The following is a 46,776-nucleotide window of genomic DNA, read 5'->3' on the forward strand; positions in this document are numbered from 1 at the left end:
CTATCTTTGGTAGTTCGTTGGGCTTTATGCCCAACTTGATCCAAGATGCGAGCTGGATTCACAGCTCCGAGATTCCGGACAGAGCCTTTTATCCCGAAACCTTTTTAAACTGATTCTCAAAGGTATTGGTGTGGTTTTTATGGGGATTTTCAGCAGGAAGAAGCAGGAAAGAGAACCAGGGAAAAGCGAAGATGAGGATGCTGATTCCGGAAAGAGGGAAGAGAAGAAGAAAGCTGTAGATATCAGTGAGAAGGTTGATGAAGGCTATCTCCATGTCAGGGTCATTGTTGAGATGGCAGGTGCCCCTAAGGACCATCTTGAACAGGTCATTGATGCGCTGTCGAAGAGGATCAAGGCTGATTTCGAGGTTGTCGATTTTTTTGTCGAGGATCTTGAGGAGAAAGGCAAGCTCTTCCACACATTCATGGAGATTGAGCTGCTTTTCAGGAACACTGATGAGCTGATAGGGTTCTGCTTTGATTATATGCCTTCTAATGTTGAAGTCCTTGCACCGGCAAAGTTTGTCCTGGATTCAGCAAGGTTCTCGAATTTGGTGAATGATCTTTTGGGCAAGCTCCACCACATGGATGATGTCCTTAAGGAGATACAGGCTGACAACAGGCTTCTCAGGATGAATTCGACCACTCTTTTCAAGAATATGGTTCTTGTTGCATTGGCTCCTGGTGAGAAGGATCTCGAGAAGCTGATAAAGCTCACCGGTTTCAAGAAGGAGTCTCTCGAGCCCTTGCTTGCCAAGATGGTCGAGGAGAAGCTTATCAGTAAAGATGATGCGGTTTATTCATTGGTCAAGAGATGAATTTGGCGGATATGCAGGTGTGTTATGGCTGAAGATCTGAAGAAAGAGGTTAAGGCACTGCTTTTCTCTTCTGGCAAGCCTCTGGATCCTGAGTATATAGGCCAGCTTGTCAAGGCATCCAAGGCTGATGTCGAGAAGGTCATAGAGGAGCTCACGCAGGATCTTGATTCTGTCAAGGATCCCATGATCATTGTCAAGGATGGGCTGGGCTATAAGATGACTGTGCGCGAGAGGTATCTTGATCTTGTCAGGCATATAGTTCCCGAGACTGAGCTGAGCAAGACTGTGATGGAGACTCTTGCGGTTGTTGTCTGGAAGCAGCCTGTGCTGCAGTCAGAGATAATCAGGATAAGGACCAACAAGGCATATGATCACATGGATCAGCTTGAAGCTTCTGGTTTCATCACAAAGACCAAGCACGGCAGGACTTATCTGATACGGGGCACCCAGAAGCTGTATGATTATTTTGATGTCCCGAATGCTGAGGCCATGAAGCATTTCTTCGAGGGGTTCAAGGATGTAGATCCTGAGAAGAGGAAGCTTAAGCAGCTCGGCAATCTTGCTGTCTATGAGGTGCCGAAGCAGGAGCATCCGAAGGCGCCGCTTGTGCCTGTTCCTGTCGACAAGGATCATATTGGTGTGTTGGAAGTGTATGAGGGGTCACAGGAGAAGGCTGAGCCTTCTGAAGCGGAGAAGGAAGTATCAGCAGAGGTTGGGGGAAGGTCAGGGCCTGCCGAGGAGGAGCTTGAGGCTCCTGTTGATGTTCAGGATTCTGAGCTGTTCGCCTCTGAGGAGATTGACAAGGAGGCAGAGAAGAGGGCTGCTGAGCTGTTAGGGGCCCGGCCTGAGAAGTATGCTGAGGAGGATGAGCCGGAGAGTACTGAGACCCACGATGAGGCTCCTGAGGGTTTTGAGCCTGCCGGATCTTCGGGGGAAGAAGGGCAGGAATCTGGGGATAAGGGTGTCGGGAAGGATAAGAAGGCGAAGAGGTCTAAGAAGGATGATGATCGCGAGCTCAATCCCAAGCTTGAGAGTATGATTGATGATGTTGCGCCGGAGGAGAAGGATGATGATGAGATTGACCTGTCCTAAATGCAATAACAGGATGCTTTATCAGCCGAGGGGACCTGTTGCCTATGGCAAGTCCAAGAAGTGTGTCTATTGCGGAAAAACATTTAAAGTTACAGGGAATATTGCAAGTGTCCAAAAATGAGGGATATTGACAGGTATCTGGAACAGCATCTGATGCATTACATACGGGAAGAGCTGAACTCCGGCTATTCTTTGGATTCTATCGAGAAGGTCCTGCTGGGCCACGGCCATCATCCCAATCTCATCCGCAAGGTCATTGCTGATCTTAGCCGTCATGGCTTCAGGCCTTTCCGGCAGCGTGAGTATGTGGAGGGTCTTGAGGCTGAGCTTTATTCCAAGATAATGCATGCCATCTATGATTACATCGTGTCCCAGAAGAGGAAAGGGTTTTCGGTCAGTGAGATAAAGAGGGTGTTGCTTGATTATGGCCATTCATCTGAGATGATTGAGGAGGCTGTCAATGTCGTTCTGAATGAGGAGCCTGAGCTCGAGAAATCTCCAAAAAAGAAGGGCAAGAAGGGATCTTATGCTCTGCTTGTCTCATCCCTGATAATTCTTTTTTTTATCCTTTTCACAGCAATCAGCGCAAATGTCAGCCTGATGACTGTTTTTCTGGCTTATGCCCCGATGGTCATCACACTTTTGTGTCTGGAATTTTTCAGCCCGAGGGTCTCTGCAAGAGGCCAGCTTCTGGTCATCCCTGTTGCTGTTGTGGTGATATTCTATGTCCTTGCTGTCCAGCTTCAGCTTGGTAATTTCCAGAGTATGGAGATGAGGAACATCCTGGCACTGGATTTCATTGTATCCCTCTTCATTTCTGTTCTGTATCTTTTTAAGTGAGCAGTCTCCTGTCGCCATTTTCTGAAGCTGGCTTAAAACTCAGAATTCAGCTTCCTCAGCCCGTATAAACACATTATAAAACCAAAAAGTTTTTAAATTAAGTCCTAATTTTATGGACATCGAAAAGGCGTTTTAAAATGGCTGAAACCCCAGAAAACAATGAGGAGAGCCCTTCTGGCAGGAAGGCACCAGAAGAGCAGTACGGTACGATTCTCCCGACCGTTATTGAGGATGAGATGAAGTCTTCTTATCTAGACTATGCCATGTCTGTCATTGTCAGCCGTGCCCTGCCTGATGTGCGTGATGGCCTGAAGCCAGTTCATAGGAGGATACTTTTTGCGATGAATGAGCTTGGCATGTTCCATAACAGGCCTTCCAAGAAATGCGCGAGGATTGTCGGAGAGGTTCTTGGTAAGTATCATCCTCACGGAGACTCTGCTGTCTATGACACTCTTGTCAGGATGGCCCAGGATTTCTCTTTGAGATACACCCTGATACAGGGTCAGGGCAATTTCGGTTCTGTTGATGGGGACAGGGCCGCTGCAATGAGGTACACTGAAGCGAGATTGACCAAGATTGCTGATGAGATGCTGACTGACATCGACAGGGAGACTGTCGATTTCCAGGATAATTTTGACGGCTCCCTTAAGGAGCCTGTTGTGCTTCCGTCTCGGATCCCTAATCTCCTGATCAATGGCACATCCGGCATTGCTGTGGGGATGGCCACGAATATCCCGCCCCATAATGTTTCTGAGATATGCAGGGCCGCGATAATGCTTATTGATAATAAAGAATCCGTGATCAATGACCTTATGGCAGTTGTCAGGGGCCCTGATTTCCCGACTGGCGGCATCATCCAGGGAAGCCAGGGGATCCAGTATGCTTACAAGACTGGCAGGGGAAAGATCAAGGTGAAGGCGAGGACAGGGATCGAGCAGAAGCTCGGCAGGAAGAGGATCATTGTCAGTGAGATCCCTTATATGGTCAACAAGGCCGCTCTTGTGGCAGAGATTGCGGATCTTGTCAGGGACAAGAAGATTATCGGGATATCTGACCTGAGGGATGAGTCTGACAAGAGGGGGATGAGGATTGTTGTCGAGCTCAAGAAGGATGCGAATGAGGAGGTTGTTCTGAATCAGCTCTTCAAGCATACCCGCATGCTGACAACTTTCGGCATCAATATGCTTGCTCTTGTCAATAATGAGCCCAAGGTGCTGAATCTCAAGGAGCTCCTAGAGAACTATATCCTGCACAGGAAGGAAGTCACTGTCAGGAGGACCAGGTTCGATCTCAGGAAGGCAGAGGAGAAGGCCCACATCTTGGAGGGTCTGATAATCGCTCTTGATGATATTGATGCTGTTATTGCTAAGATTAAGGGGTCGAAGGATGTTGAGTCTGCGGCGAATGTGCTCATGTCCGATTACACATTGACTGAGATTCAGGCAAAGGCTATTCTTGATATGAAGCTGCAGAGGCTTGCCTCTCTTGAGCAGGAGAAGATAAGGATTGAGCATAAGGGGTTGCTGGAGCTGATAGAGAGGCTGAAGTTCATCCTGGGTAATGAGACTGAGGTCTTTAAGATAATCAAGCAGGACCTCGAGGTCATAATCAGGGAGTACGGCGACGCAAGGAAGACCGAGATTGAGGCCGGCGAGGTGGAGGATTTTGAGGTCGAGGATCTGATCAAGGAAGAGGACATGGTTGTCACAATAACGAATTCAGGTTATGTCAAGAGGCTGCCCCTGAACACCTACAGGCAGCAGAACCGCGGCGGCAGGGGTATCATCGCTGCTGAGACAGGTGATGGGGATTTTATTGAGCATCTGTTTGTGGCATCCACCCATTCTTACATATTGTTCTTCACAAATAGGGGCATTGTGCATTGGATGAAGGTGTATAAGATTCCTGAGGCATCCAGGCAGGCCCGTGGCAAGGCTGTTGTCAATCTTCTGGAGATGCCTGCTGGTGAGCGTATCTCTGCATTTGTCCGGGTCACGCAGTTTGATGATAGGCATTATCTGCTCCTTTCCACAAAGAAGGGCATTGTGAAGAAGACGAATCTCATGGATTATTCAAGGCCGAGGCAGGGTGGCATAATCGGTATCACATTGGATCCTGATGACGAGCTCATCGAGGCAAAGCTGACAGACGGCAACAGCCAGGTAATCCTTGCCACTAAGGAGGGTATGGCTGTCCGTTTTGATGAGAAGGATGCGAGGCCTATCGGCAGGACATCGAGGGGCGTCAGGGGCATAACGCTGAAAGGTGATGACCTGGTCGTCGGCATGGTGATTGCTGATGAGAAAGAGACATTGCTGAGCGTCACTGAGAACGGTTATGGGAAGCGTACTGCGATATCAGATTATAGGCTGATAAATCGCGGAGGCTCTGGTGTTATCAATATACAGACCTCAGATAGGAATGGCAAGGTCTCTGACATCAAGAGCGTGACTGATGATGATGAGGTCATGCTCATATCGAAGAACGGTATAATCATCCGCACAGCCTGCAAAGGCATCTCTGTCATCGGCAGGAACACCCAGGGTGTCCGTCTGATGAACCTTGATGACGGAGACAGGCTGATGAAGGCTGCCAAGGTTGTCAGGGAATGATTTTGGAGTGGTTCTTCCTGCTTCTTTCCCTTCTAATTCTTGTTGCAGGAAATTTTCTTGGTTATTCTCATGTCGAATCAAATTCGCAGGGCGGATTTGTCAGGCCCCAGAAAATTTTATTGGTTGGATGATCAGGGCAGGGGATTAGGCGGACAACCTGCAAAAAATACGGATTATACTTTTTTCAGCACGACGATATTCTCTTCATCTTTCCCCATCATCACTCTGTGGGCCTCGGTTATCCTGAAGCCGCGTCTCTCTGCTGACTCATTGAGGTATTCTGTGCTTTTCACCATTACTGTGATGTTCCCATTCTTCTTGAGGATCAGCTTTGCCTGGTAGAATAGCTCGTCATATGATTTCTTTAGGGCAGCTTCATTGAATTTTGTGATTATCGGCAATCTTGATACGATGTGGTCCACTTCATTCTCCTTGAACTTAAGCTCTACCCATTCTGTGTCAACCCGGGTTATCTTCAGCTGCTTGTGTATACCTGCTATCTTCGCGTTCTTCTGGCTTGCCTTGACGTCTTTGAGCATCGGCGCGAAGCCGTAGATCTCTGATTTCTTGTCTGATGCCTTTGCATCTGTTTCCGCAAATATCTTCTGCGCATCTATGCCGTCGAATGCCTTGTTGTGCGCGAACCTGAACGCGCTCTTGTCAAAGTAATGCACTGGGAATCCTGTGTCATGGATGCATCCCTCTATCACTATCTCTCCTGAGTTGCAGAACGGATCGAGCAGCACTTCTCCCTTCTTGAAGCCTGACATCTTCACGATGCCGTATGCTATGGGTCCTTTGAGAGATACTGGGCTGTTGAATATCTTGTACTGCCTTTTCCCAAGTTCAAATCCTGCAGCGTCGATGCCGAGATAGAGCCTGTCCCCATTCACATAAGCGACAAAGAGCACGTCAGGATTCTCCAGGCTCACTCTTTTCGAGAGCCCGAATTTCTTGTCTATCTGTCTTGCCACTTCCTGCTCTGCATCTGAGCTTGAGAAATTATGTTCTCCTCTCCTTACACATCTCACTGCGATCTTGCCGTCTTTCTTGAGGAAATCTTCAAGTCTGAAATCGAGTTTGAGCTTCAGGTCATCTGGATTCCTGATTTTTGTCTTTTCCAGCAATATCAGTATCCTTTCAAAGCTCTGTCCTTCATAGCATATCTTCACTATGTCCTTTTTTTCAGCTTGGAATATTATTGCGCTCTCTTCTGTCTTTCCCCTGATCCCGAACTCTTTCAGTTCCCGGATTCCTACATTTTCAAGTCCATTTGGCACTATGGCTAGATATTCCATTTTTATTCTATCCTCTGATACTTTGAAAACCTTTTTAAATATGATGTTATTTATATACAATTATATCCGCAATTATATTCAAAGAGGTGAAATAAATGCCGAAACACTATATCATAAAGAGTCATAGGAGCCATAAGTGGCTGCTTAACCTTACATTGTTGTTCTTGATTGTCGGTGCGATTGTCATTGCAATGACCTATAATCAGGGCCTGTTGGATTTCATTTCAGATGATCCCCAGCTCTTGACAAATGCCCTGCTCTTCATACTGAATGTCAATATAATCATCCTTGCTCTTGTGCTCTCATTCTTCTTCATTGAGCTGAAGGATGCTTTCATCCAGGAAGAGGAAGAGGTTATCAGGGAAGAGAAGGAGCTCCTCAGGAAAATTGGCAAAAGCAAGAAGTGAAGCTCCTGAGGAAACTAAAGCTTTTTAAACTTCTATTTCTCTTTTTTATTTGCAGGGTTGGAACTTGACCTACGGGAAACTGAGGAAAGTCTGCCCACTATTCAAAGGCCACTCGTGAGAGCTCCAGAAATGGAGGGCTCCATCTCAGAAACGGCATGCCCTGGGCTAAGGATGAGGCTCGCGACACTTCCGGCGACGGAAGCAAGTTCCCAAGGAAATCTGCGATTTCCTGGGCGCAGAAATTGCTTGCAATTTCTTGCGAACCAGCTGACATTCCCCAAGGAGACATTGAAACGGATAGTCCTGGCCAGTGCAACTCCGTGTGGAGGCTAAGTTAAATGTCAAGGCAGACCATCCCTTTAAAAAGGGGGTCTGACAGAAGGCAGCTTATTCCAGCCCTGCATCTTATCCAAAATCTTTAAAAACCACCCCACTTCTCAGGATTCCATGTCACGGGATAACCGAGTTTCTATGCCCCAGAGCATGGGAGGGCTTGTAAGATACTTTGATGAGTATAAGTCAAAGATTGAGATAAAGCCCCAGCATGTGATTGTGCTTTGCGTAGTGGTGAGTTTGTTGATTATCCTGCTGCATGCTTTTGGCGGATCATGGTTTGCTGTTTAATTTCTAGGTGATTGATGATGCTTCCCGGAGTGAATCCTAGGCAGATGCAGAAGATGATGAAGAGGATGGGTATCCAGCAGCTGGAGCTCGACGCTGAAGAGGTCATCATCAGGCTCGCTGACAAGGACATAATAATCAGGAATCCTAATGTTTCTAAGGTCAACATGATGGGCCAGCAGACCTATCAGGTTGTTGGTGAAGAGCATATTGTGGAGCGTTCCACAGCGCCCGACATCTCTGATGAGGATATCAGGACTGTTATGCAGCAGGCCAATGTTGGCAAAGAGAAGGCCCTGGAAGCCATAAAGAACCACAAGGGTGACTTGGCAGAAGCGATTTTGGAGCTTCAGAGCGAATAAGAAGGGTTTTTCTTGCTTTTCTTGCATAAAAAAAGGGTTTTCACAATATTTTTAAATATGGAATCCTAATATATATAAATATGGAGTCTTACCAGGTTTTGAGAGACGAGGCTAAGAAGAGGCTTAGCACTGCGGATCATATGCTCACCCAGACCTATCCCATGGTCAATGATCCTAAGATTTTGATTGCTGTGCTTCAGAACCTGCATTCATCCCTTGATAAGGCCCTTTGTTCCATTCTGGAGCATGAGAGGCATTTCAAGCGTATCCCACCCTATCATAATAGCTTTACATCCCGGCTTAATTTGCTTAGGACCAAGTTTGCGGTGCAGTATGGTCTTGAGGATCTTGTCAAGCTTATGGACAATGTCGATTCAAAATTGGCCCAGCATAAGGATAGTCCGATCGAGTTTGCCAGGAAAGGCCAGTTCGTGATCTGCGACAAGAGGTATAATGTGCAGACCCTTTCAGTGCCCGAGCTGAAGCAGTCCATTAAGATTGCGAAATCAGTTATGAACAGGATTGAGGATTTGACTTCAAAAAATGAACGAATACTTGAACGACTCAAAGCAGGAAATAAACCGGGCTGATCATCTTATCTATGTTAGCTTGAAGTACACGAGGACTGTTGATGTCATCAAGAGCATCATCGAGCGTATCATAAACGCTTATGATTTCCTGATAGAGGGGATTCTTCAGCAGGCCCTTGATGAGGAGAGGATTTCTGAGAAGCCTGTTGCAGCGATCCAGAAGGCCGAGAAGGTCCGGGAGCTTTATTCTTCAGACGAGTCGATCATATCGAATATGGATTTCTACCTGAATCTCAGGAAGATAAACAGGGCCAAGTTCACGCGCTTCCAGGAGTTCAGGCGCCATGTGACCATGACTGCGATTTTCGATGACAATTCCAAGCAGGAGGTCAACATAGATATAATTATGGAATACTATGGGCGGACTAAGGAGTTCTTCTCGCATGTTTCATCTTTGCTCAAGGAGGGTGAGCCGGCTTGACCAAGTTCATAGTGGTTGCATCCGGCAAGGGCGGTGTCGGCAAGACATCAACAGCCATAAATCTGGGAACTGCATTGGCCTCTTTCGGCAAGAAAGTCCTTGTTGTCGATGCCAATCTATCTAATCCTCATCTCAGCATTCTGTTGGGCTCTCCGACTTTGCCCATCACTTTGCATGATGTCCTCCAGGGCAGGAAGCATATCACCGAGGCTGCTTATGTCCATCCTTCAGGCCTGAAGATAATCCCATCATGTATCTCACCGGAGAGGTTTGATCCTGCCAGGCTGCCTGAAGTGCTTGTCGACCTGCATGGCGCCACTGATCTCGTCATTGTCGACAGTTCTGCAGGCTTTTCCGCAGAGTCTGTCGCTGCCTTGCGTTCTGCTGATGAGGTGATAGTTGTCACGAGCCCGGATCTCCCTTCTGTGACTTCTGCTTTCAAGACAATAAGGCTGGCAGAGGAGGAAGGTGTCCAGGTGCTGGGTGTTGTTGTCAATAGGGTTACCGGCGATCATTTTGATATGGCTCTTGAGAATATCCACACCCTGCTTGAGAAGCCTATTCTTGCTGTGATCCCTGAGGATCCCAATATGAGAAAGTCAGTCTATCTCAAGCACCCTATTGTGTATACCCATCCTGATTCGCAGGCCTCAACCCATTTCAAGTATCTTGCTGCCAAGGTCCTGGGAGAGCGCTATGTTGAGACAATGGAGAAGCAGCAGAAGGACAATAAGTTCCATCAGATGCTGAAGAAGATTGGGCTCGAGCGGCCTTGAACCGCAAAACTTATATTGCGGCCTTTATTGATATCCCAAAAAGGGTGATAGTTTGTCTGAAAGGCTGAAGCAGAGATTGAGGTCAAGGGGCTGGTCAGAGGATGAGATTACTAAGATCCATAGCACACTCTATTCTGAGGCTAATCATATAAAGCATGAAAAGTTTCATCATCATTCCAGCAAGATGCTCTATTGGATAACCCTGCTTGTTCTGCTCATATGCAATTTTGCTGTCTCCCTGTTCATTGTCCCATTCCTGCTCGTGCTTAGCACTTTCTTCCTGTATGCAGTCCTTGCTGCTCTTGGTCTGGTCTTTGGTTTCCTTTTCAATCTTCTGATAACTGATATAGAGCACCTTGAGCGTCGTCATCATCTCTTTGCTGCCATCTTCATGCCTGTGGTGAGCATTGTGAATGTTTTTGTCATGATCCATATCTCGAATGTGATTGCGGGATTCTTCAAGGTCTTCATTGTTCATGATCCGTTCACTCTCAGCATTGTGTATGTTGCTGCTTTCCTTGCGCCTTATCTCACAGTCAATTATGAGATCCTGCTTGTTAGGAAGTTTGGCATAGGCACAGAGCAGGAGAAGGAGAAGATTCTTGAGCAGGGTTATCAGTAGGACAAGTTTTCTTTATAAATACCCACTATCTTTATAAATAAGAATCTTTCTCAAAGAATCTATGGCGGCTATGGTGTAGCCTGGCAGCACACCAGACTGTGGATCTGGGAGGTTGGGTTCAAATATTGGCGCCCGGATAATATCCATTCGAACGCCAGTGTGAAAGTCCCGATAGCCGCCCTTCCCTTTTTCTTTATAGCTGATAATTTTCTGTTAAGGATTAGGATATATCCAACATTCCTTAAATGCCGAAATATGTTCAGATATACTCAGATATACTCAAATATATCCAAAAGAGCATATATGAAAATAAATAAAAAGTAATCTTTTTAAACCACCACACTAAATCATCAAAATTGACAATAAGCCCGAGTTCAGATGGACTGAGCGATTCTAGGGCTCTAAAGCGATTTTAGAGTTCTATTTTGCTCATAAGGGCCATAAAAAACAGAGAATTGATTCAAAAATGGCAGAACAAGCGAATTACAAGCACCTTGTAAGGATTGCAAATACTGATTTGGATGGTTCTAAAGCTATTAGCATCGCGCTCACAAAGATCAAAGGGGTCGGCAAGATGTATGCCAACATGGTATGCATTGTTGCTAAGGTTCCGAAGACAGAGAAGGCCGGTGTCATTGCTGATGAGAAGGTGCGCCTCATGGAAGAGGTCATCCAGAATCCTGCCAAGTTCAAGGTCCCTTCGTGGATGATGAACAGGAGGAGAGATATCTATGATGGTGCAGACAAGCACCTGATAACTTCTGATCTCACATTCCAGAAAGATAATGATATCAAGACCCTGAAGAAGATAAGATGTTACAGGGGGGTTAGGCATATGGATAACCTGCCTGTCAGGGGTCAGAGGACAAAATCGAATTTCAGGCGTAACAAGGGGAAAGTGCAGGGCGTCAAGAAGAATAAAGATGCCAAGGCAGGGAAGTGATTGAATGGGTGACCCTAGAAAACACAGGAAGAAGTATGCTTCTCCGAGTCATCCTTGGCAGAAAGAGAGGATTGTCGAAGAGCAGGCGTTGTGCAAGGAGTATGGTATTGTAACTAAGAAAGAGATCTGGAAGGCCAACTCGATACTGAGGGATATTGCCCATCAGTCCAAGAAACTTATCGCTGCAAGGGGTGTTCAGGCTGATAGGGAGAAGGCACAGCTCATCAAGAGGGCCTCAAGACTTGGTTTTGTCTCAGAGAACGCTACCCTGGATGACCTGCTGGGTCTGACGCTTAAGAATATTCTTGACAGGCGATTGCAGACGATTGTCTTTAGGAAAGGCATCGCAAAATCTGCTAAGCAGGCGCGCCAGTTCATCACTCATAATCATATAAAAGTCGGTGATAATGTAGTTACATCGCCTGGCAGTATTGTCCCTAAAGGCTTCGAGCCACTTGTCAGGGTGAGAGAGAATTCTGTCCTTGCTGATGAGAACCACCCGGAGAGGGCTGTTGCCCCTTCTGCTGAGTCTGTCGCCGAGGATGCCAAGAAGAAGGATGCAGAGAAGGCACAATCAGGGAAGGCTGAGAAGAAAGTGGATGAAAAGCACAGGGATGGCAAGAAGCGGGATGAGAAGAAAGCGAGAGAGAAGAGAAGTAGTGAGAAGAGCGGCAGTGAGATGAAAGGCAGTGAGAAGAGCGGCAGTGAGACGAAATCTGAAGAAGGGAAGAAAGATGAGATTCATGATTCTGAGAAAAAGGCTGGTGATGAATGATGCCGGATGACAGGTCAAGACCTAGGGGACGGTTTGTCAAGAGGACAGGTCCTGATGAGAAGACCATAGAGAGGAAATTTGGTCCTGTGAGATGGGGCATCGCGCATATTTATTCATCTTATAATAATACCATAATCCACATTACTGATATAACAGGCACTGAGACCATTTCAAAAGCTTCTGGAGGGATGGTAGTGAAGTCTGACAGGATGGAATCTTCGCCTACAGCAGCGATGATTGCAGCGAAGAAAGCTGCTGAAGGTGCAAGGGAGAAAGGCATCACAGGCATCCATGTAAGGATCAAAGCACCTGGAGGGCATAATGGCCCTAACAATCCTGGTCCTGGTGCTCAGGCTGCTGTCAGGGCTCTTTCCAGGATGGGCCTGAGGATCGGTGTCATTGACGACGTCACTGCTGTGCCGCATGACGGCTGCAGGAAGAAAGGCGGTAAAAGAGGCAGAAGGGTTTAATATGGATATCAAGCTTATAGACAAGGAGAATGGGAGGATTACGTTTGCTGTTACAGGGACCTCGCCTGCTTTTGTCAACATGATGAGGCGTGCCATCATTGAGGAAGTCCCCACAATGGCCATGGAAGATATCGAGATAAGGCAGAACTCATCTGCGCTTTATGATGAGATGGTTGCCTTGAGATTGGGCCTCATCCCTATGAAGACTGATCTGGATACGTATAACGTCAGGGATCAGTGCACGTGCAGCAATGAAGGTTGTGCGAAGTGCCAGGTCAAGATCACGCTTAAGGCAGAGGGTCCGGGAACGGTGTATGCATCTGATTTGCAGTCAAAGGACCCGGCCATTGTTCCTGTTTTCCCGAAGACCCCGATATTGAAGCTGATCAAGGAGCAGTCCATCGAGCTCGAGGCAACTGCAGTTTTGGGGAGAGGGAAGGATCATGTCAAATGGGCGCCTGCTCTTGCCTACTATAGGAATTATCCTGTTGTCGACATAAAGGGCGCCGAGAAATGCGTCAAGGCGAAAGAGGTTTGTCCGGCTGATGTCTTTGATGTTAAGTCAGGCAAGCTTTCAGTGAAGAATCCTGAAGCCTGCATACTCTGCGGCGCTTGCGTTGATGAATGCGATGGCATAAAGCTGAACATGGATAATAAGGATTTCATTTTTACGATCGAGCCTTGGGGTCAGTTGCCTTGTGATGTGATTGTTCAGAAGGCATCTGAGATTGTCAACCAGCAGTTTGATGAGTTTGTCAAGCTCCTCTGATGCGGGAGGCGAAGCAGTTTTCGCTTTCGTGATTAAATGAGTCAGCGGGGCTGAAGCAAAGCGCGAGTCCCGCTTGAGCGCGGTGTCGGCTGACGCTTCAATTGCGGGGGTAGCAAAGTCTGGTCAAATGCGCAAGGTTGAGGGCCTTGTCCCTTAGTGGGTTCCTGGGTTCGAAGCACAATCCCTCCGGGGTTGTGGGAAAGTCCCAGCTCCCGCATGAACTCCCGCATCAATATACCTAAGGAGAATATGCATAAGGAGAGTCAAGGAAGATCAAGAAGGATATAAGGAAGAGAGCATGAGAAGGACAGGACCGATGAATCGGAATGCGAAGAGTCTGATTGATTCGCTTAGGAAGCTCTCTATCGAGCAGAAGGTCAATATCTGGAAGAGGATTGCTTCTGATCTTGAGAAGCCTTCACGCCAGAGGAGGATTGTGAATCTTTCTAAGATAGACCAGTATGCTAAGGAGAACGAGACTGTCATTGTCCCTGGCAAGGTCCTCGGTAATGGCGAGCTCTCTAAGAGTGTCACAGTTGCTGCCTTCTCTTTTTCAGAGCAGGCTAAGGACAAGATTTCGAAGAAGGGATCATTTTTATCTATCAATGAGCTGGCCCAGAAGAATCCGAAGGGCTCAAGAGTGAGGATTTTAGGATGATTGTCGACGCAACTGACCTGATTGTCGGAAGGATGGCGACTAGGATTGCCAAGATGGCTTTGTTAGGCGAGAAAGTGGATGTCGTCAACTGCGAGAAGGCCATAATCACTGGAAGCAGGAGGCAGATCCTTGCGAGGTATTTCCAGAAGAGGAATTTCGGCGAGCCTTTGAAGGGCCCTGTCCAGTTCAGGATGCCTGACAGGTTTGTCAGGAGGATAATCAGGGGAATGCTGCCTCACAAGAAGGAGAAAGGAAAGGTCGCTTTCAAGAGGATCATGTGCTATATTGGTGTTCCTGATGAGTTCAAGGACCAGAAGCTCGAGACTTTTGAGGACGCAAATGTCAGGAAGATCAAGAACACTAGATTTACTACCATACTGGATATATCAAGGGAGATAGGTGCTAAGATATGAAAGTCGTTCATGTTGCTGGTAAGAGGAAGAGGGCTATCGCTAGGGCCACTGCTCGTGAGGGCAATGGTGTCATCAGGATGAACAGGCAGCTGATTGATACCATCGAGCCTGAGATGTACAGGCTCAGGTTGAGGGAGCCTCTGCTCTTGGCAGGTGATCTGGCTGGGAAGGTTGATATCTCTGTCAATGTTATCGGCGGCGGAGCTTCAGGCCAGGTAGAGGCTGCTCGTCTTGCAATCGCAAGGGCTCTTGTGGAGTTCTCTGGCAAGGATGTTCTTAAGAATAAGTTCTTGGAGTATGACAGGAACCTGCTTGTCGCTGATGTGCGAAGGAAAGAGACCAGGAAGCCTAACGATTCCAAAGCAAGGGCCAAGCGCCAGAAGTCATACAGGTGATCTGATGATAATTCCGATAAGATGCTGGAGTTGCGGAAAGCCGGTCGCTCATCTCTGGGATGAGTATGAAGAAAGGGTCAAGAAAGGCGAGGAGATCAAGAAGGTCCTTGATGACCTTGGTCTCGAGAGATATTGCTGCAGGCAGACTTTCATGGGTCAGGTCAACCTGATTGACATGGCTGCCAACTTCAAGAAGTTCTGATTGAGGATTTTGTTTTTTTCGGATCTTCTTCGCTTTTTGTTTATCTTTATGGTATTTCTCTCGTCAGTACCGGATTTTTTGTAGTTTCTCTTTTATTTTTTCGTCTTTTTCCTGCAAACTTTCTTTAATAGCCTAATTATTGATTAGGTCATGTCCTTTTTGAAGTATCTGGCTGTTGTTGTATCAGGTTTTTCCTTAGCTGCGTGTCTTTGTCAGGAACCAAAGCAATACTTTGATCTCATGGAAATTTATGATGATAGACATCTTGAAAGCATCGGAAGAGGTTGCGGCTGCATTGATCGCATCGAAGGCACAATTGCCCATCTCATTACAGAAGATTATTATTCAGTCTTCTTTGACTTCAGGGTTGTCAGGCTTGACAGGTATTATAGGGAAGGTGACTGTCTTGATATGGTTTGTTCTCCTGAAGGCATCCGGCTTTTTTATGATGAGAAGAAAACCATGAGTCTGAAGAGTGATATTGAACACTTGATTGATAAGCTTAAGGCTAGAGAGTGATTAACTGATCTGCACTGGTGCTTTCAGCACAGATGGTTGTTTACCTAGATAACCTTTATAAATTATCTGTCGTTTCTTTTCTCTTATGGATTCCAGTTCAATCGAATCAAAATGGAAGAAGAGGTGGGATGAAGCCAAGCTGTTTGAGGCAGAGGCTCATCCTGGCCAGCCTAAGTTCTTCTTGACCTTTCCTTATCCTTACATGAATGGCTTCATGCATCTCGGTCATTTCTATACCCTGATGCGTGTTGAGGCCTTTGCTAGATTTAAGAGGATGAAAGGCTTCAATGTTCTTTTCCCTCAGGGCTGGCACTGCACTGGTTCTCCTATTGAGTCTGCTGCAAAGAGGGTCCAGGAGAATGAGCCTAAGCAGATAAAGATACTCAAAGACATGGGTTTCAATGATCAGGACATCAAGAAATTTGCTGATCCTGAGCACTGGGTCAATTTCTTCCCAAAGGAAGCGATGGAAGACTACAAGAGTGTAGGCATGTCTGTGGATTTCAGGAGGTCTTTCATAACCACTTCCTTGAATCCTCATTATGATAAGTTCATCAGGTGGCAGTTCAACAAGCTCAAGGAGAAGAACTACGTCGTGAAAGGGAAGCACCCTGTTGTGTGGTGCCCTAAGTGCAATGGGCCTGTCCCTGATCATTCCAGGATGGAAGGTGAAGGGGAGACTCCGCAGGAATATCTCTTGTTCAGGCATAAGCTTGACGACGGCAGATATCTCATCAGCGCAACTCTGAGGCCGGATACGGTTCTTGGTGTCACGAATCTCTATGTGAATCCTGATGCTGATTACATCGAGGCTGATGTCAATGGCGAGACCTGGATTTTAGGTGAGCCTGCAGCAGAGAGGCTCAAGGACCAGGAATACAAGGTCACTGTCAAAAAGAAGGTTAGGGGCCTGGAATTCATCGGCAAGAAGACAGAGGAATTCGGCAGCATCAAGGTTCCGATCCTTCCAGCAGCATTTCTCGATCCAAAGTTCGGCACTGGATTGGTCCACAGCGTGCCTTCTGACAGCGCCGACGATCTCATTGCATTGTGGGATCTGCAGAAAGATGATGCCACAATAAAGAGATACAATCTGAACCCAGAAGAAATCAGAGCCATCAGGCCCATCCCTATACTCAACACTCCAGGATTTGGTGACATTGCAGCAGAAGCAATGCTGAAGAAGTACAATATCACTTCCCAGAACCAGAGATCTGAGCTGGAAAAGATCAAGAAGGAGCTTTACAAGCTCTCTCACTTCACTGCAACTCTCAACAGCAGGTACAAGACTGGTTTCAGGAAGGATCTTGAGGGCTTGAAGGTCGAGGAAGCAAAGGAGATAATCACCGAGGAGCTCATCGAGAAGGGTTATGCCTCAAAGTATTATGAACTTACAGGGAAAGTAATCTGCAGATGCCTTACTCCTGCTATCGTCAAGATCGTCAGTGATCAATGGTTCCTTGATTATGCTGATCCGGGATGGAAGAAGCAAGTGCATGGTGCTTTCAGGGATATCAAGCTCTATCCTGATAAGTCTAGGCCTCAGTTTGAGTATGTTATTGATTGGCTTGCCCCTTGGGCCTGCACAAGGGAGTTCGGCTTGGGCACAAGGTTACCTTGGGATGACAAGTGGGTCATAGAATCTCTTTCAGACTCAACAATCTACATGGCATATTACACAATATCCCACATATTGAAGGACATCCCGATAGATAAGATCAATGACAAGGTCTTTGATTACATCTTCCTTGACAAGGGCCATAAGCCTGATGTCGATAATATAGAGATGATGAAGTCTGAATTCCAGTACTGGTATCCTCTTGATTTCAGGAACTCAGGCAAGGATCTGATTCAGAATCACCTGACCTTCTTTGTCTTCAACCACACTGCAATCTTCGATAAGAAATATTGGCCGGGCGGCATCGGAACTAATGGCTGGGTCACTGTTGATGGCCAGAAGATGTCCAAGTCTTTGGGCAATTTCATCCTCTTGAGGGATCTTCCTAAGAAGTTTGGTGTTGATGCATCAAGGATAACTGTCCTGAGCGGCGGCGAAGGCCTTGACGACGCGAATTTTGATTCTGAGATGGCATTTTCAGTCAAGTCTAAGCTTGAGAACCTGTTCAATTTCCTTGCAGAGAATTATGATAAAGGAAGAGATGAGACCTTGAGTGTTGATTTCTGGTTTGAGTCCACGATCAGCAGGATAATCAGGGACTCTGAGCTTTTGATGGATGAGACCTTGTTTCGCTCTGCTCTGCAGAAGATATTCTTTGAGATGCCTAATATCTTGAAGTGGTATCAGAGAAGGTCAAAAGAGCCGAACAGGCGCTTGATGAATAGGTATATTGAATCCCAGCTCATGATGCTTGCTCCTTTTGCCCCTTTCTTCTGCGAGGAAGTGTGGGAGAAGATTGGCAGGAAGCCTTTCATCTCAGTTGCTGAGTGGCCTAAGCCAGGTAGTGTTGATGATTCCTTGGATCACATGGAATCTATGATCGAGACCACTCTTGCTGACATCAGGCAGGTGCAGAAGCTTGCTAAGATTGACCAGCCAAAAAGGATTCAGCTTTTCATCTCTGCAGCTTGGAAGTATGATCTGTTCTTGTTAGTCAAGAAGAATCTCAGCGACACCAAGAATCCAAAGGATATCATTGGTGCTGTGATGCAGACTGAGCTTAAGAGGTACAGCAAGGATATCATGAAGATCATTCCAAAGCTCATCCAGAAAGCTCCGGAGCATGTCTTCAGCCAGGATGAAGAGTTGAAATATCTGCAGTCATCAGCTGATTTCTTCAAGGAAGAGTTTGGCGCCGAAGTGTCTATCATAAAAGCAGAAGATTCCAAAGAGAACAAAGCAGCTCAAGCCTCTCCTGGAAAACCTGCGATATTAATCGAATAATTTTATATTTTTCTGGACAAGGGTTTATTAACTATTAGTTTTTTAGATAGCTTATGGACTATTATTTTGATATATCAATATGGGTTGATTTGTTGGAGAAGCGAGACAAAAGAGGAGAATATTCTCTTAGATTATTGAAGAAGCTATTTTGCACTAGCCTTGAGTCTCGGTTGCAGTCTTTGGTCTGAGGACAAGAAATTGAAGCAGCAGGATTTCATCAATGTCTTATCAACAGAGGAATTGAAGGATATGTTGTAGTTCTCCGAATCCTTTGCCCACCATCCTCAATCGGCAAGAAAATTTCATGTGATGACTCCAAATTCGCCATGCGAATTTGTTCACTTTTTGGAATTTTTCTACATATCAACCTTAGGATGGATCCAGCTTAAGTATTAGTATTTTTTCATATATAATTATATTAAAACAATATTTATATATGTTTATCATTCTCCTTTCTGAAGGTGCTAAGATGTATTTTTATCCACTAGATTTGCCATCGTACGGATTTGATTTTGGTAATTTTGCGCCAGCTGTTGCTGTCAGGAATCCTGTGCCGCCATCTCCGCTTGAGCAAAGAATGGTTTTTCAGCTTGAGAACGAATTGGTGAATATTGCAGCCTACCATCAGCCATTGAAGAAGCTTCATGAGATTGCTTAGTTCTATAAATTTGGTTTTTAAGTAAAGGGCACGCCTGAGGATGGACTTAGCACAGACCTACTGGTTGACCCTGATATTTTCTCCTTTCCGCTACCCCGCAGACATCAGCCCTGAAGGTTAACGCTGCTGCATTCCTGCCCTGACGTGGTTCCCATCAGGACCGACCCTGCGGGACAGAAATTCATTGTCCGTACCAGGACCAATAAGCCTATCCTATGCCGCTCCTCAGGCTTCGACCCTGCCGTAAGTCCGGTTGCAGTTGCAGGGAGGGACTGGCTCCCCGGTCTAGCCCGTCTATTGGCAGATATGCACATTTTTAAAGGTATCTGTAAAGATTTATTAACTTCCCGGATAATATGCCTTTTATGTCAAGCATCATTTTTCTTGGAACCGGCACCGGTCCTGAGCTTGTCGGCAAGGGCAGTCTGACTTCTGCCGGCATTGTGATAAAGACCCAGAAGGCTCAGTTCCACATTGATCCGGGCATCGGCACCCTGCTTCAGGCCTCGAAGTACAATGTGAATGTTCGCGAGACAACAGGGATTCTTGTTTCTCATTGTCATCTGAATCATTCCAATGATCTCAATGCCTTGATATATGCAATGACACAGGATGGGTTGGATTCTACTGGCATTCTTGCTGCCCCTGTCTCTGTCCTGGGTTCTGAGGATAATTTGCCTGTGCTGCACCCCCACATGAAGAATCATATTGAGAAGATCTTCACCATGGAGCCTGGCAAGAGGATTGCCGTCGAGGATACTGAGATTGTTGCGTTGAAGGCAAGGCACTCGGATCCCTTTGCTGTCGGTTACCGTCTCATCACGCCTGATTTCAATGTTGTCTGCACAGGTGATACAGAATACTTTGGCGAGCTTGCAGAGCAGTATGCAGGCGCAGACATCATAATCGCTAACATGCCTTGCCAGAAATCATCGGAGAATAATCTCTGTCCTGATGATCTGATCAAGATCCTGGATAAGGTCAAGCCGAAGCTTCTGATTCTGACTCATTTCTCAAAGGAACTGTATCAGGCTGGCCCGATAAATTTTGCCAGGGAGATAAGGCAGGCAACAGGTGTCCAGACAATTGTTGCAAATGATGGCATATCGATTGTGCCAAGCACTTATTCTGATCTCAGCCAGAAGACACTCGGAAAATTCTGAATGCATATCCGGTTTTCTGTATTTCAGACAATCCATGTATGCAGATTGCAGACTTTTTATTTACCATATAGAAAAATAATTATCGCATAATTTTTTATATCTGACTTGAAATTTATTACATATGATATCAAGCAGATTATTGAAGAATTTAGGCATATCCTTGGCAGTTATTGGAGTTCCGGTTTTCTTGTCAGGTTTTATGGTAGAGGAAGGTGATATCCGGAGATATCTAATCTTTTATGCAGGCGGGATGATTTCACTTTGGGGCCTTATTATCTATTATTGGGCTCCAAGGTTAGATGAGGAGGATATATTGGGGTATTCTAAGGATGAAAAATCAGTCGGAAGACTGCTTGACAAAATCCATTATCAAAATTTAATCTTCAATCCTTCTGATAAGCCCATCAAGAAGAAGGACTTCATGCTTCATAGGGACAGGTACATGAAGAGATTATTCTTCAATGATGTGAAGAGAAGATATTTGTTTGTGATTGGTCTTGTTTGTTGTTTATCTGCATCGCTATTAGTCCGTATTGTGGGGCCTGTATATAATAGGGATCATCTGTTATCATTAGCTCTTTTTTTGCTTGGGATATTTTTGATACATCAAAGCATGAAAGAGTAGATCATCATGACTAGCCACATCACGCCATATCCTGCAAAGCAGCCCGCAGATAAGAAAGGCATTGCTGGATAGAACTTGTCTTTCTGGCTGAATATCAACAGGAGCAGCAGAGACAGCGCAGCAACAACAGAAATGATCAGAGCATACCATATCCCGAAAGATTTCATCACAACGCCTGTGAACAATAGGGGGAATGCGATGTCTCCTCCGCCGAGCACAGCTGTCCTGACACCTTCCATCTTCATCACACCTTCCTTGTGATGTTTCCTCGCATCTTTTGGTTTCTTCAGAGAATAGGGTATCGAAAGCCCCGCGAATACTTTTGACTTGACCTGGAATTTGGCAAGTGTCACCATATGTTTGCTTTTCCACACTGCATACATGTCATAGACGCTGATGCCGAGCAGGAGCATCACTGCTGCAAACATGTTCATCAATGGCACGAATATTGCCGCAAGCCCGCCATAGATGAACATCTCTGTAAGATTATGCACATAGATATTCGGGCGGTAGATTTTCCAGAGCGCAAGGCCTAATGCCAATATCACTGACCCGAGAAGCCCGTAGCTCACCTCGAATCTTCTTGCAAATGCATAGATTGATATCACCAGTGTTATCCAGACTGAGGCGAAGAACCACATTCTCCATATCCCGAACTTGCCGAATTTTATCAGCAACAGCACTAATCCGGTCCCGATGAGCACTGCAAAGAGTATGTACAGGAAGCTTGTGCTCTCTTCGACTTCCGGCCTTTCTACTCCGCCTGGCAGTGTGTACCATGTCAGGTTGCCGGTCTCTTCTGTTGTCTCGGCATCGATATACTGGCTCGTTATGAACAAACCCATGGCTTGCGACACAAGGAATATGCTCACCATTATCAGTGTTATTATCATGCTGTGCTTCATGGCACGAAAAGAATCCTTACTCTTTATTAAGTTGTTGGTGGATTTCAGGCTGGAAAGACCTTCTTTTTCCTAAGCTCTGTCAGAAGTTGCGGGTTTCTTTCTTTGATGAACAACAGTTCTATTCCCACTAATCTCCCCTCTTTGTTGAAATCCAATATAGTGTTCTTGTCAAGTTCCTCAGTAGATTGTATGGGGCTCTCTATGATGCTTATGTACATTGCATCTGCTTCTGTGTCATATCTGATTTTCATTTTATGAAATAGGTGGTTATAATCTTTATATATTTTTTCCTTGTATAGACCACTTTCAGGGTTTTTCCATTGAGTTGTTTTATTGCATAGAATTTGTGATCTTCTCTCGCCATTTCATTAGGGTATTTGATTGTCTCAATGATCCAGATTTTATGGATTCCTCTTTTGATGATCTGTCTGATAGCATGTTTTGTATATGCATATCTCATTATCTTTTCTTGATCATGCAGATTATTATGTATTTATCAGGAATTTTCGGATGTTTTTCAGATAGACTGGAGTGCTTTCTGATTCTTCTCCTTATTCTTCGCCATTTGGGTTATTTTCAGAAAAATTTCATGGATCAGGACCAATTTGCAGAGCAAATTGGATATATTCTGTTTTATCCATGAAATTTTCCATTAGAAATAAGCAGAAAGGCAGATCATCAGGCGAACCAGTAAAACTTAAAAACTATTAGGGCTTTCAATATCGAATGAAGCTTGCGCATAATGTTGAGGTGTCTGTTTTCATCAAGCCAGAGGATGATGGCCAGAAGACTGTTGATAAGCTGTGTTCCTTGTTCCCTTTTGATATCAAGGACGAAAAGCTAAAGAAGTCTGAGCTTTTCTACGATATCTCTTCTGTCAAGAGCTTTGGAGACAGGACAATCCAGATCCATAAGGTCGTCATCAGGAAATCAAGTCTCCTTAATCAGTTCCTCAAGCATCTGATGCACAGCCTTAGCCAGGAACAGAAAGAATTGATCGCTCGCCAGCTTGATTCAAGGGTTGATGATAACGGGAATTTTTTCATGAGATTGGATATTGAGAAGATTCTTCAGGACCAGTTCTGGATTTGTGATGAAGGCTCTTGTTTCCATATCCGCATCAATCTTGCCTCTTTCCCTAAGACAAAGGAGAGGGCTTTAGAGGTTGCCAGGCAGGTCCTTGCCTTGTAGCAAGAAAACCTTTTTAAATACAATATATTCTTTATAAATCCATGGCTGGCGATTTTGAAGTGACCCCTTGGGAAGTCAAGGGTGATATTGATTATGGGAAGCTGATTAAGGAGTTTGGCATAAAGCCTCTGAAAGGTCTGCCTGGTGAGTTCAATGAGAACATACTTTTCAGGAGGAGCACCATCTTTGCTCACAGGGATTTCAATAATATACTTGAAGCCAGGAACTCAGGCAAGCCTTTTGTCATGATGACAGGTCTGATGCCCACTGGAAAGTTCCACATCGGTCACATGCTTCTTGCCCAGCAGATGGTTTTCTATCAGGGCCTCGGCGCCAGGATTTACATCGCTGTCGCAGATATCGAGGCATATAATGCAAGGGCCCAGTCTTTGGAAGAATCAAGGAAGATTGCTGAAGAGGAATACATCTCTAATTACATAGCTCTCGGCCTGAAGCCGAAGAACTGCAGGATCTATTATCAGTCGAATCGCTCAAACGATCAGAGGAGGGCCAATGCTTATTATCGTCTCCAGAACATCCTGGCGCGTCATGCCACTTTCAATGAGTTCCGCGCTGTGTATGGTGAGATCTCCCCTGGAAAGATGGTCTCAGCTCTGCTCCAGGCTGCTGATATGCTCCATCCTCAGCTCGAGGAATTTGAGGGTCCTGTCCCTGTTGTTGTTCCTGTCGGCGTGGATCAGGATCCGCATCTCAGGTTAGCGAGGGATATCAGCAAGCGTGCTCCTTTTAAGTTCATCCAGCTCTCCTCCACTTATCACAAGTTCATGCCTGGCTTGTCAGGCGGCAAGATGTCTGCATCTGACCCGAATTCATTCATTGCTCTTTCAGATCCACCGAAGATGATCAGGAGCAAGATAAACAAGTATGCCTTCTCTGGCGGCCAGTCGACAATAGAGGAGCACAGGGCAAAAGGAGGGAATCCTGATGTTGATGTTTCATTCCAGTATCTCAGCATGTTCTTTGAGCCTGACGACAGGAAGCTAAGGCAGATCCATGATGATTACAGGTCAGGCAAGCTCTTGACAGGTGAGCTGAAGGCTCATCTGATTGACAGGATGACAGGATTCTTGGATGGTTATCAGGATAAGCTGGTCAGGGCCAGGGATCAGATTGATAAATATATTGATTGAGGTGGTAGTATGGGAAGGAGATTTGCGCCATTGAGCGGGACTTTTATGATTGCGTCCATTATTGGTTTTTTCATTTCAGTGTTCATCTTGTGGAGGATAGAGGGCTGCGCGAGCTGTCCTACATGGGCATTCACTTTCGCGATCCTGTTTGCAGTGATGTTCCTGGCTTCCATTGTCTCCATGACCCACGCACCTTCTGAGGCGGAATTGATGCTTGACGAGGAGGCTAAGAGGATCTGGCGTGAGATAAAGAAAGAGGATTTGCATAAGGATATTAAGCCTGCAGAGGCGAAACCCGGGCCCTCGAAGAAACTGAAGGCAAAGCCAGGTAAGACTGATGTCAGGAAGGCTGAAGCCAGGAAAGCTAGATCCGGGAAAGCCAGATCCAGGAAGGCGAAGGCCGGAAAATCATCTTCGAAAAAGAAGAAGTGAAAGAAGAATTAGATGGATAAGGTCGCAGTCCTCGGATCCGGCATATTCGGTTTTGTGCTTGCCAGGCATATCTCTCTTCTTCATCCAGGGACAGATGTCTTCATGTATGATGTTGTCGATAAGATAATAGACCACCTTAAGCAGCACAGGTCTCATCCTGTCCATCTGAAGAGGATAAGGCTTCCGGATAACATCCATCCGACCTCTGATCTGAAAGAGGCTGTCGATGGGGCAAGTCTGATTGTTGCAGCTGTTCCTGCCCAGTTCATGAGGTCTGCCTGCAGGGATTTTGGCCCCCACATAACCCGGGATGTGATCATACTTAATGTCGCCAAGGCCTTGGAGTTGAAATCCCATAAGCGCATGTCTGAGGTGTTTTCTGAGGAGCTGAAGGATGTCCCTCACATGGTCCATTTTGCGATGCTGTCCGGAGGGATGATAGCTCAGGAGGTTGCCATGGATTGTCCCCTGTTCGCTGAGGTTGCCTGCGAAGAGATAGGTGTGGCAGAGCAGCTTCAGCATTTCCTTTCCAGTCCCACCCTGAGGCTTTATACTAACACTGATCTGATCGGTGTGGAGCTTGCAGGCGCTTTCAAGAATGTCGTCTCTATCCTTGCAGGCATCTCAGACGGTCTTGGCTATGCTGCAGGCACAAAGGCTGCTCTGAAGGCCATCGCTTCCGGCGAGATTGAGATCCTTGCCGGGAAGATGGGTGCAAAGCCGCATACCTTCTCTAACAAGACTCTTGCCTGGGAGGCTGACCTCTCGACTTGTGTTTTTGGAGATTCGCGGAATCGTTATTTCGGCAAGCTCATAGGCTCAGGTTTCTCTGTGAAGGACGCTCTTGAGGAGTTGGAGCAGGAATCAAAGAGGGCTGAGGGCTATGCGACATCAAAGGTCATCCATGAGGTCATGTCAGAGCATGGTCTTGATCTCCCTCTGCTCGATAGCATATATGCTGTGCTTTATGAAGGTAAGAGCCCAAGTGTTGCTATCAGCGAACTTATGACAAGGGAGTATGAGTCAATTGGATAATCTGGAATCCAGGCTTGTCTTTGCCGGACCTTCTCTTTCTTCTGTCAGTTTTGAGGATGATTATTTCAGGGCAGATTATCATTGGATAAGTTCTGGGGCAAAGAGGGTCTTGCAGAGCATGAATCCTAGGAATACGATGCGTCGTCTGTTCTGGAAAGCCAAGGAGCTGTATGGCTGGAGGGTCAGGCAGAGGAAGACCTTATCTATGGAGTGTAGTCTGGAGAAGGTGGTCGCTTATGGGAAATCGATTGGTACACCCAAATCCGACGAGGGTGCCCTGTCATACTCTGAGCCAAAGATGGATGAGCGCACAAGGTCCTATGCGAGGGTGACCCAGAAGATTCTCTCTGCCAAGAGGATGAGCAAGAAGATAGCATCCTTGACTGCAATGTACCTCAATGAATACATTAAGAGAAGCAAGTATGCGAAGTCAAGGGATTACTGACCGGCCTTTCCGCTCGTCGATATGGCTATCATGTCATATGTGGCAAGGTGCATTATCCTGCATATCTCTGTCATGTAGGACAGTATCACTGATGCTGCTCCGCGAGTTTCTGCCATCATGTCCTGCAGTTCCATGTAGAGCTTGTATCTGATCTCATTATGCACCTTCTCCAGTTGTGGTATGTTCTCTGCCAGGAAGGATGTGTGCATTTCTGCATACTCTCTCTTGATCTGCCTGAATCCCTGCATGATCTGCTTTGATATCTTCGGTTTGTGCTTGTCAAGATTCCGGTATAGGTAGAGCACGCTTGTCTGGATGGCATTCAGCATGAAATAAAGCTCCCAGTAATAGTTGACTCTCTCTTCTGTGAACCTTTTTTTTGAGATGTTCCTTCTGAGGAAGTTGGTGTATTGTGTCATCTTCTCATCCCATTGCTCGAAGTGTTTTGTCTTTTCATATCTTGCTTCTTCAATGTCCTCTTCGGTCTGGTCAAGGCTTTCCATTGTTATCTGGAACATCCTTTTCAGAATCGTCTGCTGCTTGTCTTCGCTGGGCTCTGTCACACTTTCGATTACTGTTTTCTTTTCGCTTGTCTCTGTGATCTCGAAACCTAGGAGGTATCTGCTGATGATCTTTTTTATCTGGCTGTGGTGTTCTTTCTGGTGATGGATTGTTATCCTGTCATATCCGAAATTGTAGAGCGTGTGTATCCTTATCCTGATGAGCGGGAATGTGTCATCCTCTAGCTTGAGTTCGCATTCCTTCTTGCCTCCTCCTTTTGCAGATATCACTAGCTTGCTTCCTGATTGGTCTAATTCAATCTCATCTCCCTGTTCCAGCCCTCTCTGCTCTACCCATTTCTTTGGCAGGGTTATTGTGAAGCTGTCTTTTTGCTTGATGAGGCTTCTTTTCATGGATTCCGGGATATGTCTAGTGTATTTAAATTTTATGAAAAAACATATGTGGAATATGAAATATACGGGTTACATATATTAATATTATATTTATCTACTGTAGAGAAATAAAAATTCCCAAAGCTTTGTTACTCTGGGTAACAACAATTTTGGGCAGGCGAAATGGGTGTGGGGATATGGATATAAAAGAATCCGGGCATGATTGCATAGGACAGAAGAGATATGACCTTCCCTTGATTTTAGTAGGATTGGTCTGTGCTTATTCTTTGGCTGTCGGTTATTGTATGGATCCAGATGATACTATCGATAAGAGACCTGTAGCTGTTCAGGCATCTCCTACTATTGACGATGCTGTGCAGGATGATTATCAGGTGATGAGATGAACCCATTAGGCGATAGCCCGATGAGATACCAGCCATGCGGTGATGATACCGGCAGGATCGGTTACAAGGAAGCCAAGTTGCAGTATGAACGGAAATATCACACTGCCAGGATAGTCAACTGGTTGATTGTACCTGCCTTGATAGTGGGCGGCATTGCAGGTTATTATCTGCGCGGCTGCATTGATGACAGGGTACAGGAGCAGTCTCAAATATTCCTGCAAGAAGAATCTCAGAGCCATCAGGTGCCAATCATGGAATACAAAGGTGATGCAGAGTGAGACTGGGATATGTGAGGCCTGAGCTGAGGAAAGTTATCGGTCAGCGTGACATGACACTTCCGGCTGACCTTGATGAGATTTTCCTCATGTGTGTGGACAGCGGGTTGCCAATTAATTCCTACAAAAAGAATCAGGTTTTGTATAAACCTCATGCAGGACATGTCCCAGAAGGATATGTCTCAGGATATGATCAGGGTGTTTTGAAATGATGAGGCGCCCGATCCCTAGATGGTATGAGTCTGCATACAATAAGGGCCGTGTCAGTGTGGATTATGAGCATTTGATTGATGCGCTCAGTGGAGCATTGGAGAGGCCTGGATCAAAGGATCGTGTGAAGATGATCTGCAATCAGGTTGGTCTGAAAGACAGGGGTATTTATCTGCTCTTGGATCATGCTCGCATTCACAGGCACCTTCCTGATATGCCAGAGCTGAGGGAGCTCTCTTTGGAATACACTGTCTTGGACACCATGAGGGGTTCATGCGATAGGAGGGATTATTTTCCTGATCTGAGGTTTTGGGATGGAAGCTCCTGAAGGTTACAATCATTCTATAGGGTATGCTGAATTGATCAGTTATCTCTCTGCTGCTGATAAGATATACCGGAGCGGCGGATTGAAGTGGACCACCAAGGTTTGCTCTTTCTGCAACGTTCATGGCATATCATATGATGATTTGGGTGACATAGTGTCTCATGCTGTCAGGAATGGCCATCTGGACAACTCAGAAGGCCTTAATGGGATTTTGCTTGCGAGGCAGCAGAGGATGTCATCTGCCGAGACAACCAGATTGAGGAGATCAGAATGGATATGATGGATATGGTTCAAAGACCGTCATGGTATGACGGGAAGATAGGTTATTCAATGCTGATGTCTGTCATGAAGTTTGCAGTGATGCCTGACAGGAAACTGACTGTGGATGAGAAGGTTGCTGCATTCAGCTCGATCTGCGACCAGGCCAGGATAAGTTTTTATGATGGGCTTGATCTTCTGGTCTTCGCTCAGGAGCGTGGCCATCTGCCCGCAGATGAGGAGACTCATGATTTTATCAATGCTTGTCTTGATCCTACCGGTCTTTTGTATCCCTCAGCATCTTATCCCAAAGTCAGGTATGGATGAGAAATATCTGATGTTCCTCGCCGCTCTCCTTGCTGGAGTTGCGATGGTCCGGCGGGCATTTTGATTGTCAGTCAGAACTTGTTTTTCCTTGTTTTGTGAGCATCACTATATACTCTCTGAATCCGTATCTCTTGTATAGGCTTGCGGCTTCTGTGTTGAAATGGTAGTGCATTATCATGAGATCCCTGATTCCTTTTTCCTTGAACCATCTCAGGCATGCTTCTGTCAGCTTCTGCCCCACGCCTTTTCTCCTGTATTGTCTGTCGACATAAAGGTTGAACATGTGCCCTCTTTTATCATGCACGCACCATGCAGGGTTCTTCTGTATCTCTGCTGCTGCATACCCTATCGCTTTTCCTTCTGCTTCTGCCATGAAGAATGCTTTGTCCTTCTGCCTCATCATCTTTGCTAGTGTCGGCCCGAGATGTCTCACATAGGCTTTTTTTATCCTCCTGTCTCTCTCAGCTTCCCATAGGTAGAACTCTGTCCTTATCTGCTTCAGCTCTTCATAATCCCTTATGCCTGCTTTCCTTATGTCCACTCTTTCTGTCATCTCTCAGCCCTTGTCAAATTTCTCCCTGCACTTCTCTTCCTTGTAGAACACTGTGTGTGATGCCCGTTTGTCGAAGAGCAGGCCCGCGATCGGGATCGCATCTTCCTGTTCTTTTTCCATCCCCCTCTCTTTCATTATCTTCTCTGCATCATCAAGGCATTGCTTCATCATCGCATAATGCACTTGCGTCGCCTTCCTTTCTATTTCCCTCTCTTCCTCATCAGAAAGTGTTATCTCGACCCATTTAGGGTAAGAGCTTCCCTCTGTTGTCTTGGGGAAAGATTTCACGAATACCATGTTTTCACCCCCTGGAATGTGAGATTCTATTTCTTGACTTCGTCTTCAAAAAGTGTCTTTGATTTCTTGACTGCCATCGGAGCCTCGCCGCCGTGCCATGTGAACCTCGGCCTGACTCTCATGGCATACATCTTCTCGTTTGTGTCATCGAATATGATTGCTGCTCCTTTGACGCGCGGCAGGTTGTCGAGCAGGATTGTGAGGCCTTCCCTCATGTAGGACTGCATCAGCATTCCGAGCGCCTCGACATCCAGTTTTGCAGTTATCCTGTGCGCTATGACTGTGTCGCTTTGTGTCATGACATCTGTATGGATCTTTCCTGGCTGCTGTGATGCCAGTATCAGCGAGATTCCTGGCTGCCTTCCTTCCCTCAGTATCGTGACAAGGGCGTCTGTTGCTGCAGTCTTTCCTGTTACTGGCAGGAACTCGTGCGCCTCATCGATGACCAGCCATACCATGGGCATCTCCTGCGCCTTCTTGCTGATGTCCTCTTCGCCGAAGTAGTGCATTGTGGTGTGGATCTGGTCGAACTCCTCTTTCTTCCTTGCGACCATCCTTTCTATGAATAGTTTCTTTGAGATTATCCCGAGCACGAGCGCCTTGATGCTCCACCCTCCTGGCATTGTGGCATAGCATGACAGGTCAAGCACTGTCACTTGTCCTCCTCGCGCAAGATCCTTTATCGGTGTTCCTTTCTCTGAGAACACTCCCCAGTTCATTGTCCCCAGCAGTAGGTTTTCAAGGGCATCCTTTGTTTGCTTCTCTCCTCTCTCGTCTCTCATCACTGCATCGATTATGTCCTGTATCGAGAAATCACCCTTGTCTTTCTTGAGCTGGAGCACATGCCTTGTCAGCAATACTCCAATCGGGTCTATGTTTGTAAGCCCGAATGTCATGAGCCAGTCATCTATGTCAAGGTCTGATGGTTTTATTGAGAAAGGGAAGTCTGTCGGTATGCCTTCATCCTTGTATTGATAATAGTATTGGTCTGGTGTGAATATTATCGGGTTGAGCCCCACTGGCTTCTTGTTCCATTCCCTCAACAGGTCCTCATCTTTCTTGTTGGGATACTTCATTGTCCAGTAGACGCCCATTGTGTCTAGGAGGATGATGGAGATGTTCTGCCTGACTTCCTCTGGCATGTCTGATAATCCTTCAGCGATGACGCCCATGGTGTACGAGTTGTGGATTATTATGTCATTTGCCACAAAATTGTGCGCTTCTGGCACTGATATGTCATATACCTTGAATTCCCCCATCATCTCTTCTACAGAAGCTATCTCATCCCAGTAGATGTCTGATTCTGCCATCCTCTGGATGAATTCGTTTCCATCAAGCTCTGCGATCTGCAGCAGCTTCTGCCTAGAGGGAGCATATTCTATGGAGCTCCTTAAGGCTTTTGGTGTCGAGTATCCAATCACTTTTCCTATTGCAGCCCAGTTCTCTGGCCTGTACCTGTCCCATATCTCTTTTGGTATTGTGTCAAGGTTGGGATTCCTTGTCTTGCACTCCAGAAGTGCCTTTTCCTGTATCCTTCCTTTTCTTCCAAAGAATCCTATATCTTGCAGGAACTTGCTTACATTCTGTCCCTTGATCTCGATCTCATAGCTGATGAAATTCTTGTTATTCTTATCCCTGATCCTGTTTAGAACACCGAATCTCAGGAGCAGATGATGCACCTGCTTGATTATTCTTTCTGATGCGCTCGAATAAGAGATCCTGTAGTCATCTGATTTGTATATTGATCCATCGCAGGAGAATAGCCTGTTCAGGAATAGGCTGACCTTGTTCTTTGGCGCTGTGAAGATATCCTCTGGGATGAATTTTGTCCTTGAGTCTTTTTCATATAATCCTGCTCTCTCTATCCACTTCCTCATGCTTGATTTGGAGTCGAAGCATGAACCGGCCATGAATTTTCCTTTCTCATCCCTTTTTGCTTTGCATTTCCTTTTTTCATATCCGACGATGCGGTAATTATTCTCTCCATGGCTCTTTATCTCGAGTGATGGGTCAAGATCATGCACTGCCCTCTTGAAGTCATCCACGATCTCCGGATCCTTGTTTGAGAAGAGCACGAATCCATTCCCTAGGTGCCCTTCTGCTATGAGATATGCCAGTAGTTTTGCTTGATGCTCGCTGATGTCTTTTTCACCGAATACATCCATCCCTCTTGGGGTTGCAATCCTTGATCCCGCACCCAGGTCTTTTGCCTCTGTCCATCCGTTGATTGTCAGCAGCGGGTGCTCTGGCGTGAGTTTTATCTCCTTGCCTGTCCTGAGCCTTATTTTTAGGATCTTATTGACTGTCCTTTCGAAGAATTCATCTTTTGCTTTCTTTGTTATCTTGAGATCCTCATTTAATGCAAGGATTTCGTTATCATTATTCTTGAGCTCGTGGATGGGGACTGTCCTTCCGTCATTCAGTGTCACTAGAGTGTCCCCTGTCACGCACTTTCCCCCGCCCCTTTTTCCGCAGATGAACACGACATGCGTTCTCGAGATGTCCATGTATATCTTGTTTGAGAGCGATGTTGTCTGGCCCATCTTGACATAATGCTTTGCTATCAGGATAGTGCCTTTCATCCCGTATTTTTCCCTGTCAGAAGCATTCCTGCCGATGATTATGTCAAACATGATATTCCTTAACCTGTGAGATTCATTTAAAGCTTTTTAATGACTCAGGAGTAATCCCCAAACCTTATCATTTATAAATCAAGTTGATTTCAAGGCCTGATGCAATCCATTTAATGTTATTATATGTATCTAGCTTCCACAACCTTTATTAATGGCCCATAATACCAAATTCAGACTTTATAATATAAGGGAGTTTTTCCCTGCTGTTTTTCCAAAAAGAGCTGATTTAAGCCTTTTGAGATAGATAAAACCTTTTTTCAGCCTTTAATTAACCCAGCTCATAAAGGGGGGATATTGTGGAAAATCAAGAGAAATTGCCTCAGAAAGCATACAAGGAGACTTATATCTTTCCTGAGGATTCGCCATTGAAAAAAGTTCAGCCTGAGCCAAAACCAGAGGTTCAGCCTGAGCCGGAGATTGAGGAGATCAAAATCGAAGATAAGAAAACCGAGGATAAGAAAAGGGATGATAGGAAAACCGACGATAAGAAGGCTCCAAAGAAGGCCGGCAGGAGGATGCATAAGGCAGAGTCGCATGGTCCTGAGAAGACAGGGAAGAAGGAAGAGAAGGATTATACTCTCTATTATGCCTTGGGTGCTCTTGCGCTGATTGCCGTTGTTGTTCTCCTATATTTTTTCGCGTCACCCTCTGATCCAGGCACACTGGAGATGTGGGATGGCCGTGTGATCGCTGTCGTCAATGGCGAGGAGATCACAATTGATGATTTCAACACGCAGGTTTCGAAGATTCCTGTGTCATATAGGCTGTTTGTGACAAAGGATATGATACTTAACCAGACAATTATGGAGGCATTGCTTATTCAGGATGCTCATAAGAATGGCCTGACTGTTGATCAGGACCGGCTTGACAATCTGACAGCTGTCTGGGAAGCCAATCTTAAGTCTGCCATGTCAGAGGAGGAGCTTTATTCCACTTTGGACAGCCTGGGCATGACTTATGATGAATTCAGGCAGAAGAGCATAAGCCTTATCAGTGACCAGCTTCTGATATCAGACCTTTTCAACAAGACCGTCGTAAGCAAGCTGGAATTATCAGAGGATGATTTGAAAGGATATTATGATGAGAACAAGGGGACTTACTTTGTCGATGAATCCCTTGAGGTATCTCATATCCTTGTGTTGGGCGGTCCTCAGATGAATAAGACTGATGATGAGGCCAGGGAGATAATACTCGGGGTCGAGAAGAGGATCGCTGATGGCGATGACTTCTTCGGTCTTGTCAGGGAATACAGCGAGGATCCGGGAAGCAAGGATAATGATGGTAAGTATAATATCACAAGGGGCATGACTGTCAAGGAGTTTGAGGATGCTGCTTTTGCCCTTGATGTCGGTATGGTTTCGCCTATTGTCAAGACTCAGTTCGGTTATCACATAATAAAGCTGCTTGGCAGGACAGAGGCTCGTCAGATGGAGTTTGATGAGGTCAGGGATGAGATTAGGGAGCAAATGTTGTATGAGGCTCAGAAGACTGGGATCCCATTGTACATTGCAGGTCTCATGGATAAGGCGAAGATAGAATTATTTGCCTTCAACTCAGGGATACCCTCAATGGACATAACCACCTTCCAGCAGGTTGATCCGTCTGTCTGCACTGATGAGGATAACAGGACCATTGTCAGGCTTTACACTGTCTCTTATCAGGAGGCTTCTCAGTTCGCCGAAGCTGCTTTCAGGCAGGCTCTTGAGAGGTTTGACAGGTCTGGGGAGCTTTCAGCTTATGTCTGGCAGGTTGATACGAATGATGATGTCATGACCCCGGAGCTTGAATCAGCCATCCCGCAGGAGGAGCTTGATCTTTTCAGGAAGTATAATCCGGGCAATTCAGTGCCTGCTTACCTGATCGGCTGCAAGTACTTGAGGATTGGCAACGGCCATTGGGAGAATAAGGACATGGCTTCTGAGACTCTCGAGATTGAGGCTATGTTTGATGAGATCATCTTTGAGCTGGAGAATGCCGAGGCTTTCGCTGAAGCATCTCAGGACAATCCGTATATTATCCAGCCTGAAGCGCAATAATTAAATATTTCTTATTCTTTTTATATATGGATATAGTAAGAATGCAGTAAAAAAGGTGGTGGCATGTCAACTGTCTCAAGACTGAATAAGGAATTGGATATTCTCAATAAGCAGCTTTCTGCAGGTATCATAACAAGATATGAGCATAAGCGGATCACTTTCCGTATCCAGAAGAAGATCAGGGCTATTGCTCCGAAACATAGGAAAAAGGCAATCAGGAGAAAGCCGATAAAGAGAAAGGTTCATGGCAGGAAGATCCGGGTTGTAAAGAAGAGGAAATGATGATGGTCAGGAAGAAAGAGGAGAATGGGAAAAAAGGAGACAAAGGGGAGATGCCTTGGTTCGGCACTCTTGGTATGGTTTTGGTGCTTTTGGTTATCATAGGCCTGATTGTCTATTTTGGCAGGAGTGAGCCTTTTGTCCTGCCAGAGCAGGTCACTGATCCTTATGTCATTGTCGTGAAGTGCGAGGGCTGTGATACATCCACTATCACAAAATTTGCCAAGGAGCTTTTCCCTGATGTTTTTGTCTATGAGCTGCAGCATCCTTCTGATGATGCTGATCAGATCCTGGATGAGCTCGGTATTGATGTCCTTCCCGCATATGTTTTCAGCAGGTCGATCGCAGATCAGGAGAAGTTTCCTTCGATCCAGGATTCTTTTGCTGTGAGAGGGGGTTATTATGTCTTGAAGCCTGGCTCCAGCGGTGCAGTTTATTCTATAGGATGACTATGACGCCGCACGGGTTGATTTGATGATTTTCAGGCTTCTGCACATTGTCCACATAGGTTTATTGCTGCCTGCTTCAGCCGTCAATTATTTAAAGGATGCTTCTCATTCTTGGCCTTATGAAGGATCAGGTTTCATATCTGGAATTAGGATATATTGTCAGGGAGCTTCAGTTCTTGGTAGGTGGCAAGATAGACAAGATTTATCATCCGGATAAGTCTGAACTGCTTTTCCAGTTCCATGTTCCCTCAAAGGGCAAGAGCATTCTGAGGGTTCTGATACCTAAGGTCATTTATCTCACTTCTTTTAAGCCACATACAGATTCCCCTTCTGGCTTCTGCATGGCCTTGAGGAAGCATCTCAATGGCGCGAGGGTCAGGGAGATTGTCCAGAAGGGCTCTGAGCGTATTGTTGAGATCCTCTTTGAGAGGCCGGAGCGTTTGAGGGTTATCATTGAGCTTTTTGCAAAAGGTAATCTTGTGCTGTGCAGGGATGATTATTCCATAGTCAATCTGCTGAACAGGGATGGTGTGAAGACCGGCCAGAAGTATGAATTCCCCAAATACCAGGATTTCTCTGGATTGTCCAAGGATGAGTTCATCATTCTTTTGGGCTCTGAAGAGCTTGTCAGGGCTCTTGCCAATAATCTTTCTCTTGGTGGTATTTTTGCTGAGGAGATATGCTTGCTTGCCGGCGTCGACAAGAAGAAGGATGTCAGGGATCTCTCTAAGAAGGAGCTGGATGCTATTTTCAGCAGTTATGTGGATATGATCTCTTCTGTCCAGTCTGCTAATGTTGTTTTCAAGGATGATCTGCCTCTTCATGTGCTTCCTTTTCATCTCAGGTCTTTTGATTCATCTGTGAAGAAGGATTTTGCTTCATTCAATGAGGCCATTGATGAGGTCTTCACACAGAAGATAGAGTCTGCTTCTGTCAAGGAGGCTGTGAGATTGAAGTCTGCTGCGCTCGGCAAGATTGAGAGGACCATAAATATACAGAGGAAGCAGCTGGGTTCTTTGAAGGCAAGTGCCAGGAATGATCAGAGGGCAGGCGAGATGATCTATGAGAATTATCAGGAGATCGATTCTCTTCTGAAGGCGATAAGGGCTGACAAGAAGAAGCTTTCCTGGCCTGAGATGAAAGAGAAGTATGTTTCAGGCAAGGTCAGGGGCATTGACGAGAAGACAGGGAAGGTTGTCCTGGAGATTGAGGATGAGGGGCTGAAGGATGAATAGGTCTTTTTTTCTGAAGAGGTACAGGGAATTGGCAGGTGAGGATGCCGATAAGATAACAACTCTGCCTCAGTCGATCAGGATCAATACATTGCGCATCTCTGAGAAGGAGCTTGTTCCCAGATTGAAGTCAAATGGTATCCTGCTCGAGAAAGTCCCTTTCCTTAGGCATGGTTTTGTGGTGAAGAAGGCGAGGTTCTCTCCTGGTGCTTCTCCTGAGTATCTTCTGGGCTATTATTATCTGCAGGAGCTCGCTTCCCAGATCCCTGTTGAGCATATGGAGCTGAAACCGTCGCATACTGTTCTTGACATGGCTGCTGCTCCTGGCTCCAAGACGACTCAGCTCGCTCAGGAGATGCAGGATAAGGGTGTTCTTGTTGCCCTGGAATCCAATCAGTCGCGCATCCAGTCATTGAAGAATAATCTTGAGCGCTGTTTCATCTCAAACACGATTGTTTTCAGGAAGGATGCCAGGTTCGCTTTTGATCTCGGCATCGAGTTTGATCGCATTTTGCTTGATGCCCCCTGTTCTGGCAATTTTGCCAATGACAAGGATTGGTTCTCTAATAAGTCGCAGGAGTCTGTGAATGAGAGGGCGAGGACTCAGAAAGAGCTCCTCAAGGCTGCCCTGAAATGCCTTAAGCCTAAGGGCATATTGATGTATTCCACCTGTTCTCTTGAGCCTGAGGAGAATGAGCTGAATATCGGCTGGCTGCTGAACAAATATGATGATATCAAGCTTGAGAATATCAGCACGATCGGTGATCCCGGCCTCACAAGTGTTTTCGGCAGGGAATTGGATCCGGAAGTCAGCAGGTGCAGGAGGTTATGGCCTCACAGGACTGGCACGCAGGGCTTTTTTCTGGCCAAGGTCAGAAAAAAATGAGAAGACATTGTTTCTGCATTCCTGGTGAAGGCTTCAGTGATTCTCTTTGTAGTCTTCAAGGCACTGTTCTGAGCAGAACCACATTATCTTGCCGTCGATCTCTGTCTCGACTGTGTTCTTCTCGTCAAGCTTTGCTCCGCAGTTCCTGCACTTTGCGCTTTCGCCGTCCATCTCTGCCCCTTTCATGAATCCTTCTTCCTCTGGGCTTATCTCGTCATCATCGACGAGCTCTTCCCTTTCCTCTTCATCATATATGTCTGCCATTTTCGATGGCTTATGTATCTGCCATATATAAATCTTTTCTGGTTCGCCTTATCCCATGCCTTGCTTATCAACATGCATGAAAATTTCAAGGGATATACTTGGTTATATCCAGATTCGCATGGCGAATCTGGCCCTGACCCTTTGAAATTTTTTCTCTGATCAATGAGCAAGGCAACGGATTCACAGGACTCCCGGAAGATTTTTTCATTTATGGTCTGTTTTCATAAGATATTTTTCAGATCCGGAAGTGATTCAGAATTCGGGAATTTCTTTCCAATTTCTTTGCCAAACTCTCTTTAAGCATTGATCGATATCATATCCCATCAACCATTGAGGTGGTAATATGAAATCGAAACTAGGAAGCAAGCGTGTTGAGCAGCTGAAGAAGATGCCGATCATCCAGAACAGGGTGTTCAAGTCACAGGATGGCAGGTTTCTTGTTCATACCACAAGCATCACGCACATAAAGCCTGTAGAGTATTATGAGAAGGTGCTCGATTCTGAGCCTGATGAGGCAGAGGATTTTTTTTAGTATGTCTTCTCTGAGATGGGAAGTATCCATATGTGAACTGCACAATGATGGGGTGTTTTTCAAGGTGACAAGACAGATTCCTGATCTGGGAGTTTCTGAGACTAGATTATTCAATGTGAAGGATGATGCCCTTAAGCAGTTCTATGAATGGCTATAATGATTTTTCTTTTAATATTTTTATCAGTTCAGGCTGGTTATGATGATATATGTCAGGAATATCCAGCGAGATGATTTTTTTCTTGAGATATATTTTTGGGAATCTTTTTCCTATCTCTTCCCTTTGATGGTCTTCCATGACAGCTATCATGTCAGCCCATTCAAGCTCTTCTTTGCTCACTGGATTATTGTTGAACAGTCCTGCACTCTTGGTGGAATATTTTTTCCTGAGCACTTCTTCAGCTGTCTTGCTCCTGTTCTCATTCTGGTTGCAGATGAATAATACTTTCATTGTTTGTTCATTTGATAGATAATATTTAATTTTAAGCCCTATTTATTATTTACAATATTGAAATTAATTAATAAGAACTTAAAATGCTTCTTTTCACATGATAAGAAAAGGTGGACAGCGATCCATGGTTCCCGTTCAGAGAACAGTACCACATGAAACGTGGGCTTGCTTGACTTTGGTGTTCGAAATGAGTACCAGTAGAACCAAGCCGCTATGGCCGTCCAGCACTTATTGGGAAATAGCTCCTTTATAAAGATTGTTGAAAATAATTAGCTTTTTATCTTTTAATATGAAAGATAAATGAAATCATTTCAAGAGTGATGTGATGCACGGCTTGTCTGGATAGGCGATTCTTGTCGCCTGGCAACCCCCTTGGCAGAGCCTTTCGTATTCACAGGAAACGCAAGCCCCTCCTTTTTGATAGGAGTTCTGCAGGAGACTTGTATTTATGACAAGCCCTCTACCTTTCTCATATATACCGATCTTCCTGTCAAGCATAAGGGTGCAAGGATACACATCGCCTGAAGTATCAAGTACAAAGAATTTTTCTCCTGCACTGCAATACATCCCTCCCGATGTCGCAATTGCTTCATCTCTTCCAGCAAAATAGTCAACTATGTGTGATCCGAAGAAATTTGGGCCGCAGTTTCCGAAGAAGTTGAGCTTTATGTCTCTGCCATCTCTCAATCCTATTATGGTTTGTATGGCCTCTCTTCTCTGGCTCTCATCCAATTCAAGATATTGTCTGTTGGATATCCCCCTTCCAATTGGGATGAAGAACAGGAAGTTGGCCTGTGAAACACCATTCTGCTCAGCAAGAGCCACGATTTTCGGTATCTTCTGATAATTTAGGAGGGTCAGTGTTGTTTCGGTCTCCACTTCAAATTCCTGTCTTGCCATCGCAAGAGCCCTGATTGTCCTGTCAAAAATCTTTATATTGAAGTATCTATTCTGTGTCTCTGCATCAGGACCGTGAAGGCTTATCCTGACCTTGGTTATTCCGACATCCTTAAGCTTATGTGCGACATCTGGAAAATTTATCCCGCTCGTGATGATATCCTTCTTGCCAATCACCTTGTAGAAGTCGAGTATCCTTGTGTCCAGGGTCTGTTCGCCACCTGCCGCCTTGAATTTAAAATCCTTCAGGTCCTCTATGGCAGAATAGAAAAGCTCTTCATTGAACCCTGGTCTGTTTCGGCCAGCCATACAGTAGCAAGCAAGGCATTTCGAGACACATTGGTATGTTGTGAAGAAGAGCACAATAGGTTTCTTCTTTGCTTCTACCTCATCCCTTTTCTTGATAAGTGTATCTAGTTTTGGCATTTTTATCATCCTCCATATGATTCAGAAGTTTTTATCGAATCAGCATCTCAAGGAGAAACTTCTAGATGAAGAAAAGACAATGAGATGCAACTACCGCATATGCCAGAATACAAATGTGGGTGGGTATGTAGTTGTCATGATATTATATACGCATTCATAATATAAAAAACTTTTGGTCAGCTTGGCTATGTCAAATTGATATGTCAGAAATATACCACTGGTCTATCTGACCAGTGGACAAAGTCCTCACTCAGTTTTTGCAATGCGGCATATTTTTAGTATGATTCTGAGCATGATCAAGAACCGCAGGAATCTGTCCTGCTCCAGCATGCCACCGGTCTGTGACCTGTGGTTCTTGATAAAAAAGAATTTTAGTTTATGTTGTCACACCATAACTCATTGCTATTGCATCCTTCATGAGTTTGTGTATTTGTTTGCTGTTATGATTTCATCTATGGTCCTGCTGAGGAGCATGTAGAATCCTATTGTACAGCGGACTGTTACCATGCCAAGAACATGCAGCAGAATAGCTGATTATCTGTTGGATCTATACCACTCCACAAACTTCTTCATACCTTCAGCAAAAGAAGTGGTGGGTTTATAACCCAACAATTTCCCTGCCTTTGATACATCTGCATAGGTCATTGAGACATCCCCTGGCTGCATCGGCATCTTTTTTATGATGGCTTTCTTGCCGACCAGGTTTTCAACAATAGAGATGAACTCCTTGAGAGAAACAGGATTGTTATTGCCCAGATTTATTATCTCATAGTCAAATTGTTTGTCGATGCAGGCAACTACGCCAGAAACAATGTCAGCAATATAGGTATAATCTCTTTTCGTGCTTCCATCCCCGAACATTGTAAGCTCTTTGCCCTCTGTTACCCATTGGACAAATTTGTATGGTGCCATGTCTGGCCTTCCGCGGGGGCCATAGACAGTGAAGAAGCGGAGGCATGTGCACTTTATTCCATAGAGATGATGGTATGTATAGCACATTAATTCTCCTGTCCTTTTTGTTGCTGCATATGGTGATATCGGATGCTCCACATTGTCTGTTTCAGAGAAAGGCACCTTGTCCCTATCCCCATACACTGAAGATGATGATGCGAACACGAAATGCTTCACAGAGAACTCACGTGCACACTCAAGAAGGTTCAATGTCCCTTTCACATTAACTTCTTCATATAGCAGCGGCTGTTCAATGGAAGGTCTTACCCCGGCGCGCGCGCCAAGGTGACAGATGACATCTATCTTGTGCTCGACAAATATGCCTCGCAGAAGATCATGTTCTGTGAAATCCCCTTTCACAAGCACAAAATTCTTCTTGCCGATATTGTGCTGGATATTCTCATGTTTGAAAGAGGGGTCATAATAATCATTGAAGTTATCGATACACACAACCTTATCTCCTCTGGAGATGAGCGCATCGCATACATGGCTTCCTATGAATCCAGCTCCGCCTGTTACTAGTATTGTTTTCATCTTACCCTGATATAGTCTTGGATATTCCCTAGGTCTATCCTGACCTCTTCCATCGGTTTGTTGATATGATAACAGAACACACTCCTGCCATTGTCAATCAGCCAAGGTATGATCTGGCCGATATTTTCCCTGTTAGGAAGATCATATCCTCTTAGTACAGGTACATCTTGTCTTGAGACAAAATATACTGGCAGCACAGCATTGGTTGACTCAGGATTTGCAGGTTTCTCGGCAAATTTTATGATTCTGCCAGATGCATCAAGCACTGCCATGCCCCGTCTGTGCATCTCTGACTCTTGTTCATTATAGCTGACAGAGCATGTTCCATGCTCTTCAAAGAACCTGTACACATCCCTGAAATCGAATCTGAATATGCTGTCTGATGCGCAGATTACAACATCATCCTGCGGATCTGCCTGTTCCAGCGCAGACAGGAGTGATTCTATGGCTCCTTTGTCTTTGAGATAAGTATTATTTCCATCGCTATACACCTTTACTGGCTTACCTTTTCCCCATTCCTCAAAATCTCGCTTGAAGAATTCATTTGTTATGACATATACCTCATCAACTTGTGGTATTGTTCTTATTGATTCATAGACATGGTCCATGACAGGTCTTCCATCCACTTGTAAGAATGCTTTCTGCTTCCTGTCAACTTCAGGTCTCAACCTTTCATACAGGTCAGGGTCTGCGCTTTCAAGCTGATGGAGCGTGCTCTGCATCCTTTTTCCGTAGCCTGCTGCCAGGATTATTGCTTTCATCTGCCGACACCTATGTAATTGAATCCTTCCATGTCTGATGGGTTGTATATGTTCCTTCCGTCGACAATATTTGCCTTTCTCACACTTTTCCTGATTTTCTCGAAATCTAGTTCCCTGAACACATCCCACTCTGTCAGAAGGATTATGCAGTCTGTATCTTCAGCTGCAGAATAAGGGTCATTATGATATTTTATTTCAGGCATTATCTGTTTTGCATTATCATTCGCAACCGGATCAAATGCATGCACTTCAGCCCCTTCAGAACTCAATTGCTTGATTATCTCTATTGACGGTGCCATCCTCATGTCATCTGTCCTTGGCTTGAAGGCCAGGCCCCATATCGCGATCTTTTTCCCTTTGAGATTGCCGACGAGCTTCTTGACTTTTGGTACTATGCTTTTTTTCTGTCTTTCATTTGTTGAGTGCACTGCCTCTATTATGCTTGCGTCGCATCCATGCTTTTCGAGTGTATGTTTTAATTCAAGCACGTCTTTTGGGAAGCAATTGTGGATCAATAAACCGGAAGATACAACCAAATGAGAATTTGAAGTTTCTACACTGTAAACATCACCGAAATAATCTTCTTTTTCAATCTTACTGACAGGTACAAGTGCATAATTCGGTTTAAGTTTGTGCCCACTAGGTCTGATATTTCTTTGATATTCTTTTGCAATCTTTTTGTATTTATCCCATTTTTGTCCAAAAAAGGGACCGAGCTTATTTATGTTGTTTATCCCGTTTATTCTGACTATATAAGCTGGAACTGTGGATTTATTCATATACTTATTTTGAATTGAGGCCATGAATCCGCAAATTTGTAGCAAGACAACAAAAGAATGCCCCAATTTTCTGCTTACAGTTGCATACTCTATATTGAGGTTTTTGCCCTTGTTTAATCGTGTAATGCTTCCATCTCCTCTTAACAGTCCTTTTATGAATTCTAATTGCAGTTCTTTCGGCAATCGGAAAATATGGGGGGGTATTTGTTTTTCATAACAATTGCTGCCGCATTGTAAGACCTCTTGAAAAAGATATGCAAGGATATTGGATGAAACAATTATTGAATGGCTATTTCCAGAAATCCTGTCAAGATTTTTTATTTTAAGTCTTGTCAGGATAGTTTTCACATCTTTTATATATTCTGTTTCATGGGATCCAAATGCGAATCCAATGCGTTTTCTGATCTTGTCATATCTGCCATTATCTATGCTGATCCATCCTTCAGCCAGATAGTAGCCGATAAGTCTCGCAAAATCGTGGTCAATGCTGATTATCGATGGAATGGCAGTTGCTTTGTTTCTGACCGTGAAAAGTCTGTTGTTTTTGTATTTGTAGATCTCTTTTAGGTGGATTGCATCCCTGAGTCTTATGGTGCCGTTCTTTTTGATATCATGGGGATATTTGTTGGAAAGATGCTTTTTTAGTATACCAAATTCATTTTTTGTCAATTCCTTGTTGTTCAGCCATGTTTGATTAAGGAGAATTTTGTTTTTCTTCAGCTCATTGAACATATCAATCTGTATTTTTTCCCCTTTTATTTGACCAAAAGGGCATATCAAAATATCCTTCTTGGCAAGGTTCTTTGATAATTTGATCTTTATTCTGCCATTTTCCCAGACTGGGATTGGATGATCATCAGTTATTCTTGTTTTTCTGCCCATGTTAGTGCATATATGGATCATTTTTCCCTTGTAAGATCTTATTGTAAGGGCATTGACTTGTTTCAAACAGATACCATGCTCGTCAGCAGTTAATATTTTACATTCATCAATTCCTTTCTTCTCTGAAATCTCATAGAATTCTTTAATTGTTAAGCATTTTAATTCATTTTCTGATTTTACATAAATAAATTCATCTGGATGAAAGCAACTTCCACCGTATCCGACTCCTGCCTGCAGGAACCTTGGTCCGATCCTGTTGTCAAGCCCGAGTCCTTTGCCGACTTGCTTGATGTCTCCGCCGAGCTTCTCTGTGAGCTGCGAGAGCATGTTCATGAAGCTGATCCTTGTTGCGAGCATGGCATTTGATGCGTATTTTATGAGCTCTGCGCTCTTGATGTCTGTATAGACAATCGGTTTTCCTGTCCTTTCAAGTGATCTGTACAGTTTGCCGATCCTCTCCTGAGCCCGTTCACTCTCGACCCCGATTATTATCCTGTCTGGGTTCTGGAAATCCTTGACTGATGCTCCTTCTCTAAGGAATTCCGGATTTGAGACTATATCGAATTCGATCTCTTTGCTGAGATTTTTCTTGATTATCTTCTTGATCTCATCTCCCGTCCCTACAGGCACTGTGCTTTTTGTGACAATTATCTTGTAAGTGTTCATGCATTTGCCGATTGTTTCTGCGACCTTGTGCACATACTGCATGTCTGCTTCTCCGTTTTCTTTGGGGGGTGTTCCTACACAGATGAATATTATGTCTGCTGATTTTATCGCAAGGTCTGCATCTGTTGTGAAGCTCAGTCTGTTGTGCGCTACATTCAATTTTACAATGTCAGATAGTCCTGGTTCATAGATTGGTATCTCACCATTTTTCAGTCTGGCAATCTTGGAAGCATCAATATCAACGCAGATCACATCATTTCCAAGGTCTGCTAAGCAAGCTCCTTGCACAAGTCCCACATATCCTGTTCCTATAACTGCTATCATGCCCTTTCGGATTTAAAGTAGGTTTATAAAGATTATTGACCAAGTATTTAAATGGAAATATTGATTTTTTCTATATAGAAAATTATAATCCAAAAATTACAAATCATTTTATACCCATATTTCTGCCTGACTCTACTAAAGAGTACTACCATGAGACCTGCTCCATGCATTGGGATGATCATTTCTTGCCTGAGGTAACTATGAAAGACTATCTGAAGCAGGGTATCAGGGGCAGCATGTTTGTTCTCGCTGCTTCTATCGGTGCGAATGTCTTGGGTTATTTCACAAGGATGTTCCTTGCAAGGAACCTCTCTCTTGAGGATTTCGGCCTCTTTTACTCCCTTCTGACCTTCTTCATGTTCATCCAGCTGTTTGCTGATTTCGGTTATGGATTGACCCTGGCAAAGTATGTGCCTGATTTCCTTGCGAGGAAGAAGAAGCGTCTTTCTGATTCCTCCTTCTTCCATGTCTTCATGATCAAGATGGTCCTCTCCTTGTGCTTTGCTGCAGTTTTATACCTATTCAGTGATTGGCTGGCATTGGAGTACTTCGGCATCAGGATAGTCAAGAGGATGATTGTGCTTTTTATCATGATACTGTTTGCGAACAACATCCTGGAATTCATTTTTCAGGTATACATCTCTCTGCAGGACATGTTCAAGTACAGCATCAACTATCTGGCGAGCAAGGCCCTGTTCCTCATTTTCATAATCGCTTTCTTTGATGCTGGTTTCAATGCTGATGCCCTGCTTCCGACTTATGCTTATCTCATGTCCTTGTGCCTTGTCCTTGCAGGCACTGTGATCCCGATGTATGTTTCCATTAATCCTTCCAGGATCCTGTTCTCATTTGACAGGATCCTTTTCAGGAGATTGACAAGATTTGCCTTCCCCACTATGCTGTCTTCCATGGGTGGCATGATTATCGGCTATATTGATGTCATCATCCTCACTTTCTTTGTGACTTTGGATCAGGTCGGCATCTATAACACAGTCCTTCCCACGATATTGATGATCGGCTACCTGAACGGGGCCATTGTCACTGTCTTCCTGCCTATGGTTTCTGAGATGTGGGCAAAGAAGGATGTGGCAAAGATAAGGAAGGGCTTGTCCCTGATATACAAGTATTCGATACTGTTCACTGTTCCTTGTTCTATCCTTTCTTTCTTCTATGCTGATGTTATACTTGACCTGCTTTTCGGTCCTGAGTACATTGCCGGCGCCTTGGCAATGAAGATACTTTCATTCGGGGTCTGTCTTCTGGGTCTTTCTCTTGTAAATTTCTCTGTGCTTTCAGGCATCGGCAGGCCTGAAAAGGTCACAGTCATCAATCTTACTACAGCAGGCATCAACGCGGTTCTGAACATATTATTGATTCCATTTTATGGGATTGAAGGTGCTGCTTTGACTACAACACTGAGCTATCTTATAATGTTCTTATGGTCATATAATTCTGTTAAAAATTATCTAAATTTCAAGATATACCCAAATTTTGTCCTTAAGCTGTTTGGCATTTCTATAATTTTTGCTATATTGATTCTCTTTTGTCGGTCTTTTGGTCAAAATAAGGTATATACCATTATAGGGTTATTTGTTTCATGTATTATTTTTATTATTAGTTTGATAATTACAAAAACTGTCAAGTTACAGGAAATAACTTTTTTTCTCTCATCTTTTCTAAGTGGTTTTTGGAAATACTTTGCATTCTTGCTAAAATGAATGGTGTATCAACTCCTTTTCAGATTCTCTTACAACCTATGATTTACTAGTTTTATACCTCTGTTTAGATTTTGTTCTTCCATATATTTTTTCAATCTTTGGTAATGCAAAATATTGTTAAGAACCCAATCCATTTATTTGTAGACTAACCTTCAGTTAAGCACCACTTATTAGATAATATCTCCAGTATATAAATCGGTTCAAGAAACTAGATGATAAATAACAAGATTTATATAAAATTGTTATTAAATAATATTAAAATATTTTTTCAAAAAGGGGTGGTGTATTGGAAAGCGTATATATAAATCAAGAATTTGGATTTTATCCTGAATTAGAGGTAGTTAGGTTTGTTGCTAGGAATTTTTATGGTGTTTCTGATAGGAAGTGTGTTAGGATTCTTGATTTGGGTTGTGGTACTGGTGCTAATA

The 46,776-nt window shown here is 44.8% G+C and carries 57 protein-coding genes, 1 tRNA gene, 1 rRNA gene and 2 other RNA genes; 45 read left to right on the forward strand and 16 right to left on the reverse strand.

Annotated features, from left to right (window positions below; translation table 11 throughout):
* The first annotated feature begins 139 nt into the window (after window positions 1-139).
* From JW968_06090 to gyrA, 4 genes are all read left to right on the forward strand, one after another.
* Window positions 140-817 (forward strand): hypothetical protein, encoded by a 678-nt coding sequence (locus tag JW968_06090; GenBank protein ID MBN1386513.1) that lies wholly within the window; start codon window positions 140-142, stop codon window positions 815-817.
* A 24-nt stretch (window positions 818-841) separates the two neighbouring features.
* Complete coding sequence (locus JW968_06095; protein ID MBN1386514.1) at window positions 842-1,909, forward strand: SMC-Scp complex subunit ScpB; 1,068 nt, start codon at window positions 842-844, stop codon at window positions 1,907-1,909.
* 117 nt (window positions 1,910-2,026) lie between these two features.
* Window positions 2,027-2,749 carry a hypothetical protein gene (locus JW968_06100; GenBank protein ID MBN1386515.1) on the forward strand — a complete coding sequence of 241 codons (723 nt, stop codon included), beginning with the start codon at window positions 2,027-2,029 and terminating at the stop codon, window positions 2,747-2,749.
* A gap of 137 nt (window positions 2,750-2,886) precedes the next feature.
* The gene (gyrA, locus tag JW968_06105; protein MBN1386516.1) at window positions 2,887-5,361 is read left to right on the forward strand and encodes a DNA gyrase subunit A; all 2,475 of its coding nucleotides are present in this window, start codon (window positions 2,887-2,889) and stop codon (window positions 5,359-5,361) included.
* Between the two features lie 173 nt (window positions 5,362-5,534).
* On the opposite strand, the gene JW968_06110 is transcribed toward gyrA, so the two are convergent.
* Window positions 5,535-6,659 carry a hypothetical protein gene (locus tag JW968_06110; protein ID MBN1386517.1) on the reverse strand — a complete coding sequence of 375 codons (1,125 nt, stop codon included), beginning with the start codon at window positions 6,657-6,659 and terminating at the stop codon, window positions 5,535-5,537.
* A gap of 95 nt (window positions 6,660-6,754) precedes the next feature.
* On the opposite strand from JW968_06110, the gene JW968_06115 reads away from it, so the two are divergent.
* The 20 genes from JW968_06115 (at window position 6,755) to JW968_06210 (ending at window position 19,162) form a co-directional block, all read left to right on the forward strand.
* Window positions 6,755-7,066 (forward strand): hypothetical protein, encoded by a 312-nt coding sequence (locus tag JW968_06115; protein ID MBN1386518.1) that lies wholly within the window; start codon window positions 6,755-6,757, stop codon window positions 7,064-7,066.
* A 52-nt stretch (window positions 7,067-7,118) separates the two neighbouring features.
* Window positions 7,119-7,467, forward strand: an RNA gene (gene rnpB / locus JW968_06120) — RNase P RNA component.
* 46 nt (window positions 7,468-7,513) lie between these two features.
* Window positions 7,514-7,690, forward strand: coding sequence for a preprotein translocase subunit Sec61beta (locus JW968_06125; GenBank protein MBN1386519.1), 177 nt, complete (start codon window positions 7,514-7,516; stop codon window positions 7,688-7,690).
* Window positions 7,691-7,707: 17 nt separating this feature from the next.
* Entirely contained in the window at window positions 7,708-8,049 is a 342-nt protein-coding gene (locus tag JW968_06130; GenBank protein MBN1386520.1) for a nascent polypeptide-associated complex protein, read from the forward strand.
* Window positions 8,050-8,129: 80 nt separating this feature from the next.
* Window positions 8,130-8,639 carry a hypothetical protein gene (locus tag JW968_06135; protein MBN1386521.1) on the forward strand — a complete coding sequence of 170 codons (510 nt, stop codon included), beginning with the start codon at window positions 8,130-8,132 and terminating at the stop codon, window positions 8,637-8,639.
* On the forward strand, window positions 8,593-9,060 hold the full coding sequence (locus JW968_06140; GenBank protein MBN1386522.1) for a hypothetical protein: 468 nt from the start codon (window positions 8,593-8,595) through the stop codon (window positions 9,058-9,060). Before JW968_06135 ends, JW968_06140 begins: the two co-directional genes overlap by 47 nt.
* Window positions 9,057-9,836 (forward strand): cell division ATPase MinD, encoded by a 780-nt coding sequence (minD, locus tag JW968_06145; GenBank protein MBN1386523.1) that lies wholly within the window; start codon window positions 9,057-9,059, stop codon window positions 9,834-9,836. Before JW968_06140 ends, minD begins: the two co-directional genes overlap by 4 nt.
* Window positions 9,837-9,888: 52 nt before the next feature.
* A complete protein-coding gene (locus tag JW968_06150) occupies window positions 9,889-10,458 on the forward strand; it encodes a hypothetical protein (GenBank protein ID MBN1386524.1) in 570 nt (189 codons plus the stop codon).
* A gap of 466 nt (window positions 10,459-10,924) precedes the next feature.
* On the forward strand, window positions 10,925-11,401 hold the full coding sequence (locus JW968_06155; GenBank protein MBN1386525.1) for a 30S ribosomal protein S13: 477 nt from the start codon (window positions 10,925-10,927) through the stop codon (window positions 11,399-11,401).
* A 4-nt stretch (window positions 11,402-11,405) separates the two neighbouring features.
* Entirely contained in the window at window positions 11,406-12,176 is a 771-nt protein-coding gene (locus JW968_06160; protein MBN1386526.1) for a 30S ribosomal protein S4, read from the forward strand.
* On the forward strand, window positions 12,176-12,646 hold the full coding sequence (locus tag JW968_06165) for a 30S ribosomal protein S11 (GenBank protein MBN1386527.1): 471 nt from the start codon (window positions 12,176-12,178) through the stop codon (window positions 12,644-12,646). Before JW968_06160 ends, JW968_06165 begins: the two co-directional genes overlap by 1 nt.
* Before the next feature lies 1 nt (window position 12,647).
* On the forward strand, window positions 12,648-13,415 hold the full coding sequence (locus JW968_06170; GenBank protein MBN1386528.1) for a DNA-directed RNA polymerase subunit D: 768 nt from the start codon (window positions 12,648-12,650) through the stop codon (window positions 13,413-13,415).
* A 103-nt stretch (window positions 13,416-13,518) separates the two neighbouring features.
* A tRNA-Leu gene (locus JW968_06175) sits at window positions 13,519-13,632 on the forward strand.
* 81 nt (window positions 13,633-13,713) lie between these two features.
* Window positions 13,714-14,073, forward strand: coding sequence for a 50S ribosomal protein L18e (locus JW968_06180; GenBank protein MBN1386529.1), 360 nt, complete (start codon window positions 13,714-13,716; stop codon window positions 14,071-14,073).
* On the forward strand, window positions 14,070-14,486 hold the full coding sequence (locus tag JW968_06185) for a 50S ribosomal protein L13 (protein ID MBN1386530.1): 417 nt from the start codon (window positions 14,070-14,072) through the stop codon (window positions 14,484-14,486). The genes JW968_06180 and JW968_06185 overlap by 4 nt, the downstream gene beginning before the upstream one ends.
* On the forward strand, window positions 14,483-14,881 hold the full coding sequence (locus tag JW968_06190; GenBank protein ID MBN1386531.1) for a 30S ribosomal protein S9: 399 nt from the start codon (window positions 14,483-14,485) through the stop codon (window positions 14,879-14,881). The genes JW968_06185 and JW968_06190 overlap by 4 nt, the downstream gene beginning before the upstream one ends.
* Window positions 14,882-14,885: 4 nt before the next feature.
* Window positions 14,886-15,083 (forward strand): DNA-directed RNA polymerase subunit N, encoded by a 198-nt coding sequence (locus JW968_06195; GenBank protein MBN1386532.1) that lies wholly within the window; start codon window positions 14,886-14,888, stop codon window positions 15,081-15,083.
* A 150-nt stretch (window positions 15,084-15,233) separates the two neighbouring features.
* The gene (locus tag JW968_06200; protein ID MBN1386533.1) at window positions 15,234-15,602 is read left to right on the forward strand and encodes a DUF3006 domain-containing protein; all 369 of its coding nucleotides are present in this window, start codon (window positions 15,234-15,236) and stop codon (window positions 15,600-15,602) included.
* Window positions 15,603-15,687: 85 nt separating this feature from the next.
* On the forward strand, window positions 15,688-18,504 hold the full coding sequence (gene leuS, locus JW968_06205) for a leucine--tRNA ligase (GenBank protein ID MBN1386534.1): 2,817 nt from the start codon (window positions 15,688-15,690) through the stop codon (window positions 18,502-18,504).
* Window positions 18,505-18,973: 469 nt separating this feature from the next.
* A complete protein-coding gene (locus JW968_06210) occupies window positions 18,974-19,162 on the forward strand; it encodes a hypothetical protein (GenBank protein MBN1386535.1) in 189 nt (62 codons plus the stop codon).
* A 22-nt stretch (window positions 19,163-19,184) separates the two neighbouring features.
* Here the strand turns inward: JW968_06210 and ffs are convergent.
* An RNA gene (ffs, locus tag JW968_06215) (signal recognition particle sRNA) lies at window positions 19,185-19,458 on the reverse strand.
* Window positions 19,459-19,527: 69 nt separating this feature from the next.
* On the opposite strand from ffs, the gene JW968_06220 reads away from it, so the two are divergent.
* On the forward strand, window positions 19,528-20,325 hold the full coding sequence (locus JW968_06220) for a hypothetical protein (protein ID MBN1386536.1): 798 nt from the start codon (window positions 19,528-19,530) through the stop codon (window positions 20,323-20,325).
* Between the two features lie 121 nt (window positions 20,326-20,446).
* Window positions 20,447-20,950 (forward strand): hypothetical protein, encoded by a 504-nt coding sequence (locus JW968_06225; GenBank protein ID MBN1386537.1) that lies wholly within the window; start codon window positions 20,447-20,449, stop codon window positions 20,948-20,950.
* Here JW968_06225 and JW968_06230 read toward each other — a convergent pair.
* Genes JW968_06230 through JW968_06240 form a run of 3 tightly spaced genes read right to left on the reverse strand, consistent with a single transcriptional unit; the run spans window position 20,932 to window position 22,315 of the window.
* On the reverse strand, window positions 20,932-21,855 hold the full coding sequence (locus JW968_06230; protein ID MBN1386538.1) for a hypothetical protein: 924 nt from the start codon (window positions 21,853-21,855) through the stop codon (window positions 20,932-20,934). The two genes, JW968_06225 and JW968_06230, sit on opposite strands and share 19 nt — an antisense overlap.
* A 44-nt stretch (window positions 21,856-21,899) precedes the next feature.
* Complete coding sequence (locus tag JW968_06235) at window positions 21,900-22,106, reverse strand: DUF2283 domain-containing protein (protein ID MBN1386539.1); 207 nt, start codon at window positions 22,104-22,106, stop codon at window positions 21,900-21,902.
* Window positions 22,103-22,315 (reverse strand): DUF4258 domain-containing protein, encoded by a 213-nt coding sequence (locus JW968_06240; GenBank protein MBN1386540.1) that lies wholly within the window; start codon window positions 22,313-22,315, stop codon window positions 22,103-22,105. The genes JW968_06235 and JW968_06240 overlap by 4 nt, the downstream gene beginning before the upstream one ends.
* 266 nt (window positions 22,316-22,581) lie before the next feature.
* On the opposite strand from JW968_06240, the gene JW968_06245 reads away from it, so the two are divergent.
* The 5 genes from JW968_06245 to JW968_06265 are packed head-to-tail and all read left to right on the forward strand — an operon-like array spanning window position 22,582 to window position 26,109.
* A complete protein-coding gene (locus JW968_06245) occupies window positions 22,582-23,046 on the forward strand; it encodes a hypothetical protein (protein MBN1386541.1) in 465 nt (154 codons plus the stop codon).
* Between the two features lie 41 nt (window positions 23,047-23,087).
* Window positions 23,088-24,197, forward strand: coding sequence for a tryptophan--tRNA ligase (gene trpS, locus JW968_06250; protein MBN1386542.1), 1,110 nt, complete (start codon window positions 23,088-23,090; stop codon window positions 24,195-24,197).
* Window positions 24,198-24,206: 9 nt separating this feature from the next.
* Window positions 24,207-24,629, forward strand: a complete 423-nt coding sequence (locus JW968_06255) for a hypothetical protein (protein ID MBN1386543.1) — start codon at window positions 24,207-24,209, stop codon at window positions 24,627-24,629.
* 12 nt (window positions 24,630-24,641) lie between these two features.
* The gene (locus JW968_06260) at window positions 24,642-25,664 is read left to right on the forward strand and encodes an NAD(P)-dependent glycerol-3-phosphate dehydrogenase (protein MBN1386544.1); all 1,023 of its coding nucleotides are present in this window, start codon (window positions 24,642-24,644) and stop codon (window positions 25,662-25,664) included.
* Complete coding sequence (locus tag JW968_06265; protein ID MBN1386545.1) at window positions 25,657-26,109, forward strand: hypothetical protein; 453 nt, start codon at window positions 25,657-25,659, stop codon at window positions 26,107-26,109. Before JW968_06260 ends, JW968_06265 begins: the two co-directional genes overlap by 8 nt.
* Here JW968_06265 and JW968_06270 read toward each other — a convergent pair.
* Window positions 26,103-27,023: an AbrB/MazE/SpoVT family DNA-binding domain-containing protein gene (locus tag JW968_06270; protein MBN1386546.1), complete on the reverse strand. Its 921-nt coding sequence runs from the start codon at window positions 27,021-27,023 to the stop codon at window positions 26,103-26,105. The genes JW968_06265 and JW968_06270 overlap by 7 nt on opposite strands.
* Window positions 27,024-27,199: 176 nt before the next feature.
* Here JW968_06270 and JW968_06275 point away from each other — a divergent pair, with 176 nt between their 5' ends.
* Genes JW968_06275 through JW968_06300 form a run of 6 tightly spaced genes read left to right on the forward strand, consistent with a single transcriptional unit; the run spans window position 27,200 to window position 28,801 of the window.
* Window positions 27,200-27,406, forward strand: coding sequence for a hypothetical protein (locus JW968_06275; GenBank protein ID MBN1386547.1), 207 nt, complete (start codon window positions 27,200-27,202; stop codon window positions 27,404-27,406).
* Window positions 27,403-27,684, forward strand: a complete 282-nt coding sequence (locus tag JW968_06280; GenBank protein ID MBN1386548.1) for a hypothetical protein — start codon at window positions 27,403-27,405, stop codon at window positions 27,682-27,684. Before JW968_06275 ends, JW968_06280 begins: the two co-directional genes overlap by 4 nt.
* Complete coding sequence (locus JW968_06285) at window positions 27,681-27,893, forward strand: hypothetical protein (protein MBN1386549.1); 213 nt, start codon at window positions 27,681-27,683, stop codon at window positions 27,891-27,893. The genes JW968_06280 and JW968_06285 overlap by 4 nt, the downstream gene beginning before the upstream one ends.
* On the forward strand, window positions 27,890-28,219 hold the full coding sequence (locus JW968_06290; protein ID MBN1386550.1) for a hypothetical protein: 330 nt from the start codon (window positions 27,890-27,892) through the stop codon (window positions 28,217-28,219). Before JW968_06285 ends, JW968_06290 begins: the two co-directional genes overlap by 4 nt.
* On the forward strand, window positions 28,206-28,496 hold the full coding sequence (locus tag JW968_06295) for a hypothetical protein (protein MBN1386551.1): 291 nt from the start codon (window positions 28,206-28,208) through the stop codon (window positions 28,494-28,496). The genes JW968_06290 and JW968_06295 overlap by 14 nt, the downstream gene beginning before the upstream one ends.
* A complete protein-coding gene (locus tag JW968_06300; GenBank protein ID MBN1386552.1) occupies window positions 28,487-28,801 on the forward strand; it encodes a hypothetical protein in 315 nt (104 codons plus the stop codon). The genes JW968_06295 and JW968_06300 overlap by 10 nt, the downstream gene beginning before the upstream one ends.
* A 67-nt stretch (window positions 28,802-28,868) precedes the next feature.
* On the opposite strand, the gene JW968_06305 is transcribed toward JW968_06300, so the two are convergent.
* From JW968_06305 to JW968_06315, 3 genes are read right to left on the reverse strand one after another with little or no spacing between them, the layout of a single operon-like run.
* Window positions 28,869-29,354 carry a GNAT family N-acetyltransferase gene (locus tag JW968_06305; protein MBN1386553.1) on the reverse strand — a complete coding sequence of 162 codons (486 nt, stop codon included), beginning with the start codon at window positions 29,352-29,354 and terminating at the stop codon, window positions 28,869-28,871.
* A gap of 3 nt (window positions 29,355-29,357) precedes the next feature.
* Window positions 29,358-29,651 carry a hypothetical protein gene (locus tag JW968_06310; protein ID MBN1386554.1) on the reverse strand — a complete coding sequence of 98 codons (294 nt, stop codon included), beginning with the start codon at window positions 29,649-29,651 and terminating at the stop codon, window positions 29,358-29,360.
* 26 nt (window positions 29,652-29,677) lie between these two features.
* Complete coding sequence (locus JW968_06315; protein ID MBN1386555.1) at window positions 29,678-32,284, reverse strand: hypothetical protein; 2,607 nt, start codon at window positions 32,282-32,284, stop codon at window positions 29,678-29,680.
* 296 nt (window positions 32,285-32,580) lie between these two features.
* On the opposite strand from JW968_06315, the gene JW968_06320 reads away from it, so the two are divergent.
* The 5 genes from JW968_06320 to JW968_06340 all read left to right on the forward strand — a co-directional run bounded on the left by JW968_06320 (window position 32,581) and on the right by JW968_06340 (window position 37,166).
* Window positions 32,581-34,320: a peptidylprolyl isomerase gene (locus JW968_06320; GenBank protein MBN1386556.1), complete on the forward strand. Its 1,740-nt coding sequence runs from the start codon at window positions 32,581-32,583 to the stop codon at window positions 34,318-34,320.
* Window positions 34,321-34,383: 63 nt separating this feature from the next.
* Complete coding sequence (locus JW968_06325) at window positions 34,384-34,602, forward strand: hypothetical protein (protein MBN1386557.1); 219 nt, start codon at window positions 34,384-34,386, stop codon at window positions 34,600-34,602.
* A 2-nt stretch (window positions 34,603-34,604) separates the two neighbouring features.
* Window positions 34,605-35,048, forward strand: coding sequence for a hypothetical protein (locus JW968_06330; GenBank protein MBN1386558.1), 444 nt, complete (start codon window positions 34,605-34,607; stop codon window positions 35,046-35,048).
* Between the two features lie 119 nt (window positions 35,049-35,167).
* Window positions 35,168-36,283, forward strand: coding sequence for an NFACT family protein (locus JW968_06335; GenBank protein MBN1386559.1), 1,116 nt, complete (start codon window positions 35,168-35,170; stop codon window positions 36,281-36,283).
* Window positions 36,276-37,166: an RsmB/NOP family class I SAM-dependent RNA methyltransferase gene (locus JW968_06340; protein MBN1386560.1), complete on the forward strand. Its 891-nt coding sequence runs from the start codon at window positions 36,276-36,278 to the stop codon at window positions 37,164-37,166. Before JW968_06335 ends, JW968_06340 begins: the two co-directional genes overlap by 8 nt.
* A 33-nt stretch (window positions 37,167-37,199) precedes the next feature.
* Here JW968_06340 and JW968_06345 read toward each other — a convergent pair whose 3' ends face one another.
* Window positions 37,200-37,430 (reverse strand): hypothetical protein, encoded by a 231-nt coding sequence (locus tag JW968_06345; protein ID MBN1386561.1) that lies wholly within the window; start codon window positions 37,428-37,430, stop codon window positions 37,200-37,202.
* A 343-nt stretch (window positions 37,431-37,773) separates the two neighbouring features.
* Between JW968_06345 and JW968_06350 the strand changes: the two genes are divergently transcribed.
* Window positions 37,774-37,962: a hypothetical protein gene (locus tag JW968_06350; protein ID MBN1386562.1), complete on the forward strand. Its 189-nt coding sequence runs from the start codon at window positions 37,774-37,776 to the stop codon at window positions 37,960-37,962.
* Window position 37,963: 1 nt separating this feature from the next.
* Window positions 37,964-38,119 (forward strand): hypothetical protein, encoded by a 156-nt coding sequence (locus JW968_06355; GenBank protein MBN1386563.1) that lies wholly within the window; start codon window positions 37,964-37,966, stop codon window positions 38,117-38,119.
* Here JW968_06355 and JW968_06360 read toward each other — a convergent pair.
* From JW968_06360 to JW968_06385, 6 genes are all read right to left on the reverse strand, one after another.
* Complete coding sequence (locus JW968_06360; GenBank protein ID MBN1386564.1) at window positions 38,114-38,410, reverse strand: phosphotyrosine protein phosphatase; 297 nt, start codon at window positions 38,408-38,410, stop codon at window positions 38,114-38,116. The genes JW968_06355 and JW968_06360 overlap by 6 nt on opposite strands.
* Window positions 38,411-38,519: 109 nt before the next feature.
* Window positions 38,520-38,635 (reverse strand): 5S ribosomal RNA (gene rrf / locus JW968_06365).
* A gap of 81 nt (window positions 38,636-38,716) precedes the next feature.
* Window positions 38,717-39,733 carry a radical SAM protein gene (locus JW968_06370; GenBank protein MBN1386565.1) on the reverse strand — a complete coding sequence of 339 codons (1,017 nt, stop codon included), beginning with the start codon at window positions 39,731-39,733 and terminating at the stop codon, window positions 38,717-38,719.
* A 534-nt stretch (window positions 39,734-40,267) separates the two neighbouring features.
* A complete protein-coding gene (locus JW968_06375) occupies window positions 40,268-41,218 on the reverse strand; it encodes a GDP-mannose 4,6-dehydratase (protein ID MBN1386566.1) in 951 nt (316 codons plus the stop codon).
* Window positions 41,215-41,979: an NTP transferase domain-containing protein gene (locus tag JW968_06380; GenBank protein MBN1386567.1), complete on the reverse strand. Its 765-nt coding sequence runs from the start codon at window positions 41,977-41,979 to the stop codon at window positions 41,215-41,217. Before JW968_06380 ends, JW968_06375 begins: the two co-directional genes overlap by 4 nt.
* Complete coding sequence (locus tag JW968_06385) at window positions 41,976-44,630, reverse strand: nucleotide sugar dehydrogenase (GenBank protein MBN1386568.1); 2,655 nt, start codon at window positions 44,628-44,630, stop codon at window positions 41,976-41,978. Before JW968_06385 ends, JW968_06380 begins: the two co-directional genes overlap by 4 nt.
* 200 nt (window positions 44,631-44,830) lie before the next feature.
* Between JW968_06385 and JW968_06390 the strand changes: the two genes are divergently transcribed.
* Window positions 44,831-46,348, forward strand: a complete 1,518-nt coding sequence (locus JW968_06390) for a flippase (GenBank protein ID MBN1386569.1) — start codon at window positions 44,831-44,833, stop codon at window positions 46,346-46,348.
* Window positions 46,349-46,776: the final 428 nt, after the last annotated feature.

This window comes from Candidatus Woesearchaeota archaeon, assembly GCA_016928155.1.
Taxonomy (GTDB): Archaea; Nanobdellota; Nanobdellia; order Woesearchaeales; family JAFGLG01; genus JAFGLG01.

Coding starts and splice junctions, on each gene's coding strand:
- JW968_06355 (MBN1386563.1), top strand. CDS start 37,964: ATGTCTTCTCTGAGATGGGAAGTATCCATATGTGAACTGCACAATGAT.
- JW968_06360 (MBN1386564.1), bottom strand. CDS start 38,410: ATGAAAGTATTATTCATCTGCAACCAGAATGAGAACAGGAGCAAGACA.
- JW968_06190 (MBN1386531.1), top strand. CDS start 14,483: ATGAAAGTCGTTCATGTTGCTGGTAAGAGGAAGAGGGCTATCGCTAGG.
- JW968_06210 (MBN1386535.1), top strand. CDS start 18,974: ATGTATTTTTATCCACTAGATTTGCCATCGTACGGATTTGATTTTGGT.
- JW968_06185 (MBN1386530.1), top strand. CDS start 14,070: ATGATTGTCGACGCAACTGACCTGATTGTCGGAAGGATGGCGACTAGG.
- JW968_06335 (MBN1386559.1), top strand. CDS start 35,168: ATGAAGGATCAGGTTTCATATCTGGAATTAGGATATATTGTCAGGGAG.
- JW968_06275 (MBN1386547.1), top strand. CDS start 27,200: ATGGATATAAAAGAATCCGGGCATGATTGCATAGGACAGAAGAGATAT.
- JW968_06180 (MBN1386529.1), top strand. CDS start 13,714: ATGAGAAGGACAGGACCGATGAATCGGAATGCGAAGAGTCTGATTGAT.
- JW968_06225 (MBN1386537.1), top strand. CDS start 20,447: ATGATATCAAGCAGATTATTGAAGAATTTAGGCATATCCTTGGCAGTT.
- trpS (MBN1386542.1), top strand. CDS start 23,088: ATGGCTGGCGATTTTGAAGTGACCCCTTGGGAAGTCAAGGGTGATATT.
- JW968_06380 (MBN1386567.1), bottom strand. CDS start 41,979: ATGAAAGCAATAATCCTGGCAGCAGGCTACGGAAAAAGGATGCAGAGC.
- JW968_06165 (MBN1386527.1), top strand. CDS start 12,176: ATGCCGGATGACAGGTCAAGACCTAGGGGACGGTTTGTCAAGAGGACA.
- JW968_06140 (MBN1386522.1), top strand. CDS start 8,593: ATGAACGAATACTTGAACGACTCAAAGCAGGAAATAAACCGGGCTGAT.
- JW968_06270 (MBN1386546.1), bottom strand. CDS start 27,023: ATGAAAAGAAGCCTCATCAAGCAAAAAGACAGCTTCACAATAACCCTG.
- leuS (MBN1386534.1), top strand. CDS start 15,688: ATGGATTCCAGTTCAATCGAATCAAAATGGAAGAAGAGGTGGGATGAA.
- JW968_06095 (MBN1386514.1), top strand. CDS start 842: ATGGCTGAAGATCTGAAGAAAGAGGTTAAGGCACTGCTTTTCTCTTCT.
- JW968_06135 (MBN1386521.1), top strand. CDS start 8,130: ATGGAGTCTTACCAGGTTTTGAGAGACGAGGCTAAGAAGAGGCTTAGC.
- JW968_06240 (MBN1386540.1), bottom strand. CDS start 22,315: ATGAGATATGCATATACAAAACATGCTATCAGACAGATCATCAAAAGA.
- JW968_06230 (MBN1386538.1), bottom strand. CDS start 21,855: ATGAAGCACAGCATGATAATAACACTGATAATGGTGAGCATATTCCTT.
- JW968_06155 (MBN1386525.1), top strand. CDS start 10,925: ATGGCAGAACAAGCGAATTACAAGCACCTTGTAAGGATTGCAAATACT.
- JW968_06295 (MBN1386551.1), top strand. CDS start 28,206: ATGGAAGCTCCTGAAGGTTACAATCATTCTATAGGGTATGCTGAATTG.
- JW968_06125 (MBN1386519.1), top strand. CDS start 7,514: ATGTCACGGGATAACCGAGTTTCTATGCCCCAGAGCATGGGAGGGCTT.
- JW968_06200 (MBN1386533.1), top strand. CDS start 15,234: ATGTCCTTTTTGAAGTATCTGGCTGTTGTTGTATCAGGTTTTTCCTTA.
- JW968_06310 (MBN1386554.1), bottom strand. CDS start 29,651: ATGGTATTCGTGAAATCTTTCCCCAAGACAACAGAGGGAAGCTCTTAC.
- JW968_06340 (MBN1386560.1), top strand. CDS start 36,276: ATGAATAGGTCTTTTTTTCTGAAGAGGTACAGGGAATTGGCAGGTGAG.
- JW968_06305 (MBN1386553.1), bottom strand. CDS start 29,354: ATGACAGAAAGAGTGGACATAAGGAAAGCAGGCATAAGGGATTATGAA.
- JW968_06160 (MBN1386526.1), top strand. CDS start 11,406: ATGGGTGACCCTAGAAAACACAGGAAGAAGTATGCTTCTCCGAGTCAT.
- JW968_06290 (MBN1386550.1), top strand. CDS start 27,890: ATGATGAGGCGCCCGATCCCTAGATGGTATGAGTCTGCATACAATAAG.
- JW968_06315 (MBN1386555.1), bottom strand. CDS start 32,284: ATGTTTGACATAATCATCGGCAGGAATGCTTCTGACAGGGAAAAATAC.
- JW968_06370 (MBN1386565.1), bottom strand. CDS start 39,733: ATGCCAAAACTAGATACACTTATCAAGAAAAGGGATGAGGTAGAAGCA.
- JW968_06220 (MBN1386536.1), top strand. CDS start 19,528: ATGTCAAGCATCATTTTTCTTGGAACCGGCACCGGTCCTGAGCTTGTC.
- JW968_06130 (MBN1386520.1), top strand. CDS start 7,708: ATGCTTCCCGGAGTGAATCCTAGGCAGATGCAGAAGATGATGAAGAGG.
- JW968_06090 (MBN1386513.1), top strand. CDS start 140: ATGGGGATTTTCAGCAGGAAGAAGCAGGAAAGAGAACCAGGGAAAAGC.
- gyrA (MBN1386516.1), top strand. CDS start 2,887: ATGGCTGAAACCCCAGAAAACAATGAGGAGAGCCCTTCTGGCAGGAAG.
- JW968_06195 (MBN1386532.1), top strand. CDS start 14,886: ATGATAATTCCGATAAGATGCTGGAGTTGCGGAAAGCCGGTCGCTCAT.
- JW968_06255 (MBN1386543.1), top strand. CDS start 24,207: ATGGGAAGGAGATTTGCGCCATTGAGCGGGACTTTTATGATTGCGTCC.
- JW968_06280 (MBN1386548.1), top strand. CDS start 27,403: ATGAACCCATTAGGCGATAGCCCGATGAGATACCAGCCATGCGGTGAT.
- JW968_06385 (MBN1386568.1), bottom strand. CDS start 44,630: ATGATAGCAGTTATAGGAACAGGATATGTGGGACTTGTGCAAGGAGCT.
- JW968_06235 (MBN1386539.1), bottom strand. CDS start 22,106: ATGAAAATCAGATATGACACAGAAGCAGATGCAATGTACATAAGCATC.
- JW968_06330 (MBN1386558.1), top strand. CDS start 34,605: ATGGTCAGGAAGAAAGAGGAGAATGGGAAAAAAGGAGACAAAGGGGAG.
- JW968_06100 (MBN1386515.1), top strand. CDS start 2,027: ATGAGGGATATTGACAGGTATCTGGAACAGCATCTGATGCATTACATA.
- JW968_06260 (MBN1386544.1), top strand. CDS start 24,642: ATGGATAAGGTCGCAGTCCTCGGATCCGGCATATTCGGTTTTGTGCTT.
- JW968_06375 (MBN1386566.1), bottom strand. CDS start 41,218: ATGAAAACAATACTAGTAACAGGCGGAGCTGGATTCATAGGAAGCCAT.
- JW968_06115 (MBN1386518.1), top strand. CDS start 6,755: ATGCCGAAACACTATATCATAAAGAGTCATAGGAGCCATAAGTGGCTG.
- JW968_06345 (MBN1386561.1), bottom strand. CDS start 37,430: ATGGCAGACATATATGATGAAGAGGAAAGGGAAGAGCTCGTCGATGAT.
- JW968_06170 (MBN1386528.1), top strand. CDS start 12,648: ATGGATATCAAGCTTATAGACAAGGAGAATGGGAGGATTACGTTTGCT.
- JW968_06300 (MBN1386552.1), top strand. CDS start 28,487: ATGGATATGATGGATATGGTTCAAAGACCGTCATGGTATGACGGGAAG.
- JW968_06390 (MBN1386569.1), top strand. CDS start 44,831: ATGAAAGACTATCTGAAGCAGGGTATCAGGGGCAGCATGTTTGTTCTC.
- JW968_06110 (MBN1386517.1), bottom strand. CDS start 6,659: ATGGAATATCTAGCCATAGTGCCAAATGGACTTGAAAATGTAGGAATC.
- JW968_06325 (MBN1386557.1), top strand. CDS start 34,384: ATGTCAACTGTCTCAAGACTGAATAAGGAATTGGATATTCTCAATAAG.
- JW968_06245 (MBN1386541.1), top strand. CDS start 22,582: ATGAAGCTTGCGCATAATGTTGAGGTGTCTGTTTTCATCAAGCCAGAG.
- JW968_06350 (MBN1386562.1), top strand. CDS start 37,774: ATGAAATCGAAACTAGGAAGCAAGCGTGTTGAGCAGCTGAAGAAGATG.